We start from the raw sequence: 57,671 nt of genomic DNA on the forward strand, positions 1-57,671 counted from the left end.
GACGATATCGATGATATTTTGAATGCCACTGAAGCATCAGGCCAAGACGATATCGATGATATTTTGAATGCCACTGAAGCATCAGGCCAAGATGATATCGATGACATACTTGGCGAGACAGAGACCCTGCTTGATGAGTTGGTCGACGACGTTGACGAGAACGGCGAGGCGATAGCATCTGAAGAGATCGACGATAGTGATGATCTCTCTATCGCGTCGGACAGCGATGATGTCGACATTTCAGAGTCTGATGCTTTGCTTGATGCGTTCCTCAATGGTGACGATGACGAAGATGCATTGGACGAAACCGCGCTGCTTGATGAATCGGTGGATGACGACGATCTTCTTGACGACATGCTTGGCGAATCCGCGGATGATGAAGAGGTTGATCTCGGAGAAACCGATGTTCTGCTTGATGAGCTTCTGGGTGACGATGATCTCGACGATGAGAGTGCTGTTCTAGACGAACTGCCAGAAGATGGCGATGACTTACTGTCACTTGACGACGAAGACCTGCTATCAGCGTCTGATGACATATCATCTGACGACCTTTCCTCGTTCGATGATCCATTAGACATTGATGGGGTGACGGACTCTGCTGATGATGACAACACGACATCAGAGGATACTGACGAAAAAAAGTCTGAAGAGACGTTAGATGCTGACACCTTGTCAGCCCTTGATGTGATGGATGAACCGAGCGAATCGGATGATGTTGTTGAGGCGCCACTCGAGACGTCTGTTGATGAAACGCTGGAGAGTGATGAGTCGGCCGATGAGCTTTCAGCATTGCTGGATTCTGTTGCAGAAGACGAGACAACGGATGAGCAAGCTGATGCTTCCTCCATTGATATCGACGAATTGGACGCACTGGTTTCTGATGGTGTTGAATCTGATGAGGTTGTTCCAGAGGCGTCTGAGACCGAAATGGGTCTGCTTGATGATGTGCTTGAAAAGAGCCTGGACGAAGAGAGCGTCACTTCGTCAGAGCTTGAAGACACCGTTAATGTCGATGAAGAGGATATCGCGGGTTTAATCGCAGAGGATGAGTCTGTTGAATTAGAGACCGAACCCGATGCATCGGACAGCGATTTAGCGTTACTGGATAGCCTGCTTGATGACGTCGATGATTCTGACGAAGAGCAGCAAACGGAAGAAAGCGAAAAAGCGGTTGAGTCTGCTGGTGATACAGAGCCATTGGAAGTGCCGGCCTCAGATGCAGAGCTTGACGTTGCAGACGACGATACGCCGCTAGACCTGTCTGATTTCCCTGAGTATGACGAAGAAGCTGCGCTGGCTGACAGTGAAGCAGACGCGCCAAATGCTGAGCGTGAATCGACAGCGCCTGACGCTTTAGCCTCAGATGAAGAGCAAGATGCATCAGATGATGAGTTCGACCTATCATCACTGCCTGAATATACGGAAGAAGATGCCGCGGCTGAGTTCGATGTACCTTCTTCTCGTAATGATCTCGATGTACCGACCTCTTCGCTTATCGAACAAGCCCTGCGTAACAATGACGTTGCGGTTGAAAGTGAGAATGAAGTTGGCGTTGAAGATAACGTCTCTGCACCTTCTGATCTTGGTGACACTGACTTAGGTGAAGCTGACATAGGCGAATCCGATTTCGGTGCGACAGAAAATCACACCTTAGCCTTCCCGCCTGTTGACGCCATCAGCATTGATGACTTGGGTGAGTTTGACGAAGAAGATGCTCTCGGTGCAGCGCTTGATGAGCAAAGAGAGTTGGATGAGGCTGTTCCACCGAATAGCCGTAGTGAGTTCTCACAACCGAGCGCACCGCAATCTCTGGCAATGGAGATGGATGAGCTTTCTTCACTTGAAGATGACGCGCATCAAGTCGCGGGTCTTAACATGGATGCCTTACTCTCTGAGTCGATGGACGATGAGCCGATGGCATTGAATGACTTTGAGACGGACAATGACTTAGCAACGTTAGAAACACTAGAAACGGATGACGAAACCGGCTTTGACTCTGACGACCTGTCTTTCCCAGATGACGAGAGTGACATCTGGCAAGCCGAAATGGAGCCAGAGCCTGAGCTTGAAACGGAAGATTGGTCTGAGCAACCCGAAATCCTTGGCAATGATGTCAAAGACATGGATTTGGATGGTGATCTTGAAGGGTTGTTGGAAGACGCAGAAAGTGAGTTGATTGAAGAGTCTTCATCAGACGATGCTTACATCAGCATTGAAGAGCTAATGAAAGATGATGGCTCACCACAAGATGATCCTGATACTGTGCCGATGGACCTCAATGTGGGGTTAGATGATTTCCCCGATGTATTGGGTGACATTGAACCTTCTGACGTGGACAGTAGCGGAGAGGCGGCCACCAATATGGATCTCGCCAAAGCTTACTTGGAAATGAACGATGTGGATGGCGCACTTCAATTACTTGAAAAAGTGATGAGAGGTGACGATGCGGCACTTAAAGCTGAAGCCAAACAGATGATTGAGAATCTGAATTAAACACGCTCATTTTATAGCGATTGAAAAAACGGCAGGTAACCCTGCCGTTTTCGCATTTTGAATGGGTGTTCTTTTTCATCGTTGTTAGTCTACGGGTCATTGTCGCTGCATATTGGGTAGGTTTGGGTATAATGCGCAGCTTGAAATTGATAAATCAGTAATGCAGAGACAGAAAAATGAGAATTGCCCTGGGTGTGGAATATGATGGTGCGCAGTACTTCGGCTGGCAGCGACAGCGTGAGGTGCCCAGTGTGCAAGAGCATTTGGAAAAAGCCCTAACGAAAATCGCGAATGAGCCGATTGAAGTGCAATGTGCAGGTCGAACAGATGCTGGCGTGCACGGCACGGGTCAAGTGGTGCACTTTGATGTGAGCTGCGACAGACCCATGCGTGCATGGACGATGGGCGTTAACACGCACCTCCCTGATAGCATTGCAGTGCGTTGGGCAAAAGAAGTGCCTGAAGCGTTTCATGCGCGTTTCACCGCAACGGCACGTCGTTATCGTTACATTATCTTTAATAACGCATTGCGCCCGGGCATTTTACGGCACGGTGTGAGTCACTATCATGGTGACCTTAATGAAACACTGATGAATGAAGCGGGGCAGTACCTGCTTGGAGAGAATGATTTTACGTCTTTTCGTGCCGCGCAGTGCCAATCGAATTCTCCTTGGCGAAATATCCATCATTTAAATGTGACTCGACAAGGCGCATTCGTGATCATAGATATCAAGGCGAATGCTTTCGTGCATCATATGGTACGAAATATCACAGGAAGTTTAATAGCTGTTGGCTTGAAAGAGCAAAAACCTGAATGGATAAAATGGCTATTGGAAGCAAAAGATCGCAACCTTGCCGCCGCTACGGCAAAAGCAGAAGGGTTGTACTTGGTTGAAGTGGATTATCCCGCCGAGTATGCACTGCCTAGTTCTCCAGCGGGTCCGCTGTTTCTTTCTGATTCAAAGTGATTTTTTTATAAGGTGTGCCGATGCGCACCTTGTTTTTAATGTCACGTAATTCACTGAAAAACGGACGTAATTCACGAAGAATTACGCCAGATCATCTTGAATCACACATAGTGGTAGAAATAATACGGTGCGTACACTGTGTGAGAAAGGCTAGACAAAAAATAGGTAGTACCAGTTTTTTGTCCAAAGTCTTAACAAGTTGTGTTTTAATTCTTGGTTGAATTCGTAGAAATCTAGGCCACTTGCCGCTAATACCTGCCCTCGTCATTTAGCACTTTCAAATGCAATAGGGACGCAACGCAGGCAAGTGCTCCAAATGAAAAGGTCGTTCATGAGCTGGCTTGAAAAAATTCTTACAAAAAGCAACATCGGTTCTTCAAGAAAGGCGTCCATTCCTGAAGGGGTATGGACCAAATGTTCTTCTTGCGAACAGGTGCTTTACCACGCTGAACTAGAGCGCAACCTTCAGGTGTGTCCTAAGTGTGACCACCACATGCGTATGAGCGGCCGTCGTCGCCTTGAAACCTTCCTAGACAAAGATAACCGCGTTGAGTTGGCATCCGATCTTGAACCTAAAGATTTGCTGAAATTCCGCGATTCTAAAAAATACAAAGACCGTATTTCTGCTGCGCAGAAGTCGAGCGGTGAGAAAGATGCACTGATCGTCATGAAAGGTGAGTTACTTGGGATGCCAGTGGTTAGCTGTGCGTTTGAGTTTTCGTTCATGGGCGGTTCAATGGGCGCAGTTGTTGGTGCGCGATTTGTTCGTGCGGTCGAACAAGCGATCGAAGACAAGTGTGGCCTTGTGTGTTTCTCTGCCAGTGGCGGTGCGCGCATGCAAGAAGCATTGATGTCTCTGATGCAAATGGCTAAAACCAGTGCAGCCCTTGAGCGTCTTTCGAAAGAAGGTTTGCCGTTTATCTCTGTACTGACTGATCCAACGTTCGGTGGTGTGACGGCAAGTTTCGCGATGCTGGGCGACGTGAACATTGGTGAGCCAAAAGCGCTTATCGGTTTCGCGGGTCAACGTGTTATTGAGCAAACCGTGCGTGAAAAACTTCCTGAAGGTTTCCAGCGTAGTGAGTTTTTGCTTGAACACGGTGCTATCGACATGATTGTTGATCGCCGTGAAATGCGTCAACGCATCGGTGGTATGCTCGCTAAAATGACCGGCCATGAATCCCCATTGGTGGTGTCTGTTGACAAGCCATTGGAAGGTGAGGTTGTCGAAGCTGAACCGGTTGATGAAAATACCGAGCAGTAAACGGTATTGAGGCAAGAAGTACGCTATCGCAGCACAGCTTCAAACCTTCACGTCTAAAAAGAGCGCCTTATGGCGCTCTTTGTCTTTTAGCTGATATGATTGATGTATTACTAGCTGTAGTAGATTACTGATGTCAGAACATATTTCGCCCAACGCAAACGCACCACTTTCTGAGTGGCTGGCGTATTTAGATGCGCTGCATACCAGTGCGATTGATTTAGGGTTAGACCGCGTGTCAGCGGTTGCTCAAAAAGGCCAGCTTACCAAGCCTGCTCCGACCGTGATCACGGTTGCGGGGACAAACGGTAAGGGTTCGACCTGCGCCATTGTTGAAGCAATATTGCTGAAAGCGGGCTACAAAACAGGTGTATATAGTTCACCGCACCTTATTCGTTATAACGAGCGTGTTCGTATTAACGGTAAAGAATTGGATGACGAACGCCATTCAGAGGCATTTGCCGCCATCGAAGCGTTGCGCGATGAAACGAGCTTAAGTCTGTTTGAGTTCGGCACGCTTTCAGCGCTTTGGCTATTTTTGGATAACCACGTTGATGTTGTGATCCTTGAGGTTGGTCTTGGTGGGCGTTTAGATGCCACCAATGTTGTCGACCACGACGTTTCGGTTATTACCAGCTTAGCCATCGATCATGTTGACTGGCTGGGGGATGACATTGAAGTCATTGGCTTCGAGAAAGCAGGCATCTTCCGCACCAATAAGCCTGCTGTGTGTGGCCAACCTGAGCCGCCGGCAAGCGTTGCTGCTCATGCTGATGACATCGGTGCACAGCTGCATCAAGTGGGTTATCAATTCGACTACCAAAAAGAAGGCGACGTCTGGCATTGGCAATGCGGCGCATTTGATTTGCGTGACCTTCCTGTTCCGAATCTTCCTCTTCCTAACGCAGCAACCGCGTTGATGGCGTTGGGCCTATCTGAATTAAATGTCACCGATGAGCATATTGTTGAGGGGCTTGCCTCGGTCAAGCTTGCTGGCCGTATGGAGCGCGTCTCTGAGTCGCCATTGGTACTGCTTGATGTGGCGCATAATCCGCATTCTGCGGCATACCTCGCCGCTCAACTGGCTGAGCTTAAAAAAGGAAGTGACGTTAAGGTGCATGCGGTGGTCGCTATGTTGCATGATAAAGATATCACCGCCACGCTTGAAGAAATGAAAGCCGTGGTTGATGTATGGTATCCCGCATCTTTGACTGGCCCTCGAGCGGCAACGGCGTCGCAATTGGCCGAACATTTACCAGAACATGTTATCTGTTTTGATTCTCCGACGGTTGCTTTTGAGTCTGCAAAAGCTGCACTTAATGGGGTTTCTGATATGGTGATTGTGTTTGGTTCCTTTTATACCGTCGGTGAAATCGCCGATCTCCTATCTAAAGCGGAGTAATTGTGGCAACTCAGTTTCAACATCGTTTAGTCGGCACGCTTGTCTTGGTCTCTCTCGGCGTTATTTTTCTCCCAGACGTCTTTGATGGTGAAAAAGCACATTATCAAGAAAATTACGAAGCGATCCCGCTACGTGAAGAGTTTGATACTGAATTACTCACCGCGCCCGTTGAAGCGCCTGAAGATGTTGAAGCCTTCATGCCGCAAGAGCCCGTGACGGTGACGATAGATGAACCTAACGAATCTGATAATTCTGAACCAGCTGCTGTTGCGCAGGTTGAAGAGTCTGCCCCTAAAGCGGGTTATCAAGATTCAGCTTGGATCATTCGTCTAGGCACCTTTAGAAATATAGAAAATGCAAAAAACTTGGTTTCAACACTTCGAGGCAAAGGCTACCCCGCACAGCTTATGCCTAGAGATGTGAAGCAAGGTGAGCTCGCGCGCGTGGAGGTTGGCCCTAATGTGTCGAAAGACAAATTAGAGGCAATGACTGCAGATTTGGAGTCTTTGACCGGTTTGAAAGGTCAACTGCTTAGATTTAACCCACTCAACCCTTAAGAAAACGTTTGCGTCGTCATTTTTTCTGTTAAAATGCGCGCGAATCGCTCAGATGAAATAAAGAATGAATTGGATTGATTACGTCATTATCGGAGTGATCGGCTTCTCAGCATTGATTAGCTTGGTCCGTGGATTTGTGAAAGAAGCACTGTCGTTGGTGATTTGGTTTGGTGCTTTTTTTGTTGCCAGCAATTTTTACCCACAATTGGCTGCTTATTTTTCGAATATTCAGGATGAAATGATTCGAAACGGGGCTGCGATTGCAGCGCTGTTTATTGCCACCCTGATAGTTGGTGCCGTCGTGAACTATGTCATTGGACAATTGGTCCAAAAGACTGGCTTGTCAGGAACCGATCGTGTTCTTGGCGTGGTATTTGGAGGGATTCGTGGTGTGCTTATCGTCGCTGCACTCCTGTTCTTCCTTGATGCTTTCACCAGCCTTCCTGGCGCCAACGAGTGGAAACAATCACAGTTAATCCCTAAGTTTGGGGTAGTGATTGAATGGTTTTTCTCGTATTTGGAGCAAAGCTCCAGCTTTTTGCCCAAAGTGATTTAGGGCTCCCTCTAGCGTTACAAGGAACTGCAAACATGTGTGGGATTGTTGGAATTGTAGGTGAAACCTCGGTTAATCAGTCGATTTACGATGCGCTAACGGTGCTTCAGCATCGTGGCCAAGATGCCGCGGGCATTGTGACTATCGATGACAACCGCTTTCGTCTGAGAAAGGCAAATGGCTTAGTCAAAGATGTTTTCCAACTCAAGCATATGCAGCGCTTGCAAGGAACAGTAGGGATAGGGCATGTGCGCTATCCCACTGCGGGAAGTTCAAGTGCATCAGAAGCGCAGCCTTTTTATGTGAACTCTCCTTACGGTATTACCCTCGCTCACAATGGAAACCTTACTAACGCTAATCAACTTCGTGAATCTCTTTTTGCTCAAGACCGCCGTCACCTAAACACCACGTCCGACTCTGAAGTGCTTCTAAACGTCTTAGCGCATCAAATTGACAAAGCAAAGTCGCACCCTGTTACCGCCGATGATGTGTTTAACGCTGTGCGTTCAGTGCATGAGCAAGTGATGGGTGCATATGCGGTTGTTGCGATGATCATTGGTCATGGCTTGATCGGTTTTCGCGACCCTAATGGCATTCGTCCTTTGTGTTTAGGTAAGCGCAAAGTGAATGGTCGCGATGAGTACATGCTTGCTTCTGAATCTGTGGCTCTTGATGCGGTGGGTTTTGATTTTGTGCGTGATGTTGCGCCAGGTGAGGCCGTTTATATTACGCTTGATGGCCAGCTATTTACGCGTCAATGTGCGGCTACGCCGTCTTTGTCGCCATGTATTTTTGAATTTGTTTACTTCGCCCGCCCTGATTCCTTTATCGATAAGATTTCGGTCTATGCGGCTCGCGTAAACATGGGTAAGAAGCTGGGTGCTAAAATTCGCCGTGATTGGGAAGACTTAGACATTGATGTGGTTATCCCCATTCCAGAAACGTCTTGTGATATTGCGTTAGAAATCGCTCAAGTGCTTGATAAGCCGTATCGTCAAGGCTTTGTTAAGAACCGTTATGTTGGACGTACGTTCATTATGCCGGGTCAGCAACAGCGCCGTAAATCGGTAAGACGTAAGCTGAACGCTATTCGATCCGAGTTCAAAGACAAGTCAGTACTGCTGGTGGATGACTCTATCGTCCGTGGTACCACGTCAGAGCAAATCATTGAGATGGCACGTGAAGCCGGCGCAAAACACGTCTATATGGCATCTGCAGCCCCTGAAATCCGTTTCCCGAATGTGTATGGTATCGATATGCCAAGCGCAAACGAGCTGATTGCTCACGGCCGTGAAGTGGATGAGATTGGAAACATCATTGGTGCTGATGGACTTATCTTCCAAGATTTGTCTGATTTGGAAGAGGCGGTTCGTGAAGGTAACCCTGATATTCAACAGTTCGAAAGCTCAGTGTTTAGTGGTCATTATGTAACGAAAGACGTCAATCAAGAGTACCTCGATTACCTTGAAAGTCTTCGTAATGATGATTCGAAAACAGTTCGCGAGCAACAGCAAGAGCTGGCGAACCTTGAGATATATAACGAAAGCTGATTTCAGTGCTTTTGCTAAAACTGGCCAAGTTCTAAATGGCTAGTGGCTGAAGTATAAATTGAAAAAGCGCAGAGAAATCTGCGCTTTTTTGTGTTTGGACAAATGTGTTTTTTGAGCTGTGTGCTTGCCGTCAATTCATGAACATTGGGCCGAAGCCAACATTCCACATGATGACTGAGCTGGCGAGAATCGCTACCATCAGTACCAGTCCGCACGTCACAACGGAGCTTGCGTAGATAAAGCCTCTATCTTCGGGTATGTGCATGATGATGGGCACGCCGGTGTACAGGAGGTATACCGAATAAGCCACCCCAGCAAGCCCTACCAACATAATAAACCATACGACAGGGTACAGAGCTGCTAAGCCAACCATGAACACTGGCGTTGCTGTGTAAGCAGAAAGCTCGAGTGCTTGTGTATATGTAGGCTCAGAACCGAACGTTCGACTCATCCATAGTGTTAAGTAAGCGAGTGCCATAACGCCGGTGATCAAGGCGAAATACATGGCAAAACCTATTATCAGGGCACTTTGCGAGGTCAGGAAAATAGGATCCCCAACGCCGATTTGCCAACCAAGGTGGACGCTAGCGTAATAAGCACAAATGGGTGGAATAAGCGCGATGATGGCAATGTGACCAAGGCTGCTTCCTGTGCCTTCGTGACGGTCGTAAATTGTCTGCCATTCTTCTTTTGGATGTGTGTAGAGGCCGAGCAAATGTCCCAAAATCATAGTTACTCCTTCCGAACATTGTTGTTGTCGTGAAGTAGCACATCAAAAGATGCATCACTGCGAGGTATTGGTACTAAATCAGTCAATAAGATCGATTTACATACCTATAACAATTAGCTCTGCGGACGATGCTTAGCAAGTTTTATAGTACAAAACTTAGTTGATTTTTTAACCACTTATCGTATTTGGGACATTTGCGGATGGCGGTCACATTTTTAATGTGTTCTTTTGAAAATACTCAAGTGTAAAGTCGATAAATGCGCGCAATTTTTCCGGTAAATTACATTTATCATGATACATCAGATAGATATCTCTAGGGTTTGACGTCCAATCAGAAAGAACTTGAACGAGCTTTCCTGACGCAATGTCTTGATTCACGAGAACATCTGGCATGAGAGCGATGCCTAATCCATCTTTGGCGGCAGTTCTTACAACGCCTAACTCGGTGGATTCAATCCGCCCTTGTGTCGTAATACTGAGTTGTTGCCCCTGAGAGCTGGTTAAACGCCAACGTCTGAGCGGGTCACCTTTTAACAGTTGGTGGGCATCAAGCATCGTAGCGTCAGTTATAGGGGCTTGATTGGCAACGTACTGAGGGCTTGCGACGAGTATGTCTTTCACACATTGGAGTTTACGAGCAATCAGTGAAGAATCTCTTTGAGGGCCAATACGAAAGAATGCATGGCGTTCTTCACAGTGATCTGGCGATGCGTCATTGGAAAGTGATAAGTCGAGCTTGATCTCTGGGTACTGCAGAAGAAATGCATTAAACAGAGGGTGGAGCAGCTTAGTGGCTATGTTGGAAGGCGCACTTATCCGTAAGACACCTGATGCACCCTTACAGCTCTCTGAGAGTGTCTCTGTTGTGGTGATCAATTGCTCCAGCAAGGGACGACAAGACTCATAGAACGAATGTCCAGCGTCAGTAAGTGATAGCCTTCGTGCATCTCTATGCAAAAGACGAATCTGAAGGTCGTCTTCAAGCGCTTGAATTCTTCGTGTTAACGTCGCGACAGGTATGCCTGTTTTCTTTGATGCTGACGTATAGTTTCCGTTTTCCACGATTAAACGGAACAAATTTAAATCATCTAGTTTCATTTGATTTCACGATCTTGCGATGGCCTTCACTGAAAGACACTGAAGGTGTCATTTCAAATTAACATGCGGGACTTTTCGTTGTCTCATATCAAGAAAGCGTTATTGTGATGTGTAAACATGGATGCATATTTACGCATAAGAAGTTTTCAACGGTTCGTCTATCGCCTTAACTTTTTTCTTTTGGGTATACATCGTCTTAAGCACATTGTGTATGGGTTTTCTACTTACGGAACAACGCCCCGTGCTTTTTCAATCTATCCTAAGAATAAAGATATCCCTTTCCTTGGCAAGCATTACAAGGAGCGAGAAAGCGAATCCTATTTAGGCAGGAGAACAAACAGTGTTAGATGGCAAAGAGGTTCTCATTGTTGAAGATGATCCGGTGTTCAGCAAGATCATCGCAAGTTTTCTTCGTCATGAAGGATGTGTAGTTAGAGAAGCGGAAAATGGTTTAGATGGATTGAAAGCATTGAGAGAAGGGATCCCAGACCTTCTTCTGAGCGATCTCTCTATGCCTGTAATGACGGGATTAGAATTCGTTGAGGAAGTCAGTCTTGAGTATCCTATGCTTCCTGTCATCGTCATCTCAGGCACAGGAGGCATGTCTGATGTCGCCCAAGCTCTACGATTTGGTGTGAAAGATTTCCTCATTAAGCCTATCGACGACATCATGGTGGTCAAATCGGCCATTTTGTCGGTTCTGGAAGAATCAGACAGTTGCACAACCTCGGATACTGATTTTTCCCAGCAGTGGTTCAAAGTGAGCCAAAACGCTGAGCAGCCTCTTACTGAGGAACTCAAGTGGCACCTCGATGACCTATTAGATAACCCGGGCAGTGCACGTGACTTGCTGATGGGGTTGATGCCTGAACAAGATTCCCAACAGGGTGACTGGCGCCTGTCTTACCATTCGCTTCAATCGGCTGATTCTAATCCAGTTGTCCTTGATTATATGTGGATGATGGATGGCAAAATGGCGTTTTACATGGTCGACAGTGGTTCAGCTGGCAAAAATGGCACAGCCACGACACTGATGATTCGGGCCTTTTTCAACGAATACCTTCGATCTCAAGATGCTGATGAAAGAGGCTTCATTCACCTTGTTCATCAGATAGAGCACGCAATCAAGAAATCAACATATGCCAGCCCAATCAGAGCGATGTTTGGTATTTTGAATGCGTCAGATAATCAACTTGATGTGCTGTCCGCTGGCTTAAACGCAGTAGTGGATGGAACGGGCAATGCGGTCATTGTGAAGAACGATTTCTTACTAGGAATAGATGCAGCAAGCACCCAGTTTCAAGCGATAGACCTTTCAGGAGGAAGCGTTCGAGTTTCACTGAGTGAAGTTGGCTTAACCAGTTTTAGCCTAGATATACAGAGACTTACCGCCTAATCAGCATTTGAAGATGAAACAAATAGCCGCTGCTCATGCAGCGGTTTTTTTTGTGCGTAAAATGAGAAGTTCAATGTTTTGCGAATGAAAACATGAGCCAGTGCAGACAAAATGACCAGTCACTGAGACTGCGCTTGATGCGAGGTTTCGAGCCTAATATACTCATGAGTTGCATCGCAAAGACGATGTAACATCGAATTGGCTAGAAAATCGGCGAGACGCATAATGAACCCATGGTATCTGCTCTATTGTAAACGCAGCGAGCAACAACGCGCAGAGCAGCACTTAAAACGTCAAGGCGTCGATTGCTATTACCCTCAAGTTTCTGTTGAAAAAATTCGACGCGGAAAGCGTTCCTCTATCTTAGAACCTCTCTTCCCTAACTACGTGTTTGCTTCGTTTGACCCTGAGAAAATTTCGTTCACAACAATACGCTCTACGCGTGGTGTTGTTGATTTTGTTAGGGTTGGAGCAAAGCCTCAATTGGTGCCCTTAGACCTTATTAAAAACCTGATGGTTATCGAAGACAGTGATGATCAACGAGAGCGTCTAAGTGAAGTTTGGAAGCATGGAGATGACATCGCTATCTCGCAAGGGCAATTTGAGGGTATGGAAGCTATCTACAAAGAAGCCGACGGAGAGTTGCGGTCGATTTTGATGATTAACTTGCTCAATAAGCAGGTTGAAGTCTCGTTAGAAAACGGGATTTTGGATAACAAATAGGGCTTTCATTAGGCCTAAAAAGATGAATTTTCGTGCTTTGGGGACGACACCCAAGGGCGGTAGCGTACATTGCAACTTTACCCAAGTCGATATCGTAAAAGTGTGGGCTATATGTTTTTAAGACTAGAGAAGAGCTTTACGTATGATAAAAGATAGGAAGATTAGAATAGCTGTTGTGGGTTGCGGTCGTATTTCCAAAAATCATTTTGGTTCCATCGAAAGCTTATCGAGTGAATATGAGCTTGTTGCTGTCTGCGATACTGATACTTCAGTTCTTAAAGCACACCGAGAAAAGTATAAGGTCCCAGGCTATAGCAGCATAGATGAGCTTATACATAATGAAGACTTAGATCTAGTGACACTATGTACACCTAGTGGATTACATGCCACTCAAACTCTAAAAGCTGCTGAAGCTAAGATAAATGTAATTACTGAAAAACCCATGGCGACAAAATGGGAAGACGGTTTGTCTATGGTTAGAAAGTGTGATGAGGAAGGCGTGAAACTATTCGTTGTAAAACAAAATCGACGAAACTCCACATTACAACTTTTAAAACGAGCTGTAACAGATAAACGTTTCGGCCAAATCTATATGGTACATCTGAATGTTTTCTGGACCAGACCCCAAGAGTACTACGATCGAGCTAAATGGTCAGGTACTTGGGACATGGATGGTGGCGCGTTTATGAATCAAGCTACTCACTATGTAGATCTACTACATTGGCTCATTGGACCAGTGGAAACGGTTCACGCAATGACCTCAACTCATCGTGATATTGAGGTAGAAGATACAGGCGTTGTAAATATACGATGGAGAAATGGCTCATTAGGATCTATGGCTGTTACGATGTGCACTTATCCAAAGAATTTAGAAGGCTCTATATCTATACTCGGTGAAAAAGGAACTGTTCGTATAGGTGGTGTCGCAGTTAATGATATTCAAGAATGGTCTTTTGAAGATAAGCGTGAGTATGATTCAGAGATAGAGGGTGCAAATTATCAAACTTCATCAGTATATGGCTTTGGGCATCCTCCATACTTTCAGAATGTTGCTGATGTTTTGCGCGGGAAAGCAGAGGCGGAAACAGATGGTAGAGAAGGGCTAAAATCATTGGAGTTATTGATTAGCACTTATCGCTCAGCTAGGGATCATAAAGAAATACACTTACCACTGAATCTATAATAATTGGTAACACTAATGACCACAGATAATTTAAAAATTGGTATAATTGGATTAGGCTATGTTGGCCTTCCTCTAGCAGTAGAGTTTGGGAAGAAATATCCTACAATTGGTTTTGATATTAATGAATTGCGAGTAAAAGAGCTTGAAGAAGGTTCAGATTCGACACTAGAGTGTTCACCAGAAGAACTAAGAGATTCAAAATTACTCAGTTTCACTTCTCAGCTTTCTAATATAAGAAATTGTAATTTCTACATAATTACTGTGCCTACTCCCATAACAGATGATAACTCTCCAGATCTGACTCCACTAAAAAAAGCTTCTGAAGCAATTGCATCGGTTATTTCTAAAGATGATATAGTTGTTTTTGAATCGACTGTATATCCCGGCGCCACAGAAGAAATATGTATTCCTATCATAGAGAAGATTTCAAGGCTTATTTTTAATGTTGATTTCTTTGTAGGTTACAGTCCTGAGAGAATAAATCCAGGCGATAAAGTTAACAGGCTGACCACAATAAAGAAAATAACATCAGGGTCTACGCCTGAAATAGCCAACTATGTTGACAGTGTTTATGGTGAGATTATTGATGCTGGAACTCATAAAGCTTCCTCTATAAAAGTGGCTGAAGCAGCAAAAGTTATTGAAAATACTCAGCGCGACTTAAATATCGCTATTATAAATGAATTCGCAAAGATATTTAACCGTCTAGATATAGATACTGAAGAGGTTTTAAAGGCTGCAGGAACAAAATGGAATTTCTTGCCATTTAAACCAGGGTTGGTTGGTGGGCATTGTATAAGCGTAGATCCATATTATTTAACCCATAAAGCTCAAGAGGTTGGTTATAGACCGGAAGTCATTCTAGCTGGTCGAAGAATCAATGATGGTATGGGAGAGTATGTAGCCACTCAACTAGTCAAAAAGCTTGCAAGTAGAAAAATACATATTGATGAAGCGAAAGTATTAATTATGGGCTTCACATTTAAAGGTGATTGTCCGGATGTTCGCAATACTAAGATTATCGATATTGTAAGAGAGTTAAAAGACTACAATATGACTGTAGATGTCTTTGATGCTTGGGCTTCAAGAGAAGAAGTTCGTGAGGAATATGGCATATCTCTAATCGAAGAACTTCACGAAGGTAAATATGATGCAATTGTTCTCGCTGTAGACCATAGCGAAACCAAATCCATGGGGGTTGAGGCGCTAAGACGTTTGGGGAAAGAAGAGCACATACTTTATGATGTAAAGCACGTTCTTGGCTTAAACGAGTCTGATATGCGCTTATAGTAGAAAACTATTCGAACCCTTTTACAAAAATAATGAGGTTAGTTGATGAGTTTCTATAAACATGAAACTTCTATTGTTGACGATGGAGCTCAAATTGGTGAAGGTTCACGGGTTTGGCATTGGGCCCACGTTTGTAGCGGTGCAAAAATTGGGCGTGGCGTTTCGCTAGGTCAGAATGTTTTCGTCGGCAATAAAGTCCTTATTGGGAACAATGTAAAAATACAAAACAACGTATCAGTATATGATAACGTCATATTAGAGGATGGTGTATTCTGTGGTCCCAGTATGGTATTCACTAATGTCTATAATCCTCGTTCTTTCATTGAAAGAAAGAACGAGTATTTAACCACTACAGTACGTAAAGGGTCGACTCTTGGGGCTAACTGTACGATCGTTTGTGGTGTTGAGATTGGTGAATATGCCTTGGTTGGTGCCGGTGCTGTTGTTAACAAAAGCGTAAAAGCTTTTGCGTTGATGGTTGGCGTTCCAGCAAAACAGATTGGTTGGATGAGTAGGTATGGAGAACAAATTGACTTACCACTGTCGGGATCTGGTATCGCAATATGTGAACATACTGGGGAAAAATATGTGCTTAATGGCGACAAAGTTTCTTTGTTTTTAGAGTAAAATTTCATGCATTTTATTGATTTAGAATCACAATATAAGCACCTAAAAAGTAAGATTGATAAACGTATTCACGACGTGCTAGATCACGGCCACTACATAATGGGGCCGGAAGTAAAAGAACTTGAAGTTGCTTTGTCGGAGTATGTAGGAGTTAAGCACACGATAACTTGTGCTAACGGAACTGATGCGCTTCAGTTAGCGTTGATGGCTTTAGATGTTGGTGAAGGGGATGCAGTGTTCTGTCCCACATTCACTTTTTTTGCTACGGCTGAAGTAGTTGCCTATGCAAAAGCTACTCCTGTATTCGTTGACTCCGATGAGCGCACATTTAACATATGTGTTGACGATTTAGAAAGGCAAATAATAAACGTTATTAAACAGGGGGGACTTAAACCTAAAGCAATCATCTCTGTAGATTTATTTGGTCTACCTGCAAACTATGAGGAACTACAAAAACTTGCAAGTAAATATAACTTGAAACTCATAGAAGATGCTGCTCAAGGTTTTGGTGGTTCGATAAATGGCAGGAAAGCGGGGAGTTTTGGAGATATCGCGACTACAAGCTTCTTCCCAGCTAAACCTCTAGGTTGCTATGGTGATGGTGGTGCTATATTCACTAATGATGACAATCTTGCTGTATTAATAGAATCCTATCGAGTACATGGAAAAGGTTCAGACAAATACGATAACGTAAGGATTGGATTAAATAGCCGCTTAGACACAATCCAAGCGGCTATTTTGCTTGAGAAACTTGCAGAATTTCCGATTGAATTAGAAAATCGAAATATAGCTGCAGAGAATTACAATAAAACACTTTCTGATAGATTTATAACGCCATACATACCTGATGGGTATTATAGCTCTTGGGCTCAGTATACCGTAGTTTCTGATAACAGAGATATGGAAATGAAAAAGTATGCAGCTGAATGTATTCCAACGATGGTTTACTATAGAACATGCATGCATATGCAAACTGCATTTAAATACTTAGGGTATAAAGAGGGAGACTTCCCTGTGGCCGAGAAGCTTTCAAAGCAAGTATTTAGTTTGCCAATGCATGGATATTTATAAGATATAATGACTGATGTTAAAAGAAGTGTAAAATCTTTTATTGTTTCAATTTTGAGACATGCGGTGCGCATGTCTCCTTTTTTCGTTAACTTAGGATATGCAGCTAAGATAGAAATTCTGTCTGTTATTTATAATGAAAAGACTGGTGACAATGATAGATTACATGATTTAAGTACCTATCAAGGTCTAGGGAATAATTATAATCAGGCACTTAATGGATTAGGTGACTCGAAACTAGGCATCCATCTAAAAAAGCAGGCTTGTAAGACAGCAACTAGAAGAAATAAATACCCCTCATCAAATGGCAGCATCCTGTTTGCTACAAGAAGTTGGCATTTCATTAATCCTCTCTATGATAGTTTTAAAGAAAAGAAAGTTGATTGTTACAAATATGACATTAATGATTTTGATTCGCTTTTCTTTAGAGACAATGAAATAAAAAATAAATCTAAGTATCACAGAGAAAAAGCATTTAAAAACCTAGGTATAGCGTTTATAAAAAAACAAGACTATAACAAAGAAAATCGAAAATATATGTCTGATTCTTTTGACGACTATTATAGGAAATCAGACGTGATATTTGTTGATTGGCTTAATCATAATACAAATTGGGTAATTGAAAACAGTAGCGCGGATAAAAAAATAATTGTCAGAGTTCATTCTTATGAAGTGCTTTCTTTCTTTCCGGCAACAATAAATTTTGGAAGAATCGATGGCTTGATATTTATATCCCATGGAATTCGAGACATGTTCTTTGAAATGTGGGGTTGGCTCGTGCCGGAAAATATTCATGTGGAAGTCATAGATAATATAAGATGTCAAAATCGTATTAACCCTTCTCTTATTGAGTCGAATGTTAACCGAAAGAAAATAATCGGTATGATGCAGTATGCTCTACCTGTTAAAGGATTTAGATTTGCTTTTGAAGTTTTTAAACGAGTCTATGAAAAAGATAATGAATTTAAACTTGTAGTGTGTGGTCAGACATTAAATGAAATAAAATCAAAAGAGAATGATTCACTACTAGAAGAAATCAGACTTCTTCCTAAAGGAACAGTTGAAGAATTAGGGTATATTTCGGAAGTTGATTCATTTTTTAGAAGCGTCGGGTATATGTTGTCTACTAGTGAAAGGGAAGGCTCTCACGAATCAATTATTGAAGGAATGGCTTACGGATGTGTGCCAGTAGTTAGAAGCTGGCCTTTGCTAGCTCCTTTTAATGGTGCTCAAAGAGCATTTCCCATGTGCCAAGTTATTGAAAATGTAGATGAAGCAGCAAAGTTAATATTAGATTCTGTTAATAACTACGATGACATCAGCAATAAATTTCAACAAGAGTCAATGGTTTACTTTAGTGAAGATATCCCCAATAAATACTTAGAATTTATAGAAAGAGTCAGGAAAGAATGAGTGCACCTAAAAAGAAAGTATATTTCCTTCTGAGTTCAGAAGCTTACCTTGAACCAATATCCGGTGATAGAATAAATGAAATGAACATCATTAGAGCTATGCTGGGGGAGTATGAAGTATATTATAATGGTGTTCTTGTAGAGCCTGAAGACAAAGCTTTCGGTGATAAAGAACGTGTTATTCATACTCCTAAAGATGGAGACTATGATCTTATTTACATTCGAAATAATAAACAAGTTTTTCTAGATTCTCCTTCACCAAAACTTTGGTTTGCCAGCCCATATAATAAGGAATGTTTTGAACAGGCAGACGGCATCGTATGTATGACAAAACCTTGGAAAACTGCGCTTGAGAAATACGATAGTAGTAAATATGACTACTTTCAGGCGACGTATCCAGAGGACATGCGGGCACCTGAAATATGTATTTTATTCCCTCAGGTTATTGATGGCTCGCATTTTATAGAAGTAAATAAGAAAGAGAAAATTGAGCAGGTGGTTGCCCCTGTAAGCTTAAAAAATAGACTAATTAAGCTCTTTAAAAAGTCTCATGAAGAAAAAAAAGTCATACGCCACTTTGGTCCAATAAGACCTTCGAATTATCCTTATCAAGTTATATCCGCTTTATCTAACAAAGAAATCTCTATTAAAGTTCAAGCAGAGTGCGTAGGCGCCGGAAAAAAAATTAGCATACCTAAACAAATTGTCAACGTGCCTAGAATACCGCAAGAACAAGTGGCAGATATGCTACATTCTGCTGATGCTATTTGGTACAACCAAGATGCTTCCGGACATATAGCTGGGTCTTTAAAAGTTTTAGAGGCTATGGCTGTTGGTGTTCCTATTCTACTGCCGCGCTATGACGCGAGGGTTGATGAATTAGGCGAAGATTATCCATTTTTTTGGGAACTTGAAGATGGTACCTCTATAAAAGATGGCAATCAGAAGGATTTTCTTGATAAGCTAAATAAAATCACTTCGATAAGTCCAGAAAAGAGAGCAGACTTAAAGGTTTACTTAAGAAAGCGGGCGTTGAGGCATTCTAAAGAAAATGTAGCCAATATAATTAATGATGAGTTAAACTATTTCTGGGAGCGTTATAATGGATAGTCTTCCTAAAGTTTCAGTTATTACCTTTGCCTATGTTAGCGAGAATAATGGAAGATACCCCCTATTAAGGGAGTGTATTGAGTCAATAAGAGATCAGCAGTATCCAAATTATGAACATATCATCGTTGATGATGGAAGTGATAAAGACTTGTCACATCTTGTCGAAGAATACCCTAATGTTAAGTATTATAAAAAACCAGGTACGGGTATTATAGCCTCAACATATACATTCAATCTTGGTCATGAACTAGCTACTGGAAAATATTGTATTTACCTGCCTTCTGATGACCTACATGTAGAAGGGGCGATCATTAACCTTGTTGAGGCTCTTGAAAAAGAGCCTCACGCTTCGATGGCTATTGGGAAAGCAATATACGAATATATAGATGGTCGTACTACTACATGGTCTCCTGATAAAGATAAGATAGAAAACCATTTACATGAAGGTAATTATGTCAATGGTTGTGCTGTCATGTGGAAGCGCTCAGACTCACTTTATGACTGCCTACCACCAAACTATACAGGGTTCTGTTGTGACTACGATCTTTGGGCGACCATAGCAAAACTCGGTAAGATAGTTTATCCAGATTCCGATGTGGTAAAATATAGACATGTAACCGACTCGACGAGAAATAAAACGCGTAGCAGTTTTATTGTGAGTCCAAGGAAAGAAGATAAAGGCTTTTATCAATACTCAAAAGAAAGTCGAATAGAGTTTGTTAAGTTAAGGTGTCATCAAGGTATCGAAAGGCTTTCTAGAAGTAAGAATAAAGAAGCGCCTGACTCTGCCACTAAGCGAGTAAGCTTAAATGTGGAGTTCCCTATGAATTTAGCTAAGCATCTTAAAAAAAGAAACTGGGATGTGCTAGACAATTACTTTGAGAAAAATAGTGATATATACTCTAAACTGAAAATCGAACTCAAAAATCACAATGATAAAGTTATATTCGAAAATTTAAATATTTCCTCTTGCTGTTTGATACGCCAACTACATAATAATGAAAAAATATATATATCTAGTGATTTCAGTAAAGATGGTTGGATAGTTGATTATCTTCCTCTCCCTAATGTACAGGGTGTCGTTGAAGACAATGATAAAGTTAATTATAAACTATCCAGTTATATAGGGCTGTAAAATGTCGAATGTTAGAATTATCGTAGATAAATATGTTGTCAAGGAAATATCTGAACTGACAGATATTCATGGCCGATTGATCGAAGCTCCCTATGAATTTAAAACGCTAGCTAATGTAAGTGATTTTTCGATTGTTTTTAATACCCAGGATAGCGATTGGATAGTTGATACTACAGAGATAGTCGCTGTAATTTTTGCAAAGCGTAAACCCGAAAATTGGTCACCCTCGTCGAAAATCACCTTATGTCTTTGTGACAATCCAAGAGATGTATATGCTTACATTATGAATGTAGCGCTGGAGTCCACACGAGCATCGTGGACTAGACGTGATCAAATTAGTTATGTCCATCCAAGCGCTAAGATGCATTTTTCGGCACAGTTGAATACAAATGTATATATAGATGAAGGTGTAGATATTGGTGCAAATTGCTCTGTGGGCTTTCAAGGGTTTGGTTTTGGCAGACTAAATAACCTCGGATATCAACTCGTACATACCGGGGGAGTTTACATAGGCAAAAATACTAAAATCAGCAACAATGTTACCGTTGTATCTGGTACTTTCCAAGCGACAAATGTAGGCGAGAATGTACTAGTAGATGATCATGTCCACATAGCTCATAATTGTCAGATAGGTGACAACTCAACATTAACTGCTTCAACAACTTTATCAGGGTCGGTCACTATAGGTAGGGGTAATTGGTTGGGGCCTAACAGTTCTGTCATCAATGGTGCTAGGCTGGGCGAAGACGTTTTCGTTGGCATAGGAGCTTGTGTCACCAAATCTTTTGAAGGTGGAGTTATAGCTGGAAATCCTGCTAAAAAACTACGAGTAGAAAAATGATTTTTAATGCAACTAAGAGGGCACTATTTATCTCCGCTCATCCTGATGATACGGAATTTGGGGCGGCAGGCTTGGTACGAGTTCTTATCGAAAGAGGTGTAGAGGTCTATCTAGCAGTCTTGAGCAATCCTGTTGAATCTCTCCCTGAAGGAACTGATTCCCATAAACTTCTGAATGAACAACGGGCGTCTGCGAAGATATTAGGCCTTAACAAAGAGATATATTTTTATGACTATCCAGTAAGAAAGTTTTCTTATTATCGTCAAGAAATTCTCGAAGACCTCATTAAGCTAAGAGAGCTAGTCAAACCTGATATAGTGATTACAAGTTCTGAAAATGATTATCATCAAGATCATAATACTTTGGCCTGCGAAGCCATTCGGGCTTTTAAGCAATCTACTTTATTAGGCTATACACATCCTTGGAACACAAGAAAAGTTGTTGGCAACGTGTTTTTTGAGCTCACAGAAGATAATCTTCGAAAAAAGATTGAAGCCATTTCAATGTTTGAAAGCCAATCTCAGAGAAGCTACAGCCAGCCTAATGTGATAGAGAGCCTAGCTGTTGAAGCCGGTATTGCCTCCGGTTTTCGTCATGCTGAACGTTTTGAATTAGTAACAATGAGTGTGAAAAATGACAAATAAAATCCTACATATAGTTGGAACCAGACCTCAATACATCAAATTGTTCCCATTGTGGACTGCGATCGATTCTGATAGAAGTATCATTCAGGAAATTTATGACACTGGACAGCATTATGACAAGAATATGTCAGAAGAACTGATCAAAGAGTTTGGTTTCCAAAATATTACGTATGGAAATATCGCTGGGTACGGTCCTGAAAAACAAATACCAATGATGATAGAGAACATCTGGAACAAGTTGGTATCATTTAAACCTGATTATGTGTTCCTTTATGGCGACACCAACTCCACTCTTGCTGGGTCAATTGCTTGTGCAAAGTTAGAAATTCCATATGGACATTTGGAAGCAGGCGTGAGAACCGAAGAGCATGTGGGAATTCAGGAAGGCGTTAATCGCAAGGTTGCTGACCATCTAGCGAAGCACCATTTTTGCGTTACCAAGTTAGACTACAACAATGTTTCCAACGAGGGTTTACCATCTGAAAGAAACCATTTAGTTGGAGATCTGATGTACGACGCATTCCATATCATGAGCGACCGACTGGGTGATGTAAAGGACGTGAATGATAGAATTCTGGTTACTATCCACCGAGCAGAGAATGTGGATGACGATTCTCGTCGTGGTTTGATCATAGAAACACTGGTCGAACTCTCAAAGCACTCTGAAGTTATCCTTCCATTACACCCTCGCCTGCGAGCGAAAGCTTCTGTTAATGAACTCGCTTTACTAGAAAGTAGTCAGGTTAAAGTCATCGAGCCATTAAAATATTCCGATGTAATCAAGACACTAAAAGGCGCAACTGGTGTTGTAACAGATTCAGGGGGCCTTCCTAAAGATGCTGCTTATGCAGGTGTTAAATCTGTAGTACTGAGAGATGATCCAATTTGGAAAGAACTCCATCATCAAGGATATATTCATACAGTTGATGCGTTAGATGAAATGACTGCGCCGTCGCTAAAGGACTATTGTATGACCATGCTCGATGGCGCTATACCCCCTTATCGCAGCGAGATGTCAACAAATAAAATCGTTGACATCGTAAAAGCTTACTTAGATACCAAATAGGAGCATCGATGTTTTTTCAGTACTCCAATCTCGTAGGAGATCAAGAGATCCTTCGCAATGTAATGGTTGATGAAAAGCTTTTAAATGGAGTTAATGGTTTTTTGTTTAGAGAGATAATTAGTGACTTCTCATTAAAGCAATGCGAAGAACTATCACCTGCACATCCAACAACAATTCTAGCAGCTTCGAATTCTTATATGACCGAAAATTCGGGCAACTTGCATCAAGTCATAGAGAAAAAAATATTTGTGTTTGATGATAAAACGCCTCTATTGCACCCTCGCGAGGGATGTATTGAGTATATTGATGACGAAAGTATTCCTTTAAGCAAAAGTGAGTGGCGCGAGAAGATAATAACTAATGATAAAATAGTTCTTGTAAAAAACTCAAAAATTGTAGATGGGCTAGCTAACTTCATTATTGCAACGAGACTACCTGTCAGAATTAAGAGGAAGATTCTGTCTCGAATACCTATGTCTGTTAACAAACTAGAAAGGGAAATTGAACGAGATGTTGTGTTTATTCCTTTCGGTACTGTGAAATTCGTCGGTGATAGAACACTCTCTAATAAGCTAGTGAGAAAATGTCTTCTTTGTGGTATTTCTGTCGATGGAATACCAGCATCGAGGAAGGAAGTACAGAATGATGCCGAGCAAGCTGTAAGAGAATTTAAAGAGAAAATACTTCAGTACGTATAATGAATAAGTATCTAAGCAAAGGAGACTATGCAGCATTTATTTCATTGATGCATCTGTCTTATCTCTTGGTTAAGGGCGCTTCTAATAAGGAGCGTTCTTCATTTTTATTGCTAGTGGGAATATATATCGCTTCTATATTTCTCCAAGGTTTCGCTATTGGCCTTTTCTATTTTGGTGTACAGCACTATATTGATGCGACAAGTTCAGGCTATATAACCCGTATTCTTTCATATATACCTTTCGATTTTACTAAAGTCGAGCAGTTGGTTATTTCGCTGGCACCTGCGATATTATTTTTGGTGCTAAGCTCTAAAGTACTTTCGGTCAGTAGGGTTGGTCTCTCCAGGCTAGTTCTAAGATTGAGAGAAAGCCTTTTAGAAAAATATAAAAATTCAACTCAAATTGTTAGTTGTGAAAGCGATGAAACTTTCTATAAAAGTATGGATGGTACATTTGGTGCGATGAGAGCCTTGTTTCTCAATGCGTTTGTATTTGCACAAGCTCTAGTTTCGCTCGCTGTACTCACTTACTTTGAACCAATATTAGCTTTTTTTAATGTTTTCTTTTTGATTTGCTTTATGTTTGTTCTAACTAAAGTGAAACAGAAAAAAACAGGTGGATCTGATAAAAAAGAATCACAAAAGGACGCAATGGAAGCAGCGGCTGAAGCAGCAGCTGAGATGGAAGGCGTTGGCATATCTTCAAAATCATTCGAGCGATTGGAAAGAATGAGAATTTACGGCAGAAATGCGACTAATATTGTTCTTTTTAGCTCTGTCTTAGTAGGGGTGGTAGCTTCCCTAGATTTCCTTACTTCATTGGATAAACTTACGCTAAGTTTATTTATATTAAGATATATATCAAATGTTTACACACCAATAGCGGTAATATCCGCAAGTTGTGTGCCTTTTAAAGCAAACCTGATCACTTTAATAAACATAGAGAACTACTTAAGGGTCCTTGGTCTTACGGAAAGAAAATATGAAAATGCGAAGATGGGATTACTTTTTATTTCAAAGTCATTTCAAGACAGAGCTTTGTTTACAGACCCGAACACAATTAGTCAGGCTGAAGATAAGTATAAAGAAATATTAGGTGTTGAAAATGTTCGTGTTGAAACGGCAAAGTTTTCTAAAGATTATCCACGCGAGATAAAGAAAATAAAGTACTTTGTCAGGCATCATCTTCGTTCATCGGATGAAGTGTATTTTTTGGTGTGAGTTTTAAAGTATGACAAAAAAAATAATCTTTCACCATCCTTTACCGCTGAACTTTAATTCATCATCTGGTAGTGGAATACGACCAGTGAAGATGTATAATGCATTTGTTTCACTTGGCTATGAAGTTGATCTTGTTGTTGGTTATTCAAGTGAGAGACAAGCTGCGATAAAGAGAGTGTTAAGAAATATTCAAGCTGGAGAGAAGTACCTATTTTGCTATTCAGAAGCGTCTACTATGCCTCTAGCGCTTACTGATATAGATCATCTTCCTAGAAGCCCATTTATAGATGCGTGCTTTTTTAAGGCACTTAAGAATAACAAGATAAAATGTGGTGTTTTTTATCGCGATATCTATTGGAAGTTTGACAACACCTCACCAAACTCTTTCACCCAAAAAGCAAAGAAGTGGTTTGCTAAATTTTTTTATAGATTGGAGGTTTTTACCTACAAACTCTTTGTGGATAATGTTTTTGTTCCTTCAATTAAAATGGAAAAGTACATACCATATATTCAGAAAGAAAAGTTTATTGAGCTCAACCCTGGTTTAGTTTCAAACCCATTTGTTAAGAAAATAAAGCAGGAAAATATGCAACTTCTATATGTGGGCGGCACTACAGGATTTTATAATATTAATCTTCTTATCGAGGTGGTTGGAAAGCATTTTAGTGAAAATATATTTTTGACAGTATGCACGCGCCCAGATGATGCTGCAGCTTTGAAGAAAGTAATTCCAAATATACCTGACAATGTTAATGTTGTCAGTCGCAGTGGCGAGGAGTTATTACCTCTTTATGAAAAAGCTGATTGTGCATGCCTATATATGGAACCTTCAACCTACCGAGAGTTCGCTGTACCCATCAAACTCTTTGAGTATGTAGGTTACGGTAAGCCAGTAATAGCTAGTTCCGGTACTTGGGTAGGGCACTTTGTTAGTGAGCAAGGACTAGGGTGGAAAATTGACTATACGGAGTCGGCGTTGAGACGATTTCTCCAACAATTACTTTCTAACCCTAGTCTTTTGTGTGCGTTTGGTGAATCTGTAAGGGAAAAGGCCCACCTTTATTCCTGGGAAAACAGATGTATAGAAGTTGAAAGAGCTCTAGGAAGAGTGAAGTAATGAAGATAGCGATACTTGGTAATGCAAACAGTATCCATATAAAACGTTGGGCGGAAGGTCTTCACTCAAGAGGGATTGAAATACATCTTTTGACATGCAATCAGAGCATTGAGCAATACTCACCTGGAATTCATCTCCATAAACTAACACCGTCGGTCCCTTATGGTTACATTTTGGCCGTTGTAAGCTTAAGAAAGCTTCTGAAAAGAATAGAGCCAGATGTCCTACATGCCCATTATGTTAGCGGATATGGAACACTTGCGGCGCTAAGCGGATACAATAACCTCATGATGTCTGCTTGGGGGGCTGATGTATATGATTTTCCTACCAAGAGTAAAGCTCACCACTGGTTGGTGAAGCGAAACCTTCAAAAAGCGAAAGCTATCGGCTCTACTAGTCACTGTATGCATAAAGTAATAAAAGATATAGAAGGTTTTTTACCTCCAATTTACGTAACGCCATTTGGTGTAGACACTAATCTGTTTTGCCCAAGTGAAAAGGACGTGGACAGCCCTAATAAAAAGGTTTCTATAGGTACTGTTAAGCTGCTTCATAAAAAATATGGCATTGACACCCTTATAAAGGCGTTTGCTCTCGCTGCTAACCGTTGTAATAATACTGAAGTAGAACTTACTATCGTCGGTAGCGGACCAGAGGAAGAGAATCTTAAAGCGCTGTCGCGCGACCTCGGTATCTCTAACTTGGTACAATTTAAGGGATATGTTGAAAACTCTCTAGTCCCACAAATTCTCAATGAATTTGATATATATGTAGCTTTGAGTCGATTTGACAGTGAGAGCTTTGGAGTAGCAGCTATAGAGGCAAACGCCTGTAGTCTACCAGTAATCGTCTCAGATGTGTCTGGGTTTAAAGAAGTTGTAGTGGACGGACATACGGGTTTGGTCGTTGAAAGAGATAACCCAGAAGACGCTGCAAATGCAATCTGTAAGCTCATTGAAAATGAATGTCTAAGAGCCAAGATGGGAAATGCTGGCCGGAAGCATGTTATAAACGATTACTCATGGGAAGTGTCACTGAGCAAAATGATAAGTGTGTATGATGAGTTGATCAATGGAAAGTAAGTGCAAGAATATTTGGTATATATCAAAGTATGCAAACATATCAAAATATGGTGCTGACACTAGACAGTCTTATTTTTGTAAAGAATTTGCAAGTCAGGGTAGTAATGTCACTCTAATATTGTCTAATTCTTCTCACTTATATAATGGCCTTCCGGAATTTAAAGGAATTTTTAAAGAAGAAAGATATTCAGGGTTTAATGTGGTTTGGGTTAATACCTTAAAATATAAAAACCCAAGTTCACCAAAAAGATTTTTATCCTGGTTACATTTTGAAATTATGACTATTATCTTCGGTTTGAAGAGCCGAGAGAAAAAACCAGATGTTGTTATTGCATCGTCGCTATCAATACTAAGTGCCGTCTCTGGAGCATTTTTTAAGCGCTTTTATGCATGTAAGTTTATTTTCGAAGTGCGAGATATTTGGCCGCAATCACTAATTGAGCTTAAGGGATTAAGGCCAATTAATCCAATTGTTATCGCTTTATCATGGGTTGAAAAGCTAGGTTATAAGCGTTCCGATGTTATTGTTGGTACTATGTCAAGGTTGACACAGCATGTAGAAAAGAAGATCAAAGAGAATAAAAAAGTTATTTGTATACCCCATGGCGTTAGTCTAGATTTCTATTGTAACGAGCAAACTGAGATAAGTTCAGATTACATAGACCACTATTTCTCAGATAGCAGGCCTAATCTAGTTTATGCTGGCTCATTTAATCAAGCATATAAGCTGGAACGTTTCGTATCATTAGCAAAAAGTGCAACAAACAAACTGGATTTGAATTTTGTTTTAATAGGAGATGGGCCAGAACTCGAATATCTCAGAGAGATATCTCGTGGTGTCGATAACTTAACAATAGCACCCAAAGTTCCTAGAGCCTCACTAAGTAGTGTCTTAAAAAAAGCAGACATATTATTGCACTCATTTGAGGATAAGCCTGTTTTTATGTATGGAGTGTCTCCAAATAAATTCGTTGACTATATGTATGCGGGTAAGCCTACAATTTGTATTGGGCGAGTGATTTGTCCGATGCTGTTAGATTCAGGGGCTGGTGTAATAGTTGAACCAGACGATGAAAGTGCATTTTTTGGAAAGGTTAAAGAGTATCTTTCATTATCGAATGAAGATAAGGAAATTTTAAGCTTACGTTCTAATAAATATATTTTTGAAGAGTTAAGCTATGTCAATCTAGCAGAGAAGTATTGTGAGTTATTTAACGATTAAAAGAATTTTTGATGTCTTAGTTTCGACAACAGCTTTAGTGACTTTGTCACCAATCTATCTATTTGTGTCAATTCTTGTCTTATTCAAACTAGGTAGGCCAATACTATTTTGCCAACAACGACCAGGCTTCAACGGTTCTCTTTTTAAAATGTACAAATTTCGCTCTATGCTCAACGCAAGCAGAGAAGGTTGTCTCGAAAATGTTAAGACTGATGCAGTTAGACTGACAAGATTTGGTAAATGGTTAAGAGCTACTAGTCTAGATGAGCTACCAGGCCTCTGGAACGTAATAAAAGGCGATATGAGTTTAGTAGGACCAAGGCCACTGTTAGTTGAATATCTTCCTCTCTATACAAATAAACAAGCCAGACGACATGAGGTAAAACCCGGAATTACAGGCTGGGCGCAAGTTAATGGTAGGAACAATATTACATGGGAAGAAAAGTTTGAGCATGATGTATGGTACGTAGACAACATGTCATTAATGTTGGATATTAAGATTTTGCTTAGAACAATCCTAAAAGTAATGAAAAGGTCCGATATCACATCTACAGATAGCGCCACATCTAATCCGTACTCGGGAAGTGAAAAATGAAATCTTTAGCAATAATAGGTGCTGGAGGTCATGGAAAGGTTGTTGCTGATATTGCATCAGAATGTGGGTTCACATTAATCGATTTTTTTGACGATGGAAAACAGCCCGGTCAAAAGATTGGTGCATGGGAAGTTAGTGGAACTGTAGATGATCTCGAACGAAAGTATTCTGACTATACTGGGATCTTTGTTGCGATTGGACACAACGAAACCCGGGCTAATTTGATGAAAAGATTCGCCTACACCAAACTGGTTACACTCATACATCCATCCTCTGTTGTTAGTACATCCGCTCAAATTGGAACGGGGACTGTCGTTATGCCTCGCGCGGTGATCAATGCATTTTCCGCTGTTGGAAATGGTGTGATTATAAATACTGCCACTGTTATCGAGCATGATTGCCATATCGGAGACTACAGCCATATCTCCCCTGGAGCGGTGCTTTCAGGAACTGTACATATAGGCCAGTATTGCTGGCTTGGGGCAAATTGTTCAATTAAACAAAATATCACGATTGGAACAGGTGCAGTCGTGGGGATAGGATCTGTTGTAATAAGAGATGTCAGAGCATCAGTAACAGTTATCGGGTCACCAGCAACAGAGCTAAAGAAGTAGGTTTATAGATGTTAGGTACTGAATTTTCTCCTTGGCCATGTTACTCCGAAGAAGAGACAAAAATCGTTGCGGATGTGCTTCGTTCAAATAGGGTTAACTACTGGACAGGTGAGCATGGGAAGGCGTTTGAGGAAGAATATGCCAGTTGGTGTGGAACACAGTATGCTGTGGCATTAAGTAACGGAACAGTGGCCATAGAACTCGCATTGAAAGCAATGGGAATTGGCCCAGGTGATGAAGTCATCACAACCCCACGTACTTTTATTGCTTCTGCTTCTGCCATTGTTGCTGTTGGAGCAAAGCCAGTGTTTGCTGATGTTGAGATTGAGAATCAAAATATATCAGCTGATACGATTTCAAAAGTTCTAACTCCCGAAACTAAGGCCATTATAGTAGTTCACCTTGCGGGGCTTCCTGCAGAGATGGATGATATTATGACGTTGGCAGAAAGTGCCAACCTATATGTCATTGAGGATTGTGCTCAGGCGCACGGTGCGAAGTATAAGGGGAAGTCAGTTGGTTCTATTGGGCATATAGGATGTTGGTCATTTTGTCAGGATAAGATTATCACCACAGCAGGTGAGGGTGGGATGATAACGACAAATGATCGAGAGCTATTCGAGTTTATTTGGTCTTACAAAGACCATGGTAAAAACCGCGATAAAATCCTCGATGGAAGTAAAGTTAAAGGTAAGTTTCGCTGGCTTCACGACAGCTTCGGTTCAAATTACCGTATGACTGAAATCCAAGCAGCAATTGGGCGTTACCAACTGACAAAAGTCGAAGAGTGGTGTGAAACGAGACGGAAATACATGTCGATGTACGACACGGTATTGGCTAATTTCTCATATATTAGAGTGCTAAAAATACCAGTATACTCGACACATGCAGGGTATAAATATTACTTCTTCTTGAACGATAGCACCGACGTTTGTGTTCGAGATGAAATATTGGCACGTCTTATGGAGCTTAATATTCCTGCATTTCAAGGAAGCTGCAGTGAAATTTACTTAGAGGACGCTTTTATTGACGAGTATAGGCCTGTCTCTCGTCTTTCAAATGCTAAAGCTTTGGGAGATATCTCGGTAATGCTTCTAGTTCATCCATCACTGAGTGTGGATGAAGTTCATCGTATATGTGAGTCACTGGAAGCCGTTCTATTAGCCTGTAAATGTTAAGCTTTATAAGATTCAGTCAGAGGTTTCTAGCCCTGTGTCTTCTAAATAAACGAGCGCGAAGATGGAAAAAATCACAATAGTCATCCCTACATATAACGAATCTTCCGGTGTGGAGCTTTTATATAACGTACTATCTTCGACTCTTAGAATGAATGGGATTAGCTATGAGTTACTCTTCGTTGATGATGGCAGCGCAGATGATACTGTTGAAATTATTAAATCCCTCCCTGTAAAAGAAAACCTTGAGGTTTCAGTCTTAGAATTATCTAAAAACTACGGACATCAAGTTGCACTCCGAGCGGGATATCGAGCTGCAGAAGGAGATGCAATTGTATGTATGGATGCGGATCTCCAGCACCCACCAGCAGTTGTTAATGAAATGATTGACAAATATAAGAGTGGGTATGAAATCGTTTGTGGTATAAGAGATGATTCTTCATTATCCCCTTCATTCAAAAAAAGGACATCTGAACTATTCTACAAAGTTTGGAGCTGGTTAACAGATGTAAATCTGGAGCCGGGGAGTTCAGACTTCAGGCTGTTGAGTAAAAGAGTATTAGGCGAAGTAAACGCTTATGATGAAAAGTACCTATTTCTGCGTGGGTTGATACCTCAAATGGGTTACGAAAGCTATAGCTTGCATTACAAACCCAATGATCGGGAATATGGAGAATCGAAGTACAGTCTAAAGAAAATGCTTAGCCTTTCAAAGAATGGAATCCTTTGGGGAAGCATTAAGCCATTGCGACTTGCATCCATACTTGCTTTCGCCACGGCGATGGTCTCAGTCATGTTCGGCTTTTATACGATATTCACTTATTTTTTTGGTGATGGAGTAGTACCTGGGTGGGCTTCAATTGTATCGATTATTTCTTTTGTGGGCTCTTTGCAACTTTTTGCAATAGGTATTGTTGGTGAATATTTAGGCCAAGTGTTAAATGAAGTAAGAAATAGACCATTATACCACGTTAATAGCCTGAGCAAAGTGGAAGAAGACAAAAACAAATGATAACAAAATTACTAATTTTCTTATTCTATATAGCTTCTAGTTCGTTTGGTTTGGTTTTTATTAAAAAGTCGACGGGGCTATTTTCTTTTTTATTTATGGCGGGTAATGTTCTTTATATTGTGGGGTATATTATTTGGGTGTCCGTCATATTGAAGATGTTGCCACTATCCACTGCTTTCCCATTGGCATCTGCAGGTCTTCTTATCGCATCTCAAATAGCTGGTAAATTAGTGCTGGATGAGAAAGTGGATATATATAACCTAGTGGGCTGTGGGTTTATTATTTTGGGGTTTATTATTATTTTTATTAAAGGGGATTTTCAATGAGTGCAAGCGTAGAGAGGCAAAGGGAGCATTTTAATAGTATTGCGAAGCAATATCTTAAAGGTAAGGAAGATCCCCGCTTTCTTAAACTCCAATCTCTCATTTGGGAGCGAGTGATTAGCTCACTTCCTGAAGAGCTTCGCGATATGAAAGTCTCAGTCCTAGAGCCGATGTGTGGTTATACGGAAGGATTGAAGGTACTAAATAGAGCAAACTTGGATATCGAATATAGTGGTTTTGATTATAGCGAAGAGATCGTCAATCATCTAAAGTCTATCTCTCCTGAACTAAATGTTTTCCATGGTGATATTACAAAGTTTAAAGCTGACGCACAGTATGATGTGATTATTTTGATTGGCGGGTTACACCATGTTCCAAATTTTGCAAAAGAGGCAGTGAGAAATTTGGCAGATTGCTTAAGATCTGGTGGTTTTTTTATTAATTTTGAACCGACACATGGCAATCCATTAAATAAATTTGTCCGAGAATATATATATAAAAAGAATGAAATCTTTGACCATGATACTGAGCGTGACTTCTCTGTCAAAGAATTAGAGTTTTTCTTTGAGGAGGCAGGACTAAAGAACCAGTTCAAGTTTTATCCAGGTCTTCTCGCATATATCCTTTATTATAACCCTTATGCGTTTCCACGTTTAAACAAAGGTAGCGAAAAAACGGTTGAGCGGATTTTTAGTATAGAAAGTGCTTTTTACGAAAATTTTATCGGTAGAGCATTGTCATTCTGTACATTGACAGTATGGAAAAAATAGGCATGAGTCACTTGTTTTACAATATTAAAAATGGATTTAAATATATTGTCATTTCTTTTTTTTCTATTGTTTTTATGTCTTCAACTATAATGCTGAACAGCATCAGTATAGATAATGAGAAATATTCAAGAAATGATGCGACTGGGTTTAAGTTGCGTGAGGCTACACAGTTCTTTTATTTTTATAAAAATCTTGGTCTTTTCCCTTTGGCGGTTGAAAAAAAAGACATGAAAAAATTAAATGGGGGGGCGGGTAAAGCACGAAGGTTTATTAAAGAACACCCTGAAAAGCTTAGGATGGAAATAAAACACTGGTACAGGTTTGGGGAGTCAGCACGTATTTGGGCCCTATTCCCCTCCTATTACACTGGTGAACCTATAAATAAATTAACGCTAAAACCTCTAAATGCCACAGTTTTTTCCATAACAGGAGTCCTGTTGTTGATAGCTTGCTATAAATTGGGTGGTATTATTGTTGCGTTGGCTGGCGTGTCGCTTTACGTTTCATCCCCATTTCTTCTTAGTGAATCATTCCTTCGAGACAATATTTTCGCAATCCAGCCCATGTTACACATTTTTGCAATCAGTCTATTTATCATTCTTCATGGGAAACAAAAATGGTATTTAGTCGCGGCTTCAGTTTTTGTTGCGCTAATATCTGGTCTTTTTTCAGAGATCCGCGGTGAGAATATCACGGTTCTACTAGTTCCGATTTTGTATTGGTTGGTGGTGAGTTCTCTCTCACTCAAAGGAAAGATATTAGTTACTTTGGCCGTTGTAAGTTCGTTCATTCTTGTAAAGTCTTCAATCCGCGAGCATTTTGAAGATGCCTATGAGCGCACATACAAAACAGTTGAGAGTGTTGGAGGCGTAACGTTTGACGGCAGCACGACAGGGCAGCACCCTGTATGGCATCCTTTCTTAGCTGGCTTGGGAGATTATGGTCAGGATAAAGGCTTCCTATGGTCTGATATAGACATTTTCTACAGAGTACTCGGAAAAAGTGGGTTTACTGAAGAGGAAATAAGAAACGTCGTGAGTACGTACTATGATCCTGAAACTCAGTACTACTATAAACGGCCTGAGACGGTCGATAACTACTCAAGTCTTGCCCGGAATGAGTTTCTTGGAACGATAATGGATGATCCATTTTGGTATGCAAGCATTCTGATAAAACGCGCTGTACGCATAGTCACTGACGTACCTCCAATAACTTTCTATGTTTTAGACAAAAGAGTTGAGGTGGGTTTCTATTCGTTGGTTGCTGTGTTGGTTATTGTCGGCTTACTGGTTAGCAGACAAAGTTACATCAATTCTTTTAGCAGGTTGGATGTATTTGTAGTGTTAGGGGCTCTATCAATGTCAGGTATTGCTTTTTTGATTCATACTGGCAAAGGGGCAACTTACGGAACTGTGCTACCGTTGATGATTTCTGTTATTCTTATTAGCAAGTGTATTCCAATTGTTAATGGCAGCAAAGAAGAGTGTAATTAATTCTCTTTCTTAGGTGTTTTGTTCACGAATTCATAAGGATCCTTTTAAAGGACGCATTCTATTGTTGTTGATAGTCTAGCCTTAAGTTAGATCTTCAACAAGACACGCTAAGCAAACCATGCAGAAGCCTTTTCTACTATGAATCTCAATAAAATTTGGCGCTTGTCCCGCCCTAAAAAGCGTATCCTCAGCGTTGCTATTGACGCATGTTTCATTACGCTTTCTTTCTATCTGGCGTTTTGGGCCCGCTTAGGTAAGTCGGTATCTTTATATGATGAAAAGTACATTTTCATCCTCGGCTGTACCGTACTCGTTACTATCTACGCATTTACCAGACTTGGCCTATACCGTGCGATTCTGCGCTACTTAACATTCCATGCCCTTGCTGTAGTGAGTATCGGCACGGCGATATCTGCAGCCACATTTGGTTTGCTTGCCTTCTACTTTGATGCGTTTGTGCCAAGGTCGGTGCCGCTAATATATGGCTCTTTCCTTTGCTTACTATGCGGCGGTTCCCGACTCTTAGTTCGCGTACTTCTTTCGGAAATTCTAAACAGAGGGCGTAAGAAAGTTCTTATCTATGGGGCAGGATCTGCAGGGAGGCACTTAGCCCAAGCTATGCGGTCTTCAGACACACACAAGGTCGAGGCATTTATTGATGAGGATATCGCACTTAGAAAATCTGTGATTATGGGGATTGTTGTCGAAGGTGTAGAAGCTATTCCAAAACTTGTCTCTAAATACAAAATCTCTCAGATTCTTCTGGCCATTCCTAGTGCCACTAGAGCTAAGAGAAAAGAAATCATTAATTCACTTGTGCATCTTCAAGCCGAAGTTCTAACAGTACCTGATCTAAAAGAGATTGTAGAAGGTAAAGCGAAAATTGATGAGCTTAAGGATGTTGCAATTGAAGATTTGCTTGGGCGCGATCCTGTAGAGCCTAAACAGGAGTTACTCGAATCAAACATTAAAGGAAAGGTTGTTCTAGTTACAGGTGCGGGAGGGTCAATTGGGTCAGAGCTCTGCAGACAGATCACGCTCCTAACCCCAAGAACGCTGATTTTATTTGATGTCTCTGAGTACGGACTTTACGCTATAGAAAGGGAGGTTAGACAAATAGCAATTGGCTCTAATGTACATATTGAAATTGTTCCTCTGATTGGCTCAGTGCAAAGAATCAACCGGCTCTCTGTCATATTTAAAAGCTTCCAGGTTGATACGGTTTATCATGCAGCCGCATATAAACATGTACCTCTTGTGGAATACAACGTAGTAGAAGGCGTCCGCAATAATATATTTGGTACATATTATGCGGCGAAAGCTGCGGTTGAGGCTAATATTGAATCTTTTGTGTTGATATCGACCGACAAAGCTGTTCGCCCAACAAATGTAATGGGCGCAACGAAACGAATGGCTGAACTTGCACTTCAGGCTCTTGCTGATGACTGCAAATCTGGATCTTGTCGAACAAATTTTTCAATGGTTCGTTTTGGTAATGTTCTAGGATCTTCAGGATCTGTTATCCCTCTCTTCAAACATCAGATTGCAAAAGGTGGTCCCGTCACCGTGACACATCCTGACATCATTCGATATTTTATGACCATACCTGAAGCTGCTCAGTTAGTTATTCAGGCTGGAGCAATGAGTCGTGGTGGAGATGTGTTTGTTCTTGATATGGGTGAGCCAGTTAAAATAGTGGATTTAGCAGTTAAGCTTATAAAACTCTCTGGTTTGGAAGTGAAGTCTGATGACTGTCCGATGGGGGATATCGAAATTGAGTTTTCCGGATTGAGACCAGGAGAGAAACTATTCGAAGAGTTGTTGATTGGTGGTAGTGTCGAGGGGACCTCTCATCCAAGAATTATGACGGCAAATGAGGTTAGTATGTCTTTGATGGAGTTTGAGGCTGTGCTTAGTGAATTAGACGAAGCATGTCATAATTTCGAACATGATGTAATAAGAAGTCTTCTCATTTCGTTGCCTATTGACTTTGAACCACGAAACGGTATTGAAGATTTAGTCTGGAAAAAACTAGACTCTCAAAATAGCTCAAGTAAAAGAACTAACTTAAGTTTAATCGCTAAGAGGTAGCTTGCATTTCAATAGATAATGCATTGTACATGAGTTGTTTAAATCCAAGGCTCTCTTTGCGCTGCGTTTTCTTACTTAGAAAGCCTTGGATAGCTATAACTAAGGTCTAATACGACCAAACTGCTCACACGCCAATAGTGTGTTCTCTATCAGTGTCGCAACCGTCATTGGTCCCACACCACCAGGCACTGGCGTAATATGGGTCGCTTTTTCTTTTGCCACGTCATACTCCACATCACCTACTAACTTGCCGTTTTCTAGGCGGTTAATGCCTACATCAATGACCACTGCACCCAGTTTGATCCAATCTCCCGGGATGAAGTTTGGTTTACCTACCGCAACAACCAACAAATCAGCCTGACGAACATGATGCTCGAGATCTTTGGTAAAGCGATGACACGTTGTCGTTGTGCATCCAGCGAGAAGGAGCTCCATCGTCATCGGCCGCCCAACAATGTTCGATGCGCCGACAACCACAGCATGCATACCACGTACGGGAATGTTGTAACGATCAAGCAGCGTAATGATGCCTTTCGGGGTACAAGAGCGGAGCTTTGGCATGCGTTGGCAAAGGCGGCCAACGTTATAAGGGTGGAAACCGTCTACATCTTTTTCCGGGTTAATGCGTTCCAGAACGTTGGTAGAGTCCATCTGAGCCGGTAGTGGCAATTGCACGAGAATGCCGTCAATTTCTGGGTCATTGTTTAATCCGTCAATGAGTGCCAGCAAGTCTGACTCACTTGTGCTGGAAGGCAGGTCGTAGGATTTTGAGATAAAACCGACTTCTTCACACACACGGCGCTTACTGCCTACATAGACTTGTGATGCAGGGTCGTCTCCGACAAGAACGACCGCTAGACCTGGTGCTCGTAGCCCCGCAGATTTGCGTGCGTCGACGCGAGCTGCAACTTCTAATCGAACCGTTTGAGAAATAAGCTTTCCATCAATAATTTGAGCGGCCATTGTGTTCCTTTGGCAAAACGAGAGCAGGAAAATTTGGCGTATTTTGACAAAAAAAATGTGATATGGCTATAGCGCAAACGTTTGCTATTTGTTTGCACTATGAAATAGTCGGCTCAGATCATTGTTGGTGAGTCTTATCAAGGGTGAGGGTTAAACGTAGGCGTTGTGTTGGTGAAAAAGTCATCAGTTAGAGAGGGAACACCAGCAATGAGAGTATCCATATCAAGGCCGTAGTAACTTTCAATTGAATCGGCTATCCAGTTTTTAATATAAAGGGTGGAAACGAATACGCTAGTTCGCTCATTCCCTAACTCTCGTCCATCTAGTAGTTTGAAGCTAGAGCCTGACATACCAGAAATGATCCCGACTAACTCACCTTTCTCGTTGAACGTTCCGCCACCACTCATGCCTGATTGAATGGGCGCATCCATAATGCTCGCAGGGCAATTGGCAAAGAGGCTACTATCGACAAAATTCACATCTAAATAATATTTCCCTTCACCAACGATAGCTTTTCCCGAAAAGCCAATTCCGTAAGCCTTAACGTTATCATTTGCTGAGACCCTACCTAGCGGTGCGAGTCGTTTATTTCGATTGTCTTCTTTTATTATGGCGACATCACAACTTGGGTGGTAAGCAACTACGGAGCTGTAATCAAGTTTAGCGACGTGTTTAGCCGTTAAGCTTAGGTCTTCGGTTAGGGGAACACTTGAACCATGTCCACCTAGTATAAAAGGAATGCCGATTGGGAGGTAATTAATGCTTGGCGCGTTCGTTTCATTCGCGTATTCAGTCGGGCCATTTATTAAAATACAACCTGTGAGCAAATGCATAGAAATGGCGATGACAAAAATCGAGCGCAGTGTTCGTAACATAAATCTCTCCCTCAACGCTGACGTAGGAACAAAAATCGCGTCAACACTTCTAGCGTAGGGAGTGAAAATTATAACGTACAAGTTTCTATAAATAATTCACTTAATAAATTATTAAGTTGTTGATATACTGATGTTATTTATGGCCCTTTATACATTGTGGTTGTTAAGAAAATCGGATGGAAGATGTTTTTTCAAGTTTGTATATTTATCGATGCAGAATTAAATAACAAAAAAATCAATAGAGGAGTTTTGTATAACAAGGGATGTTTGACTATGAACTTAATGGAATGGTGTGCGAATAGATAATTAATTATCAAAAGTAATATATGCTCACAATAAAACAATCACATAAGAAGTAAGTCGGTGTACGTATACGCGCAGAATGAGGGGTAACGTCAATTTTATTGCGGATTAAGTACGGTAATTGGTTACGTTCTAGAAGGGTTGTATTTATAGTTAGACAGAAAGAATGTTACTTCCTGTCTAACCTTTTAATGGCGTTGTAGCCTGCGTGTTTAGATATCTACAGTTGCCGTGTCTTCGACACCGCCTGCGCCGCTGCGACGATTGCGTTTGGTTGATATCAGCATAAAGATGAGCGTTGCGGTAAAGCACACAGCAAAGTAAATCATTAGCCCTTCTTGCGCGCCCATCACTTCACCAGCGACCACTGGGCCAATAACTGAACCAACACTGTAGCTCAACAGCATTAGCTCGGCAGCTGCCACTATTTGAGATTCAGAGACCTTTTTACACGCCAATGTTATTGCTACAGGGTAAAGCGCAAAAGCTGAAGCGCCCAACAAAAATAGGCCCGTCATTAGTCCCCCAGTGACTGTCGCTATTTCGACCATCGCAATAGATAGCAGACCTGTGAAACAAAACGCCGCCATTAAGAGTGCTTTTTCAACACGGGCATTGAGCCAACTCACCAATGGTTGAACAGCCATGCCACCTAAAATGACGATGGCCATGAGTGATCCAACTTGCTCTTGGCTGTATTTACTTTCCAGTTCTAACGGCAGTAAACCATAGATAGAACCCAAAACTAACCCTGACACGATGCAGCCGATATACGCAGCAGAAGGCAAGTTTTTCATTTCACTCAGCTTAATGCTTGAGTGGGCCATTGCTTTAGGATGCCCCTTACGGATAACCAAGGGTGGCAGGATGGCTGCAAACATTAGCGTAGCAACCACTGCCATAGGTAACGTGCCTGATGTGCCAAAAAAACCAATTCCTAGTTGTCCGAGTGCAGAACCACCGTAGAGCGATGCCATATAAAGGCCAAGACGCTTTGCACGTGCTTTCTCTGTGTCCGCCATAAGTAACCAGGACTCAATGACAACAAAAACACCCGCAACAGCAACACCTGCAACAAAGCGAGCACTGAGCCAAAGTGATGGTTGAGAGAACACTGCCATTGCACTGACAGTAGCAACAATCACCAAAAGAAAGAGCACAAGCGCGTTTCGATGACCCAGACGACCGACGATTTTTGCACTGATCAAAGCACCGCCCAACAAGCCCGCATAAAAAACGCTGGCAAGCCAAGATGCAAGATCTAATGACATCCCTTTTTCGACAAGCGCCAAAGGGATGAGGCTCATCAGGAAACCGGATGCAATGGCAAATAGACTTAGGCTAATAACAGGCACAAGCGGGCTGTTGCCTTCAGCCCTGATTTCTGGGTTCTGTTGCAATGCTTTTCTCAATTAGTAAAGGTGTGAATGAAAAAACCTGTCCGGGAGGGACAGGTTTTAGAAATTGTTTGAGGCTCTCTGCACCTGAGTGGTGGAAGGGAAACCTGCAGTAACTTGCTTACTTTCGTCGCGATTATTATTTCGCCAGTTCGAAACGTAAAGTGAGAATATTTACTCGTGACGATAAGAGATATTGATTGAATGGTTATGCAGGTAAGGTGCTTTTAATCTACGATTTCGGCATGTTTCGCCGTCTTTTTACGTTTCTCTTTCCAATGTTTATGCACGCCTTTTCGAAGTGCAGAAAATGTTGTTTCAACTTTATCTATTCCTACGAGAACGAAGAGCACGAAACCACAGAGAAGCAGTGCTTGGCGACCATAGTCAAATGCGATAATCATTCCCAATCCGGCCATTAACCAGACGACAGCCGCAGAAGTTACGCCTTGGATTTGACCATCTCTTGCCATCATCACGCCCGCTCCTAAAAAGCCAACGCCTGTTACGATTTGGCCCAATACCCTTGCGTGGTCAAGTGAGTTATCAGAAAGTGAAATGGCGAGACGCATAAACACATATGTGCCCAAAACGATGAGAATGGCTGTGCGTATTCCAACGGGCTTTCCTCTCAATTGGCGCTCAATACCCAAAAGCCAACCACAGGTGGCACACAACAAAACGCCTTCCCAGCTGAAAGGTGTGATGTCCCAAAACTCTGTCATGTTAAATGTTCCTGATTGTAGAAATAGAGGGGAGTTTATGGCGTATTCAAAAATCGCGGTATAAACAGGGCGAACTATCGGCTTGAAGAAAGAAAAGCTCAAGCGTTGTTGTGATAAAAAGTTTTTATAGAACCTGTGACGAATTCTTATCACCCTTGTTTTTAGGTTTTGTTTACGATCTATTGGCCATGTGACGCTTTATTCGCCGTTTGGTCATGAAGTCTAAGGAAAACCGTTGACGAGACGCTTTGTCTCCTTATAATCCCGCTTGCACTCGCACTTTGTGTGTGTGATGCGCCCTTAGCTCAGCCGGATAGAGCAACGACCTTCTAAGTCGTGGGTCACAGGTTCGAATCCTGTAGGGCGCGCCATCAAATTCAAAAAAGGCCAGAGATTTCAATCTCTGGCCTTTTTACGTGTTGACCCACCCTAAATTATCCTCGGTGTAGTTACCCAACAAAAATTATGTCGCTCCTGACTGAAACAGTTGCATGATCGCTTCCATTTCGTCAGTTGTTAGCAAGGGGCTGTCTTCAATAGAAGTACACGACATTTTTTTCATCCTCCCATTGTTAGAAAGGATTTCTTTCAGCATTACTTGTTCGTCTTGGTTTAATTGTATGACGAATTGTTCTAGTGATTGGTAGCTTTGATGATTCTCTTTCATCTGTGAATCCTATCTCTGTGCTAACCATCATGACCGAAAGAGTATGTATGATTATTGTTGGCTTCAGTTGCACGTAATATTCCCCAACTGCTCAATAGGATACGTCATTTTGTTCGCTATGGTTTGTCGAAAAAGTAACCTGTTTCACCACTTGTTATCGGGATCTGAATCACGTTAATGTCTAATAATGCAATCATAAATGTCTAATTATATTTGCGGCGAGGGTGAGGGCGTGAAAGTATTCCGCTAGATACTGTCTTCGGAACCTCGTTCTGTGGCATGTTTTGATTTTTGTTTAAGGCCTGCTTTTGCTGGGAACGTTTACTGCTAGGGTTGTAAGAGCTCTGTCAGCAATGTCATGCGACAAATCGTTAACATTTGGAGAAGGAAAATGTAAAAATCGCATCACTTTTTCTTCTCTCCCCCTTGAAAGTTCATTTCTAGTCCCAATCTCACAGAAACATCATGAATCATAGAGCCCGTCTCGACTCATAAGGTTGGTGTCGCTATAATGGCGCGTCTTAAAATCCAGCCTCTATGTAATAGGGCAAACAGATACTTCGCGTTTGAACGCTATGTATCCCGTTTCACAGGCGTTATGGCGAAAAAGTCGCTGTAACACGAAAGGATGCTACCGGAAAAATACCGGGCAACATCACTCAGTTACCTGAGTAAGTTTTGAGGTTATATATACAATGCAAGTTACCGTTGAAACCACAGAAGGCCTAGAGCGCCACCTGACTATCACTGTTCCAGCAGCAAACATCGAAGACGCTGTGACTGCAGAACTACGCAACATTGCTAAAAATCGTCGTTTCGATGGTTTCCGTAAAGGTAAAGTGCCTTTGAAGATGGTTTCGCGTATGTACGGCAAAGCAGTACGTAACGACGTGATGGGTGAAGTGATGCAGCGTCATTTCATCGAAGCGATCATCAAAGAAAAAGTAAACCCAGCGGGTGCACCAACATTTACACCAGTAGATGTTGAAGAAGGTAAAGACCTAGTATTCAAAGCATCTTTTGAAGTTTATCCAGAAATCGCACTTAAAGATCTAGACAAAGTTGAAGTGGTTAAGCCACAAGCTGATGTTAAAGATGAAGACGTTGCTGAAATGATCGAAACGCTTCGCAAGCAGCAAGCTTCTTGGTCTGACGTTGAAGCAGCAGCTGTTGCTGACAGCCGTGTAACGATCGATTTTACCGGTTCTATCGACGGTGAAGAATTCGAAGGCGGTAAAGCAGAAGGCTTCGCGCTAGCGATGGGCCAAAACCGTATGATCCCTGGTTTCGAAGACGGCATCGTGGGTAAAAAAGCAGGTGATGAATTCACTATCGAAGTGAACTTCCCTGAAGACTACCACGCAGAAAACCTGAAGGGTAAAGCGGCGAAATTCGATATCAAACTAAGCAAAGTTGAAGCACAAGCACTTCCAGAGCTGACTGATGAGTTCGTTGCACGTTTCGGTGTTGAAGAAGGCGGTGTTGACGGTCTTAAAGCCGAAGTGCGCAAGAACATGGAACGCGAACTGAAGCAAGCTGTTAAAAATCGCATCAAAGAGCAAGTCATTGACGGTCTTGTTGAGCAAAACGACATCGATGTACCTGCTGCACTTATCGATCAAGAAGTTGAAGTACTGCGTAAGCAAGCGGTTCAGCGTTTCGGTGGCAACATGGAAAACGCACCAGAACTTCCACGTGAATTGTTCGAAGAACAAGCGAAACGTCGCGTAGTTGTTGGCCTTCTGCTTGGTGAAGTGATCAAGTCTGAAGAGCTAAAAGCTGACGAAGAGCGCGTTAAAGCACTGATCGCAGAAATGGCTTCAGCTTACGAAGATCCATCAGAAGTTGTTGCTTACTATGAGCAAGACCAACGCTTGATGGAAAACATGCGTAACGTAGCACTTGAAGAACAAGCTATCGACGCATTGCTAGCTAAAGCACAAGTTTCTGAAAAAGAGCAAGCTTTCTCTGAGCTAATGAACCCAGCTCAAGCTTAAGTGCTAGAATTGTCGAGTGGACAATTGACTTAGAATTCACTCTTCTGATAACAATGGTCCGTATGAAGTTAATTCATCCGGGCCATTTATTTTAGGGAAATAACACTATGAGCTTTCAAGAAAAAAACGGAATGCCTTCAATCATGGATGCGCTGGTACCGATGGTGGTCGAACAAACCTCTCGTGGTGAACGTTCTTATGACATCTATTCCCGCCTGCTGAAAGAGCGTGTGATTTTTTTGACCGGTCAAGTTGAAGATCATATGGCGAATTTGGTGGTTGCACAGCTGCTGTTTCTCGAATCAGAAAATCCAGAAAAAGATATCTTCCTTTACATCAATTCACCTGGCGGTTCAGTGACTGCGGGTATGTCAATTTATGACACCATGCAATACATCAAGCCAGATGTAAGCACTGTATGTATGGGACAAGCTTGCTCAATGGGTGCGTTCCTGTTGGCGGGTGGTGCAAAAGGTAAGCGTTACTGCCTACCAAACTCTCGCGTAATGATTCACCAACCACTTGGCGGTTTCCAAGGCCAAGCATCAGATATTCAAATCCATGCACAAGAAATTCTGACCATCAAGCAAAAACTCAACACGCTGCTGGCTGAACACACTGGGCAACCATTAGAAGTGATTGAGCGCGATACTGATCGTGATAACTTCATGGCCGCGCAAGATGCAACGGATTATGGTCTGGTTGACGCAGTTCTAAATAAACGCGATTAATTTTTAATTCTGAGACAGTTAGAGTCGGTTGATACTGACTGTCTTGGAATAGAGTCTTTAACACTTCGGAAATTTCCGACGAGTTGATGTAGACTCAGATCATGGCAAACATGGGCAAATGCCTAAAGAGGTTAGCGAATGACAGACAAGCGAAAAGACGGTGGCAGCGGAAAGTTGCTGTACTGCTCTTTCTGCGGCAAAAGCCAGCATGAAGTACGCAAGTTAATTGCTGGGCCTTCTGTTTATATCTGCGATGAGTGTGTTGACCTATGTAACGACATCATTCGTGAAGAAATAAAAGAGGTCATGCCGAAGCGCGACAGTAACGAACTTCCAACTCCAATGGAAATTCGAGCGCACCTTGACGACTACGTAATTGGTCAAGACAAAGCCAAAAAAGTGCTTTCAGTAGCGGTATATAACCACTACAAGCGCCTGAGAAATGGCGACACCAATGCGGAAGGCGTTGAGCTTGGTAAAAGTAATATTCTGCTTATCGGTCCAACTGGTAGCGGCAAGACTCTGCTTGCAGAAACGCTGGCGCGTTTTCTTGATGTGCCATTCACTATGGCAGATGCAACCACGTTAACCGAAGCGGGTTATGTGGGTGAAGATGTCGAGAATATCATCCAGAAATTGCTTCAGAAGTGTGATTATGATGTAGCGAAGGCCGAGCGCGGTATCGTGTACATCGATGAGATCGATAAAATCTCTCGTAAATCGGACAACCCATCTATCACCCGTGATGTTTCGGGCGAAGGTGTTCAACAAGCATTGTTGAAATTGGTCGAAGGTACGATTGCTTCTGTTCCGCCACAAGGCGGTCGCAAACACCCACAACAAGAGTTTTTGCAGGTAGACACCTCTAAAATTCTCTTTATCTGTGGTGGTGCGTTTGCTGGCCTAGATAAAGTGGTTGATCAGCGTGTAGCGAAAGGGAGCGGCATTGGTTTCGGCGCAGAAGTGCGTTCGAAAGATCAAGAAGCAACCTTGAGCGACCTGTTCAGTAAAGTCGAACCGGAAGATCTTGTTAAATACGGTCTGATTCCTGAATTCATTGGTCGTCTTCCAGTGAGCGCCATTTTGGGTGAACTCGACGAAGATGCACTTGTTCAAATTCTTCGTGAGCCGAAGAACGCCCTGACCAAGCAGTATGCTGCTTTGTTGGAACTTGACGGTGTTGAGCTTGAATTCAGAGACGATGCGTTAACGGCTATCGCACACAAAGCAATGGACCGTAAAACCGGTGCTCGTGGTTTACGTTCAATTGTTGAGGCTGTGTTGCTGGATACGATGTACGATTTACCATCGAACAAAGATGTCACGAAAGTGGTTATCGATGAATCGGTGATAAAAGGTGAATCAGAACCACTACTGATTTATGAAGCAACAGAAAATCAGGCAGCGGGTGCGGAATAACACCTTCCTACCATAAGGTTAAATTGCGTATTTAACCAACAAATTATAAGAAAAAAGGGGGCAATCGCTCCCTTTTTTGTTTTCTGCTGCACATGCCGTTGAATACTGACATTCTATCCCCATATACTCTTTAATATCTAAAACGGAAGAGAGAACAATATGAACTTGGAGCGTTCCGAGCGCATTGAAATTCCGGTCCTGCCTTTGCGTGACGTGGTTGTTTATCCCCATATGGTTATTCCACTGTTTGTTGGAAGGGATAAATCGATCCGTTGCCTTGAAGCAGCGATGGACAACGATAAGCAGATTCTATTGGTTGCGCAGAAAGATGCCGCAACGGATGATCCTGCTATCGAAGACCTCTATGAAGTGGGTACTGTTGCCTCGATATTGCAGTTGCTGAAACTGCCTGACGGCACGGTAAAGGTACTTGTTGAGGGACTTCAACGCGCAGAAATCAAAAAATTCCGTGAAGATGACTTCTTCATTGCTGATGCTCAGTATATGCAAACGCCAGAAATGGATGAACGTGAGCAAGAAGTATTGGTTCGCACGGCAATCAGTCAGTTTGAAGGTTTTATCAAACTGAACAAAAAAATCCCACCAGAAGTTCTGACTTCGCTAAATGGTATTGATGAAGCTGCACGTCTTGCAGACACTATTGCTGCGCACATGCCGCTTAAGTTGCATGACAAACAGCAAGTATTAGAAATCATTGATATCGCTGACCGCCTCGAATTCCTGATGACCATGATGGAATCGGAAATTGATTTGCTACAGGTTGAGAAACGCATTCGCAGCCGTGTTAAGAAGCAAATGGAAAAGAGTCAGCGCGAGTATTACTTGAACGAACAAATGAAAGCCATCCAGAAAGAACTGGGTGAGCTGGATGATGCGCCTGATGAATTTGAAAGCCTGAAGCTGAAGATCGAAGAATCTAAAATGCCTCAGGAAGCCAAAGAGAAAACTGAGCAAGAACTTCAAAAGCTAAAAATGATGTCACCGATGTCAGCAGAAGCCACTGTGGTTCGTAGCTATATCGATTGGATGGTTAGTGTGCCATGGTCGAAGCGCTCGAAAGTGAAAAAAGATTTGGCAAAAGCTGAGGAAATCCTCAATTCGGACCACTACGGCCTTGAGCGCGTAAAAGAGCGTATTTTGGAATACCTCGCAGTACAAAACCGCGTGAACAAGCTTAAAGGCCCGATCCTTTGCCTTGTGGGTCCTCCTGGTGTGGGTAAAACATCATTGGGTCAGTCCATTGCAAAAGCAACAGGCCGTAAGTACACCCGCATGGCGCTAGGTGGCGTGCGTGACGAAGCGGAGATTCGCGGTCACCGTCGAACCTATATTGGTTCGCTACCGGGCAAACTTGTTCAGAAAATGGCAAAAGTTGGTGTGAAAAACCCGCTATTCCTACTCGATGAAATCGACAAGATGTCATCTGATATGCGTGGCGATCCATCATCAGCCTTGCTGGAAGTGCTTGATCCTGAGCAGAATAATGCGTTCAACGACCATTATCTTGAAGTGGATTACGACCTGTCCGATGTGATGTTTGTGGCGACGTCAAACTCCATGAACATTCCAGGTCCTTTGCTAGACCGCATGGAAGTGATTCGTCTTTCGGGTTACACCGAAGATGAAAAACTCAACATTGCAAAGCAACACTTGGTGGATAAGCAGGTTAAGCGCAATGGCTTGAAGCCAAGCGAAGTGACTATCGAAGATTCCGCAATCATCGGCATCATTCGTTATTACACGCGTGAAGCCGGTGTGCGTAGTCTTGAACGTGAAATTTCTAAATTATGCCGCAAGGCAGTAAAAGAAATTCTGCTGAACAAAGATTTGAAGTCTATTGCTATCAATCAAGGCAACCTCAAAGATTTTCTTGGTGTTCAACGATTTGATTTCGGTAAAGCGGATGAAAGCAACCGTATCGGTCAAGTGACTGGTCTGGCTTGGACGTCTGTGGGCGGCGACCTGCTGACCATTGAAACCGAATCTATGCCGGGCAAAGGCAAGCTGACTCAAACTGGTTCGCTTGGTGATGTGATGCAAGAGTCGATTCAAGCGGCAATGACGGTAGTTCGTACTCGCGCAGAAAAACTGGGTATCAATAACGACTTCTATGAGAAGCGTGATATTCACGTTCACGTTCCAGAGGGCGCGACACCAAAAGATGGCCCAAGTGCGGGTATAGCCATGTGTACAGCGCTGGTTTCTAGCTTGACAGGCAACCCTGTGCGAGCAGAAGTCGCGATGACGGGTGAAATTACCCTACGTGGTGAAGTATTACCTATCGGTGGCCTCAAAGAGAAGCTACTAGCAGCTCACCGTGGTGGTATCAAAACCGTGGTGATTCCGAAAGAGAACGAACGTGATCTCGAAGAGATCCCTGATAACGTGAAAGCAGACTTAGACATCCACGCAGTGCGATGGATCGATGAAGTTCTGACGTTAGCGTTACAGAACAACCCTCTCGGAATAGAGCTTGTCACGCCGAAAAAGAGTGACGTGCAGCAAAATTAAGCAACGTAAAGAGCTGACAGCCAGCAAAAGGCTTGTCAGCTTTTTTTTTGAGGGCTAACTTAATGGAAACGCTGCAAGCCCTTAATTCATAACAGCTACAGCGTTTTGATAGAAATATTTCAATAAATTAGATGGGTAAAAACACCCATCACCGCAAAAAATGGGATTTGTGGTTCGTTTGTAAAGGGGATGAAAAAGTGAACAAGTCGCAGTTAATTGATACAATTGCAGAAAATGCTGACCTGTCTAAAGCGTCAGCGGGTCGCGCTCTAGATGCACTGATCGATGCCATTTCTGATACACTGAAAGACGGCGATCAGGTAGCTCTTGTCGGTTTCGGTACGTTTTCTGTTCGTGATCGTTCAGCACGTACTGGTCGTAACCCTCAAACTGGCGCGGAAATCAACATTCCAGCTGCTAAAGTACCTGGCTTTAAAGCGGGTAAAGCTCTGAAAGACGCGGTTAACTAATCTATTTGTACCGTCTTGCTCTATGTCGCAGCATCTATAGTTTAAAGCTGTAAAGTCCGCGACATCAGCGTATAATCAGGCTCAGTCAGAGTGTAAAGGCGCATCTCATGATGCGCTTTTTTAGTTTTATACCTCAGCCACTTTCCAGTCGCTAGCATAGACATCAAACATACAGTGTGATGTTTTTAGGTATAACCAAAACGAACGTTTAAATTTGTAGGAGTGACGGCACGTTATGATGGAGCGACTACGCGAAGGCGTGAATAGCCTCGCGGTTAAGATCATCTTAAGCCTTATTATTTTTTCCTTTGTATTTGCAGGTGTCGGTAGCTACCTTTCGGGTGGTTCTGTAGCTCCTGCTGCAAAAGTGGGTGATCAAGAAATTAGCCGCAACCAATTTGAGCAGGCTTACCAAAATGAGCGTGCGCAGATGCAAGCTCAAGCCGGAGACTTCTTTGCAACCCTGCTTAGTGATCCTAATTACCTTGCACAATTCCGACGCAATGTACTTGACCGCATGGTTAACCAAGCATTGCTAGACCAGCAAGCGAATACGCTTGGGTTACGTGTTGGTGAAGGACAAATCAAGCAATCAATTCGCGAAATGCCAGCATTCCAAGGCACACTAGGTTCGTTTGATAACGACTTGTACCTTGAGGCACTTCGTCGTAATGGCCTAACGCCGGACCAGTTTGCGGAGTATGTACGTCAGGATTTGGTGCGTGACCAACTTGTGGGCGCACTTCAAAACAGTGAATTTGCCTTAGAAGGCGAATTAGAATCACTGTATAAGCTTGAAGGCCAAACTCGTACAGTGCGTACATTGTCGCTGCCTGTTGCCGATTTTGCTGCGAAAGCAGACGTCACTGCAGAGCAGAAACAAGATTTCTATCAACAAAATCCGTCTCAGTTTGTTCGTCCAGAGCAGTTCAAAATTTCATATGTTGAGCTTTCTGGCAACGGTATTGCTGATGTTGCAGAGGTGACCGAAGAAGAAGCGAAGGCTTACTACAACGCGAACTTGGCATCTTACGGCACTGCAGAGAAGCGTAAAGTTAGCCATATCATGATCCAAGGTGATGATGATGCTGCTAATGAAAAAGCAGAAGCGGTTCTTGCAGAACTCAATGCGGGTGCGGATTTTGCTGAATTGGCAAAAACTCGTTCTGATGACACATTCAGTGCAGAGCAGGGCGGTCAACTTGACTGGTTTGATGCTGGTGTGATGGATCCTGCGTTCGAAGAAGCGGCATTTGCGCTTGCGAACAAAAGTGATGTGTCAGGTGTGGTTAAATCAGATTTCGGTTTCCACATCATCAAGCTGGATGATGTGAAAGCGTCTGATTCAGAACCTTTTGAAGCAGTACGTGATGAAATTGTCGCGCAGCTTAAGCAACAGCATGCCGCTGAAACGTTTTTCGCACTGTCAAATGATCTTGCTGAGAAAGCGTTTGAAATGCCCGATAACCTTGATGACGCAGCCGACGCTGTGGATCGCAAGGTTCAACACACTGAGTTTGTTTCTCTGAGCGATTTGGAAGGCACACTGGCGAATGCCAATGTTCAACAAGCCTTACAACTTGCTGAAGTGCGTGAAGATGGTCTGAACTCTGACATCATTGAAATTGCGCCGGAGCACGTTGTTGTTGTTCGTGTTGAAGATGTTCGTCCAGAAATGGTTCTACCTTTTGGTGACGTTGAAACACAAGTGACTGAGTTGCTAAAACGCCAAAAAGGTGAAGAGGCCGCACAAGCACTAGCAACCACTTTGGTTGAAGAGCTGAACACGGGTAATGAAGCAGGTTTGAGCGCATCAGGTTACGCATTTAGTGACGCGGCTGATATTGGCCGTGTATCTCCAGAGCGTGATGTTGTTGAGTTAGCATTTACAATGCCGACACCAAATGCTGATTCGAGTGAATATGCTCAAACGCGCTCAATCAGTGGTGACGTGCTTGTTGTTGCTTTGGATGGTGTAATAGAGCCTGAAACTGCCGATATCAGCCTTGAGAGCCAAATGGCTGACCGCGTAGCACGTTCGCTGGCGAACACTGAACTTGCAGCAACCATCGAACAACTTAAAGACACAACTGACGTGGTTTATTCATTAGAAACCGCCGAGCAGTAATATCTAAAAAACTTATGCGCCAAGTAAAAGACTTGGAGCGAATTACGACTTCGTTGTAATTGATAAGTTACTTTGACGGGGCACCTTTGGTGCCCCGTCGTTTTTTCTACTTCTTAACATGCATTGATGAACACCGCTTATTACCCTGCCTTCTCTATTCACGGAAACCTAAGTAAAGGAATCATCAATGCTTAAGAAAATACTCACAACACTCACATTTGCGGTCGCGATGTTTGCTGCGCCAGTTGCACTCGCACAAGACAATCAAAGTAATGCGGGAGCAGATGCACCGTTTGAAGTGAACATCAATACTGCTGACGCGGATGAACTTGATAAGTATTTGGACGGTGTCGGGAAAAGTAAGGCGCAGGCTATCGTTGATTTTCGTGAAGAGTTCGGACAGTTTGAGTCGTTAGATTCACTGAAGAACGTCAAGGGCATTGGCGGTGGTATCATCGAAAAAAACAAAGATCGCATTGTGCTTTAAAGGGGTTTGGTACGCCGATACCAAACGAGGGGAGAACGATCTCCCCAATATCTCCCATCGCAATTTCACGTTTACACGCGTTTGCTTTTCAGATAATTCCTTCTCACGTAACAATATTACTCGTAACAACAACGCGGGTAATAACAACGCAGGTAGCAAGATCGTTTGATCGCTGTCTTTTGTCTGTTTTTGTTCGTTGCTAGACCGCCACGTCTTATTCATCCCACGGTTTTTTGTTTTAGAGACTTGAGAAAACAAGCCGACACTAACAGAATGGTGTCAGGATACTTCTTAGACCAAGGCCAAGGACGTTATGAGTCAGAAAACCAGTCACTTTTTTGCCCACCTCGCGAGAATGAAACTTATCTATCGCTGGCCTCTTATGCGCAATGTGTTCAACGAAAATATCTCCGAACATAGCCTTCAAGTTGCATTTGTTGCGCATGCTTTATCTCTGATTGAAAACAAGAAATTTGGCGGTAGTACAACGCCGGAACGTGTGGCTTTGCTGGCAATGTTTCATGATTGCAGCGAAGTGCTAACAGGCGATTTACCTACGCCGATTAAGTACTTTAATCCGGCCATTGCTGATGAGTACAAGAAGATAGAGCGTATTGCCGAAGACAAATTGGTTTCGATGCTGCCTGAAGAGTTCCGTGATGATTACCGCCCGTTAATTGACAGCGACAGCATTGACCAAGAGGAATACCGCATCGTGAAACAAGCGGATGCGATATGTGCCTACCTCAAGTGTTTGGAAGAGTTGTCAGCAGGTAATCACGAGTTTGAGCAAGCCAAGCGACGCTTAGAAAAAACGATGGAAGATCGCAGCACCGATGCGAGCGAGTATTTTATGTCAACGTTTGCCAGTAGCTTTACGTTGAGCCTTGATGAGATCAGTGATGAGCAATAATTTTTTCGCGGCACAAACGCTTTCACCATTGTGGGAAGAAAGGCTTGCGAGCGAGAACAAACAGCGCCGACATGACAAACGTACGGTGTTTCAACGGGACCGCGCACGTATTCTTCACTCTGCCGCGTTTCGTCGCTTACAGGCCAAGACACAAGTGCTCGGCGCCGAACACAGTGAGTTTTATCGCACGCGTCTAACGCACTCGCTTGAAGTGTCCCAAATAGGCACGGGTATTCTCGCTCAGCTCAAAGACAAACAGCCCGAGTTTCGGCCGCTGCTTCCTTCGACGAGCCTATTGGAAAGCCTCTGTCTCGCGCATGACATTGGCCATCCACCTTATGGGCACGGTGGCGAGATAGCCCTTAATTACCTCATGCGCAATGATGATGGGTTTGAAGGTAACGCACAGACGTTTCGTATTGTCAGTCTGTTAGAGCCGTATACGGAATCCGACGGGATGAACTTGGCAAGAAGAACGCTGTTGGGTTTGCTTAAATATCCCGCATTGCTTAGCGAGACGCGCCGTTTCTCCCTTCCGCCTGATGTGTCTGAGTTTCGTCATTTGAAAGCCTCGGATTGGCATCCTGCGAAAGGCTTATATCGTGATGATCTTGACCGGTTCAATTGGGTGTTAGCGGGCATGACAGAACAAGACGCTGCGCTATTTACGCGTCTAAAGCGCCAGCCCAATGACAATCACCATGGTAAAACCGAGTTCAAATCCCTTGATTGCTCGATCATGGAACTGGCCGATGACATTGCTTATGGCGTGCACGATCTTGAAGATGCAATCGTGATGGGCATTGTGCAGCGCGATCAATGGCAGGAGGCGGTAGCCAGCAAATTGGCTGAATGCGGAGACCCATGGTTAGAGGCAAACATTAGCCATTTGAGCGACCAAATGTTCGGGCCACATTACGAACGCAAAGATGCTATCGGTGCCTTGGTGAATACCTTGCTGACGTCTATAGCCATCGAACCATCGCTTCAAGATGGCGTGAACAGCTTTGATGACCCTATTCTGCAGTGGAACGCGCGTTTAACCGATGTCATGCATGGCGTGTTGGCGGTACTTAAAGCCTTTGTAAGCGAATACGTGGTGCAAAAGCCCGAGCTTCAAATCATTGAATACAAGGGACAACAACTCGTGATGGGACTGTTTGATGCCTTTGATGCGGATCCGAAGCGATTGCTGCCTGTACCTACACGTGAACGTTGGCTAAAAGACGTTGCGGACGGGAAAAGTGGTCGCCGAGTGATCGCCGACTACATTTCAGCAATGACCGACGGTTACGCTCAGCGACTGCATGCCACCATGTTCACGGCTGACAGCCAAGGGCCGATGTATCAAATCAGGTAAGCGATAACATTGAAAAGCGAAGAGGAGAATAACGTAAGGTTGCTTTCCTCTTATTCGTTTTCATTGTCGTTTTTACATCCATAATGCTGCTCATAGACCCCAGGCGGCATTTGGCTGATTTGAAACTCAATCATGCTGTCAAAGGCAGCCATCAAAGGGTGAAAGCGTGTTTGCTCACCCGTCATGGCAGATAGCGCATAGAAACCCGCTTCTACGGTCGACAGGCCGTTCTCTTTTGGCGACTTACGAATGCGATAGTTTCCCTGTTCGATCTCATCGAGTTTCACCGCTGGGAGGGCATGAAGGTTCTTGGAAAGCTGATACATCTTGTATGCTTTTCGCCATGTACCATCAAGTAAAATCAAACCTCGCTTGCGTCCGTCTTCCCCCGTGATTATCTCTGTGTTTTCTGATGATAAAGAGATCGCGTCATCGGACGGATAAAGCACGACGTAATCAACGCCCGATCGTGGATCTAATAACGTATTAAGTGCGTCGTTATCAGAAAAGTCCTCACCCACGAAAAGCCGACTGTTTGGCAAGGAGAGAGACAGTATGCGAGCGGTACCAATAGGTTGGTGCACTTCAGATGGATGCTGAAGAATAATCAAAGGGATATCGCAAGGTATCGTTGTGATGGTATGACAAATACAGGCGCGTTTGGCTTTCCCGCATTGTTCGCAATATCGGCTGGCTTTCTGGTTCATTCCCACGGTACGCTATAACTTAATGAAATTGAGATGTTTGAGGATTCCCTTTGCCTGTATATCGATTGCTTGGGCTTATCGCTATCGTAGCGATTGTAGCGCAAATCCCAGCGATTCATCATTGGATGACATGGGATCGTGCGGATATTGAGGCGGGGCAATGGTGGCGAATCGTAACAGGAAACCTCACGCATACCAATGTTCCTCATCTTCTTATGAATCTCGCGGCATTTGCCGCCCTCACCGTGCTACATAGGCGCTACTACAACGTGCGTTCGTTAGTCATGATGATGTGGTGCATGATGGTGGCCATTGGCATTGTGATGTTTTGGAGCCCATTTAGCTGGTATGCAGGGCTTTCAGGTGTGTTGCATGGGTTGTTTGTGTGGGGTGTGATACGTGACATACAGAATAAAGTGCCATTGGGATGGATGATGCTGGTGGGCGTGGGTGCGAAATTGGCCTATGAAGCGTATATCGGTGGCGATTCAATGACGGCGCAGCTCATCGATGCAGGCGTGGCGTATCAAGCGCACTTAGCCGGTGCTGCTGTGGGTTTGTTGTTTGCCTTAACAACAAAAAAAGCCTGACTGAGTCAGGCTTTTTCTTCATTTCTGTTAAGTGCGAATCACTGTCGGTACGTTGACAGGAAGCGCTCGAAACGGCCAATCGCCAATTCAAGATCATCAACACGTGGCAAAGTAACAATGCGGAAGTGATCCGGTTTCGGCCAGTTGAAGCCAGAGCCGTGCACCATCAGTACTTTTTCTTGCATCAAAAAGTCGTACATCATCTTTTCATCATCGTGGATGTTGTAGCGTTTGATATCAATTTTCGGGAAAAGATACAGCGCGCCTTTTGGCTTCACACAACTCACGCCCGGAATTTGGTTCAGCAATTCATGGGCTTTGTCGCGTTGCTCAAGCAGACGACCACCAGGGAGAATCAATTCATTGATGCTTTGGTAACCGCCCAGTGCTGTTTGAATGGCGTGTTGCATCGGCACGTTTGCACACAAACGCATAGAGGCCAGCATCTCTAATCCCGCGATGTAGCCTTTCGCCATATGTTTGGGGCCAGAAAGGATCATCCAACCAGAGCGGAAGCCACAGACACGGTAAGATTTTGACAAGCCACTGAAGGTCACACAGAAAACATCAGGCGCAAGTGGCGCAATAGAATGGTGCTGTGCGCCGTCATACAAAATTTTGTCGTAAATTTCGTCAGCGAAAATGATCAAACCATGGTGACGGGCAATGTCCGCAATCTCCATCAGGAAGTCACGGCTATATACCGCACCTGTTGGGTTGTTCGGGTTGATCAGTACGATGCCTTTGGTCTTTGGCGTGATCTTGGCTTTAATATCATCCAGATCTGGGTACCAATCAGACTCCTCATCACACATGTAATGAACCGGATTACCGCCAGACAAAGAAACCGCTGCAGTCCAGAGTGGGTAGTCAGGCGATGGAACTAACAGTTCATCACCGCTGTTCAGTAGCGCCTGCATAGACATGACGATCAACTCAGACACGCCATTGCCGAGGTAAACGTCTTCAACGTCTAAATCAAGCATGCCACGCTTTTGATAATGCTGAACAACCGCCTTACGAGCCGGGTAAATTCCTTTTGAATCACAGTAACCTTGAGAAGTCGGCAGGTTACGGATCACGTCTACCAAAATTTCGTCCGGCGCATCAAAACCAAATGGGGCAGGGTTGCCAATATTCAGTTTGAGGATTTTATGGCCTTCTTCTTCGAGGCGCTTTGCTTGTTTCATGACCGGACCGCGAATGTCATAACAGACGTTGTCCAGTTTGGTCGACATCCCAACTTCTTGCATCTTGATTCCCAAGGGTGTTTTTTACGTATTTGCAGTAAATTACACTAACAAACTCGACTATATAAGTAGCAAACAGTAAAAAATGGCGAGAAAACAGGATTTCAGTGATTTAATCCTAACTTGCTGGGATATTCTGCTAGAACATTCGGTTTTCATCACTATCAATAAGGTTGTAGAATGTATTTCCAACAGGAAATTTTACTGAATTTGCCGCGCTTTATCGTTTTTTGATGAGAAAACACCCTATTTAGGGGGATTTGCTCACGGCGTATCGGGAAACAGGGCGCTCAACGAAGAAATAAGACCATCGCAACCAGCGCAATAGGATTTTTCGCGGCTAGCCTTACACCATGGATTCGGACGATTAGCTTTAGGTTGTAGGTGTTAGTGAGGTTAACTTGACCGAATTGATCCAAGCAATTGGGCGACTTTGTGACGCGTTGTCTACTTTGTCTGCGCTTCCACCACGACTCAGTGTCGATCTAACATTGTCTGACCATGTCGATCCGATTGAATGGTTAGACGCTCAGCCGTTATTCCCTAAATTTTATTGGCAGTCTCGCGATGGTGTAGAAGAAACCGTTGCACTTGGGCAGGTCAGAACGTTTTCCAATCCTTACTCTGCAGAGTTGGTATTGGAAGACGGGCAACGCATTTGGGGCGGTCGCTCGTTTGATGGGCGCACCGAGCGCAATCAGCGCTGCTTGCAATCCTTCTTTTTTCTCCCTCAAATAGAATTGTCGCGCGTTGGCGAGACGTGGTCCTTGTCGCTCAATATCGGCGATAACATTGAGAAAGCGCGCGCCGCGTTGAACAAGCTGTCTGATTCGACGTCGACATTGGTTCGTCCGCAATGCGATATTCTTGATGCAGAACATTCACCTTCGTATCCGCAGTGGTCGAGCATGCTTGAAAAAGCCTTGGCCGAAATAGACAGCACGGATCTGCAAAAAGTTGTTCTCGCGAGAAAAACGTCGTTGACGCTCGATCGCCACATTTCAGCTGCACAATTATTGAAAGCAAGCCGTGAGCAAAACAGCGCAAACTTTCATTTCTTGTTGGCGTTAGATGAAAAACATAGCTTTGTGGGTTCGACCCCTGAGCGATTGTTCAACCGACAAGGTCAGACACTTTTAACGGAAGCCCTTGCTGGCACCATTGGGCGTGGTAAAACTGCGCAAGATGACAAAGCCTTGGCACAATGGTTGCTCAACGATCCAAAGAACATCTACGAAAACCGTCTGGTTGTTGAAGACATCGAATCCCGTTTGTTGCCGAGCAGTATCGCGTTGACGGTGGAAGGTTCTCCGCATCTGGTGCAGCTTCGAAAAGTACAACATCTAAAGCGTGATATTGAGGCGGAACTACACAATGACGTGTCCAGTTCTGACTTGTTAGACATGTTGCAGCCCACTGCTGCAATTGCTGGTTTACCTCGCGATAACGCCGTCAAATTCATCACTGAAAATGAACCGTTTGCCCGTGGTTGGTATAGCGGTGCTGTGGGCTTTCTAGGGCGAGAACGCAGTGAATTTTGCGTGGCTATCCGAAGTGCACTCGTGATGAATGATACGCTGCACTTGTTTGCTGGCGCGGGCATTGTGCCTGGCTCAGAACCTGAGACAGAGTGGAAAG

The 57,671-nt window shown here is 43.1% G+C and carries 52 protein-coding genes and 1 tRNA gene (1 of these 53 running past the window's edge); 44 read left to right on the plus strand and 9 right to left on the minus strand.

Annotated elements, in window-relative coordinates; all coding sequences use genetic code 11:
• The 7 genes from BCT27_RS17515 to purF form a co-directional block, all read left to right on the plus strand.
• Positions 1-2,493: FimV/HubP family polar landmark protein (locus BCT27_RS17515; protein WP_277872023.1), on the plus strand; the 2,493-nt coding region annotated here is incomplete at its 5' end.
• A gap of 176 nt (positions 2,494-2,669) precedes the next feature.
• A complete protein-coding gene (truA, locus tag BCT27_RS17520) occupies positions 2,670-3,461 on the plus strand; it encodes a tRNA pseudouridine(38-40) synthase TruA (protein ID WP_102396357.1) in 792 nt (263 codons plus the stop codon).
• Between the two features lie 331 nt (positions 3,462-3,792).
• A complete protein-coding gene (gene accD, locus BCT27_RS17525; protein WP_017014177.1) occupies positions 3,793-4,725 on the plus strand; it encodes an acetyl-CoA carboxylase, carboxyltransferase subunit beta in 933 nt (310 codons plus the stop codon).
• Positions 4,726-4,855: 130 nt separating this feature from the next.
• On the plus strand, positions 4,856-6,124 hold the full coding sequence (folC, locus tag BCT27_RS17530; RefSeq protein WP_102396358.1) for a bifunctional tetrahydrofolate synthase/dihydrofolate synthase: 1,269 nt from the start codon (positions 4,856-4,858) through the stop codon (positions 6,122-6,124).
• Positions 6,125-6,126: 2 nt separating this feature from the next.
• On the plus strand, positions 6,127-6,681 hold the full coding sequence (locus tag BCT27_RS17535) for an SPOR domain-containing protein (RefSeq protein ID WP_102391950.1): 555 nt from the start codon (positions 6,127-6,129) through the stop codon (positions 6,679-6,681).
• A gap of 64 nt (positions 6,682-6,745) precedes the next feature.
• Entirely contained in the window at positions 6,746-7,237 is a 492-nt protein-coding gene (locus BCT27_RS17540; RefSeq protein ID WP_017011981.1) for a CvpA family protein, read from the plus strand.
• A gap of 32 nt (positions 7,238-7,269) precedes the next feature.
• On the plus strand, positions 7,270-8,784 hold the full coding sequence (gene purF, locus BCT27_RS17545) for an amidophosphoribosyltransferase (protein WP_102316536.1): 1,515 nt from the start codon (positions 7,270-7,272) through the stop codon (positions 8,782-8,784).
• Positions 8,785-8,914: 130 nt separating this feature from the next.
• Here purF and BCT27_RS17550 read toward each other — a convergent pair whose 3' ends face one another.
• Both BCT27_RS17550 and BCT27_RS17555 read right to left on the minus strand, forming a co-directional pair.
• On the minus strand, positions 8,915-9,514 hold the full coding sequence (locus tag BCT27_RS17550; protein ID WP_102316537.1) for a Yip1 family protein: 600 nt from the start codon (positions 9,512-9,514) through the stop codon (positions 8,915-8,917).
• Positions 9,515-9,721: 207 nt separating this feature from the next.
• Positions 9,722-10,612: a LysR family transcriptional regulator gene (locus BCT27_RS17555; protein WP_102316538.1), complete on the minus strand. Its 891-nt coding sequence runs from the start codon at positions 10,610-10,612 to the stop codon at positions 9,722-9,724.
• Between the two features lie 340 nt (positions 10,613-10,952).
• Here BCT27_RS17555 and BCT27_RS17560 point away from each other — a divergent pair, with 340 nt between their 5' ends.
• From BCT27_RS17560 to BCT27_RS17680, 25 genes are all read left to right on the plus strand, one after another.
• Positions 10,953-12,008 carry a response regulator gene (locus BCT27_RS17560; protein WP_102316539.1) on the plus strand — a complete coding sequence of 352 codons (1,056 nt, stop codon included), beginning with the start codon at positions 10,953-10,955 and terminating at the stop codon, positions 12,006-12,008.
• Positions 12,009-12,233: 225 nt separating this feature from the next.
• Complete coding sequence (gene rfaH / locus BCT27_RS17565; protein ID WP_102316540.1) at positions 12,234-12,731, plus strand: transcription/translation regulatory transformer protein RfaH; 498 nt, start codon at positions 12,234-12,236, stop codon at positions 12,729-12,731.
• Between the two features lie 142 nt (positions 12,732-12,873).
• A complete protein-coding gene (locus BCT27_RS17570) occupies positions 12,874-13,914 on the plus strand; it encodes a Gfo/Idh/MocA family protein (protein WP_102316541.1) in 1,041 nt (346 codons plus the stop codon).
• 15 nt (positions 13,915-13,929) lie between these two features.
• Positions 13,930-15,204, plus strand: coding sequence for a Vi polysaccharide biosynthesis UDP-N-acetylglucosamine C-6 dehydrogenase TviB (tviB, locus tag BCT27_RS17575; protein WP_102316542.1), 1,275 nt, complete (start codon positions 13,930-13,932; stop codon positions 15,202-15,204).
• A gap of 45 nt (positions 15,205-15,249) precedes the next feature.
• The gene (locus tag BCT27_RS17580; RefSeq protein ID WP_102316543.1) at positions 15,250-15,831 is read left to right on the plus strand and encodes an N-acetyltransferase; all 582 of its coding nucleotides are present in this window, start codon (positions 15,250-15,252) and stop codon (positions 15,829-15,831) included.
• Positions 15,832-15,837: 6 nt separating this feature from the next.
• Positions 15,838-16,902, plus strand: coding sequence for a DegT/DnrJ/EryC1/StrS family aminotransferase (locus BCT27_RS17585; protein ID WP_102316544.1), 1,065 nt, complete (start codon positions 15,838-15,840; stop codon positions 16,900-16,902).
• Between the two features lie 6 nt (positions 16,903-16,908).
• On the plus strand, positions 16,909-18,312 hold the full coding sequence (locus BCT27_RS17590; protein ID WP_241908592.1) for a glycosyltransferase: 1,404 nt from the start codon (positions 16,909-16,911) through the stop codon (positions 18,310-18,312).
• Positions 18,309-19,421: a glycosyltransferase gene (locus tag BCT27_RS17595; protein ID WP_102396359.1), complete on the plus strand. Its 1,113-nt coding sequence runs from the start codon at positions 18,309-18,311 to the stop codon at positions 19,419-19,421. Before BCT27_RS17590 ends, BCT27_RS17595 begins: the two co-directional genes overlap by 4 nt.
• Complete coding sequence (locus BCT27_RS17600) at positions 19,414-20,556, plus strand: glycosyltransferase (RefSeq protein ID WP_102316546.1); 1,143 nt, start codon at positions 19,414-19,416, stop codon at positions 20,554-20,556. The genes BCT27_RS17595 and BCT27_RS17600 overlap by 8 nt, the downstream gene beginning before the upstream one ends.
• Before the next feature lies 1 nt (position 20,557).
• On the plus strand, positions 20,558-21,397 hold the full coding sequence (locus BCT27_RS17605) for an LbetaH domain-containing protein (RefSeq protein ID WP_102316547.1): 840 nt from the start codon (positions 20,558-20,560) through the stop codon (positions 21,395-21,397).
• Positions 21,394-22,041: a PIG-L deacetylase family protein gene (locus tag BCT27_RS17610; protein WP_102316548.1), complete on the plus strand. Its 648-nt coding sequence runs from the start codon at positions 21,394-21,396 to the stop codon at positions 22,039-22,041. The genes BCT27_RS17605 and BCT27_RS17610 overlap by 4 nt, the downstream gene beginning before the upstream one ends.
• Positions 22,031-23,107 carry a UDP-N-acetyl glucosamine 2-epimerase gene (locus tag BCT27_RS17615; protein ID WP_102316549.1) on the plus strand — a complete coding sequence of 359 codons (1,077 nt, stop codon included), beginning with the start codon at positions 22,031-22,033 and terminating at the stop codon, positions 23,105-23,107. Before BCT27_RS17610 ends, BCT27_RS17615 begins: the two co-directional genes overlap by 11 nt.
• Before the next feature lie 8 nt (positions 23,108-23,115).
• Complete coding sequence (locus tag BCT27_RS17620; RefSeq protein ID WP_102316550.1) at positions 23,116-23,805, plus strand: hypothetical protein; 690 nt, start codon at positions 23,116-23,118, stop codon at positions 23,803-23,805.
• Positions 23,805-25,025 (plus strand): hypothetical protein, encoded by a 1,221-nt coding sequence (locus BCT27_RS17625; RefSeq protein ID WP_102396360.1) that lies wholly within the window; start codon positions 23,805-23,807, stop codon positions 25,023-25,025. Before BCT27_RS17620 ends, BCT27_RS17625 begins: the two co-directional genes overlap by 1 nt.
• A gap of 10 nt (positions 25,026-25,035) precedes the next feature.
• Positions 25,036-26,142, plus strand: a complete 1,107-nt coding sequence (locus BCT27_RS17630) for a glycosyltransferase (protein ID WP_102391943.1) — start codon at positions 25,036-25,038, stop codon at positions 26,140-26,142.
• A complete protein-coding gene (locus BCT27_RS17635) occupies positions 26,142-27,224 on the plus strand; it encodes a glycosyltransferase (RefSeq protein ID WP_102391942.1) in 1,083 nt (360 codons plus the stop codon). The genes BCT27_RS17630 and BCT27_RS17635 overlap by 1 nt, the downstream gene beginning before the upstream one ends.
• Entirely contained in the window at positions 27,214-28,446 is a 1,233-nt protein-coding gene (locus BCT27_RS17640; protein WP_102396361.1) for a glycosyltransferase family 4 protein, read from the plus strand. Before BCT27_RS17635 ends, BCT27_RS17640 begins: the two co-directional genes overlap by 11 nt.
• Positions 28,427-29,041, plus strand: coding sequence for a sugar transferase (locus BCT27_RS17645; protein ID WP_277869483.1), 615 nt, complete (start codon positions 28,427-28,429; stop codon positions 29,039-29,041). Before BCT27_RS17640 ends, BCT27_RS17645 begins: the two co-directional genes overlap by 20 nt.
• Positions 29,038-29,655, plus strand: coding sequence for an acetyltransferase (locus tag BCT27_RS17650; protein WP_102316555.1), 618 nt, complete (start codon positions 29,038-29,040; stop codon positions 29,653-29,655). Before BCT27_RS17645 ends, BCT27_RS17650 begins: the two co-directional genes overlap by 4 nt.
• 8 nt (positions 29,656-29,663) lie before the next feature.
• The gene (locus tag BCT27_RS17655) at positions 29,664-30,833 is read left to right on the plus strand and encodes a DegT/DnrJ/EryC1/StrS family aminotransferase (protein ID WP_102396362.1); all 1,170 of its coding nucleotides are present in this window, start codon (positions 29,664-29,666) and stop codon (positions 30,831-30,833) included.
• A gap of 61 nt (positions 30,834-30,894) precedes the next feature.
• Complete coding sequence (locus tag BCT27_RS17660) at positions 30,895-31,842, plus strand: glycosyltransferase family 2 protein (RefSeq protein WP_102316557.1); 948 nt, start codon at positions 30,895-30,897, stop codon at positions 31,840-31,842.
• The gene (locus BCT27_RS17665; RefSeq protein ID WP_102316558.1) at positions 31,839-32,168 is read left to right on the plus strand and encodes a hypothetical protein; all 330 of its coding nucleotides are present in this window, start codon (positions 31,839-31,841) and stop codon (positions 32,166-32,168) included. Before BCT27_RS17660 ends, BCT27_RS17665 begins: the two co-directional genes overlap by 4 nt.
• Positions 32,165-32,935, plus strand: a complete 771-nt coding sequence (locus BCT27_RS17670) for a class I SAM-dependent methyltransferase (protein WP_102316559.1) — start codon at positions 32,165-32,167, stop codon at positions 32,933-32,935. The genes BCT27_RS17665 and BCT27_RS17670 overlap by 4 nt, the downstream gene beginning before the upstream one ends.
• 2 nt (positions 32,936-32,937) lie before the next feature.
• Complete coding sequence (locus BCT27_RS17675; RefSeq protein ID WP_102396363.1) at positions 32,938-34,428, plus strand: hypothetical protein; 1,491 nt, start codon at positions 32,938-32,940, stop codon at positions 34,426-34,428.
• 138 nt (positions 34,429-34,566) lie between these two features.
• Positions 34,567-36,519, plus strand: coding sequence for a polysaccharide biosynthesis protein (locus BCT27_RS17680; protein WP_102316561.1), 1,953 nt, complete (start codon positions 34,567-34,569; stop codon positions 36,517-36,519).
• A 99-nt stretch (positions 36,520-36,618) separates the two neighbouring features.
• On the opposite strand, the gene folD is transcribed toward BCT27_RS17680, so the two are convergent.
• The 4 genes from folD to BCT27_RS17700 form a co-directional block, all read right to left on the minus strand.
• Positions 36,619-37,482, minus strand: a complete 864-nt coding sequence (gene folD, locus BCT27_RS17685) for a bifunctional methylenetetrahydrofolate dehydrogenase/methenyltetrahydrofolate cyclohydrolase FolD (protein ID WP_102316562.1) — start codon at positions 37,480-37,482, stop codon at positions 36,619-36,621.
• A 137-nt stretch (positions 37,483-37,619) separates the two neighbouring features.
• On the minus strand, positions 37,620-38,357 hold the full coding sequence (locus BCT27_RS17690; RefSeq protein ID WP_102316563.1) for a S1 family peptidase: 738 nt from the start codon (positions 38,355-38,357) through the stop codon (positions 37,620-37,622).
• Positions 38,358-38,872: 515 nt separating this feature from the next.
• Complete coding sequence (locus BCT27_RS17695; protein WP_102316564.1) at positions 38,873-40,060, minus strand: MFS transporter; 1,188 nt, start codon at positions 40,058-40,060, stop codon at positions 38,873-38,875.
• Positions 40,061-40,284: 224 nt separating this feature from the next.
• Entirely contained in the window at positions 40,285-40,782 is a 498-nt protein-coding gene (locus BCT27_RS17700; protein WP_102316565.1) for an MgtC/SapB family protein, read from the minus strand.
• A gap of 294 nt (positions 40,783-41,076) precedes the next feature.
• Here BCT27_RS17700 and BCT27_RS17705 point away from each other — a divergent pair.
• Positions 41,077-41,153, plus strand: a tRNA-Arg gene (locus BCT27_RS17705).
• A gap of 92 nt (positions 41,154-41,245) precedes the next feature.
• On the opposite strand, the gene BCT27_RS17710 is transcribed toward BCT27_RS17705, so the two are convergent.
• Positions 41,246-41,449 carry a hypothetical protein gene (locus BCT27_RS17710; RefSeq protein WP_102316566.1) on the minus strand — a complete coding sequence of 68 codons (204 nt, stop codon included), beginning with the start codon at positions 41,447-41,449 and terminating at the stop codon, positions 41,246-41,248.
• 695 nt (positions 41,450-42,144) lie between these two features.
• Here BCT27_RS17710 and tig point away from each other — a divergent pair.
• From tig to BCT27_RS17755, 9 genes are all read left to right on the plus strand, one after another.
• Positions 42,145-43,446, plus strand: a complete 1,302-nt coding sequence (gene tig, locus BCT27_RS17715) for a trigger factor (protein WP_102316567.1) — start codon at positions 42,145-42,147, stop codon at positions 43,444-43,446.
• A 107-nt stretch (positions 43,447-43,553) separates the two neighbouring features.
• Positions 43,554-44,177 carry an ATP-dependent Clp endopeptidase proteolytic subunit ClpP gene (gene clpP, locus BCT27_RS17720; RefSeq protein ID WP_017008461.1) on the plus strand — a complete coding sequence of 208 codons (624 nt, stop codon included), beginning with the start codon at positions 43,554-43,556 and terminating at the stop codon, positions 44,175-44,177.
• Positions 44,178-44,315: 138 nt separating this feature from the next.
• Complete coding sequence (gene clpX / locus BCT27_RS17725) at positions 44,316-45,596, plus strand: ATP-dependent protease ATP-binding subunit ClpX (RefSeq protein ID WP_102316568.1); 1,281 nt, start codon at positions 44,316-44,318, stop codon at positions 45,594-45,596.
• Between the two features lie 159 nt (positions 45,597-45,755).
• The gene (gene lon, locus BCT27_RS17730; protein ID WP_017008463.1) at positions 45,756-48,128 is read left to right on the plus strand and encodes an endopeptidase La; all 2,373 of its coding nucleotides are present in this window, start codon (positions 45,756-45,758) and stop codon (positions 48,126-48,128) included.
• Positions 48,129-48,325: 197 nt separating this feature from the next.
• Complete coding sequence (hupB, locus tag BCT27_RS17735; RefSeq protein WP_026024439.1) at positions 48,326-48,598, plus strand: nucleoid-associated protein HU-beta; 273 nt, start codon at positions 48,326-48,328, stop codon at positions 48,596-48,598.
• A 235-nt stretch (positions 48,599-48,833) separates the two neighbouring features.
• Positions 48,834-50,726, plus strand: coding sequence for a peptidylprolyl isomerase (gene ppiD, locus BCT27_RS17740; RefSeq protein WP_102396364.1), 1,893 nt, complete (start codon positions 48,834-48,836; stop codon positions 50,724-50,726).
• Positions 50,727-50,913: 187 nt separating this feature from the next.
• Positions 50,914-51,213 (plus strand): ComEA family DNA-binding protein, encoded by a 300-nt coding sequence (locus BCT27_RS17745; RefSeq protein ID WP_017017780.1) that lies wholly within the window; start codon positions 50,914-50,916, stop codon positions 51,211-51,213.
• Between the two features lie 313 nt (positions 51,214-51,526).
• Positions 51,527-52,126 carry a 5'-deoxynucleotidase gene (gene yfbR / locus BCT27_RS17750; RefSeq protein ID WP_102316570.1) on the plus strand — a complete coding sequence of 200 codons (600 nt, stop codon included), beginning with the start codon at positions 51,527-51,529 and terminating at the stop codon, positions 52,124-52,126.
• Complete coding sequence (locus BCT27_RS17755; RefSeq protein WP_102396365.1) at positions 52,116-53,486, plus strand: anti-phage deoxyguanosine triphosphatase; 1,371 nt, start codon at positions 52,116-52,118, stop codon at positions 53,484-53,486. Before yfbR ends, BCT27_RS17755 begins: the two co-directional genes overlap by 11 nt.
• 50 nt (positions 53,487-53,536) lie before the next feature.
• On the opposite strand, the gene BCT27_RS17760 is transcribed toward BCT27_RS17755, so the two are convergent.
• The gene (locus BCT27_RS17760) at positions 53,537-54,193 is read right to left on the minus strand and encodes a tRNA-uridine aminocarboxypropyltransferase (protein WP_102396366.1); all 657 of its coding nucleotides are present in this window, start codon (positions 54,191-54,193) and stop codon (positions 53,537-53,539) included.
• 50 nt (positions 54,194-54,243) lie between these two features.
• Between BCT27_RS17760 and rrtA the strand changes: the two genes are divergently transcribed.
• A complete protein-coding gene (rrtA, locus tag BCT27_RS17765) occupies positions 54,244-54,783 on the plus strand; it encodes a rhombosortase (RefSeq protein ID WP_102396367.1) in 540 nt (179 codons plus the stop codon).
• A gap of 38 nt (positions 54,784-54,821) precedes the next feature.
• Here the strand turns inward: rrtA and BCT27_RS17770 are convergent, their stop codons facing one another.
• Positions 54,822-56,036, minus strand: a complete 1,215-nt coding sequence (locus BCT27_RS17770; RefSeq protein ID WP_102316574.1) for a pyridoxal phosphate-dependent aminotransferase — start codon at positions 56,034-56,036, stop codon at positions 54,822-54,824.
• Between the two features lie 398 nt (positions 56,037-56,434).
• Between BCT27_RS17770 and BCT27_RS17775 the strand changes: the two genes are divergently transcribed.
• On the plus strand, positions 56,435-57,671 hold the 5' portion of the coding sequence (locus tag BCT27_RS17775) for an isochorismate synthase (protein ID WP_102396368.1). It continues 128 nt past the right edge of the window; only the first 1,237 of its 1,365 coding nucleotides appear in the window; its start codon is at positions 56,435-56,437; its stop codon lies beyond the right edge, outside the window.

The sequence above is a fragment of the Enterovibrio norvegicus genome, from assembly GCF_002876705.1.
GTDB lineage: Bacteria > Pseudomonadota > Gammaproteobacteria > Enterobacterales > Vibrionaceae > Enterovibrio > Enterovibrio norvegicus_B.

Excerpts from the sequence above, each read along its gene's own strand:
- truA (WP_102396357.1), top strand. The coding sequence starts at position 2,670 with ATGAGAATTGCCCTGGGTGTGGAATATGATGGTGCGCAGTACTTCGGC.
- accD (WP_017014177.1), top strand. The coding sequence starts at position 3,793 with ATGAGCTGGCTTGAAAAAATTCTTACAAAAAGCAACATCGGTTCTTCA.
- folC (WP_102396358.1), top strand. The coding sequence starts at position 4,856 with ATGTCAGAACATATTTCGCCCAACGCAAACGCACCACTTTCTGAGTGG.
- BCT27_RS17540 (WP_017011981.1), top strand. The coding sequence starts at position 6,746 with ATGAATTGGATTGATTACGTCATTATCGGAGTGATCGGCTTCTCAGCA.
- purF (WP_102316536.1), top strand. The coding sequence starts at position 7,270 with ATGTGTGGGATTGTTGGAATTGTAGGTGAAACCTCGGTTAATCAGTCG.
- BCT27_RS17550 (WP_102316537.1), bottom strand. The coding sequence starts at position 9,514 with ATGATTTTGGGACATTTGCTCGGCCTCTACACACATCCAAAAGAAGAA.
- BCT27_RS17555 (WP_102316538.1), bottom strand. The coding sequence starts at position 10,612 with ATGAAACTAGATGATTTAAATTTGTTCCGTTTAATCGTGGAAAACGGA.
- rfaH (WP_102316540.1), top strand. The coding sequence starts at position 12,234 with ATGAACCCATGGTATCTGCTCTATTGTAAACGCAGCGAGCAACAACGC.
- BCT27_RS17570 (WP_102316541.1), top strand. The coding sequence starts at position 12,874 with ATGATAAAAGATAGGAAGATTAGAATAGCTGTTGTGGGTTGCGGTCGT.
- tviB (WP_102316542.1), top strand. The coding sequence starts at position 13,930 with ATGACCACAGATAATTTAAAAATTGGTATAATTGGATTAGGCTATGTT.
- BCT27_RS17580 (WP_102316543.1), top strand. The coding sequence starts at position 15,250 with ATGAGTTTCTATAAACATGAAACTTCTATTGTTGACGATGGAGCTCAA.
- BCT27_RS17585 (WP_102316544.1), top strand. The coding sequence starts at position 15,838 with ATGCATTTTATTGATTTAGAATCACAATATAAGCACCTAAAAAGTAAG.
- BCT27_RS17590 (WP_241908592.1), top strand. The coding sequence starts at position 16,909 with ATGACTGATGTTAAAAGAAGTGTAAAATCTTTTATTGTTTCAATTTTG.
- BCT27_RS17595 (WP_102396359.1), top strand. The coding sequence starts at position 18,309 with ATGAGTGCACCTAAAAAGAAAGTATATTTCCTTCTGAGTTCAGAAGCT.
- BCT27_RS17600 (WP_102316546.1), top strand. The coding sequence starts at position 19,414 with ATGGATAGTCTTCCTAAAGTTTCAGTTATTACCTTTGCCTATGTTAGC.
- BCT27_RS17605 (WP_102316547.1), top strand. The coding sequence starts at position 20,558 with ATGTCGAATGTTAGAATTATCGTAGATAAATATGTTGTCAAGGAAATA.
- BCT27_RS17610 (WP_102316548.1), top strand. The coding sequence starts at position 21,394 with ATGATTTTTAATGCAACTAAGAGGGCACTATTTATCTCCGCTCATCCT.
- BCT27_RS17615 (WP_102316549.1), top strand. The coding sequence starts at position 22,031 with ATGACAAATAAAATCCTACATATAGTTGGAACCAGACCTCAATACATC.
- BCT27_RS17620 (WP_102316550.1), top strand. The coding sequence starts at position 23,116 with ATGTTTTTTCAGTACTCCAATCTCGTAGGAGATCAAGAGATCCTTCGC.
- BCT27_RS17625 (WP_102396360.1), top strand. The coding sequence starts at position 23,805 with ATGAATAAGTATCTAAGCAAAGGAGACTATGCAGCATTTATTTCATTG.
- BCT27_RS17630 (WP_102391943.1), top strand. The coding sequence starts at position 25,036 with ATGACAAAAAAAATAATCTTTCACCATCCTTTACCGCTGAACTTTAAT.
- BCT27_RS17635 (WP_102391942.1), top strand. The coding sequence starts at position 26,142 with ATGAAGATAGCGATACTTGGTAATGCAAACAGTATCCATATAAAACGT.
- BCT27_RS17640 (WP_102396361.1), top strand. The coding sequence starts at position 27,214 with ATGGAAAGTAAGTGCAAGAATATTTGGTATATATCAAAGTATGCAAAC.
- BCT27_RS17650 (WP_102316555.1), top strand. The coding sequence starts at position 29,038 with ATGAAATCTTTAGCAATAATAGGTGCTGGAGGTCATGGAAAGGTTGTT.
- BCT27_RS17655 (WP_102396362.1), top strand. The coding sequence starts at position 29,664 with ATGTTAGGTACTGAATTTTCTCCTTGGCCATGTTACTCCGAAGAAGAG.
- BCT27_RS17660 (WP_102316557.1), top strand. The coding sequence starts at position 30,895 with ATGGAAAAAATCACAATAGTCATCCCTACATATAACGAATCTTCCGGT.
- BCT27_RS17665 (WP_102316558.1), top strand. The coding sequence starts at position 31,839 with ATGATAACAAAATTACTAATTTTCTTATTCTATATAGCTTCTAGTTCG.
- BCT27_RS17670 (WP_102316559.1), top strand. The coding sequence starts at position 32,165 with ATGAGTGCAAGCGTAGAGAGGCAAAGGGAGCATTTTAATAGTATTGCG.
- BCT27_RS17675 (WP_102396363.1), top strand. The coding sequence starts at position 32,938 with ATGAGTCACTTGTTTTACAATATTAAAAATGGATTTAAATATATTGTC.
- BCT27_RS17680 (WP_102316561.1), top strand. The coding sequence starts at position 34,567 with ATGAATCTCAATAAAATTTGGCGCTTGTCCCGCCCTAAAAAGCGTATC.
- folD (WP_102316562.1), bottom strand. The coding sequence starts at position 37,482 with ATGGCCGCTCAAATTATTGATGGAAAGCTTATTTCTCAAACGGTTCGA.
- BCT27_RS17690 (WP_102316563.1), bottom strand. The coding sequence starts at position 38,357 with ATGTTACGAACACTGCGCTCGATTTTTGTCATCGCCATTTCTATGCAT.
- BCT27_RS17700 (WP_102316565.1), bottom strand. The coding sequence starts at position 40,782 with ATGACAGAGTTTTGGGACATCACACCTTTCAGCTGGGAAGGCGTTTTG.
- BCT27_RS17710 (WP_102316566.1), bottom strand. The coding sequence starts at position 41,449 with ATGAAAGAGAATCATCAAAGCTACCAATCACTAGAACAATTCGTCATA.
- tig (WP_102316567.1), top strand. The coding sequence starts at position 42,145 with ATGCAAGTTACCGTTGAAACCACAGAAGGCCTAGAGCGCCACCTGACT.
- clpP (WP_017008461.1), top strand. The coding sequence starts at position 43,554 with ATGAGCTTTCAAGAAAAAAACGGAATGCCTTCAATCATGGATGCGCTG.
- clpX (WP_102316568.1), top strand. The coding sequence starts at position 44,316 with ATGACAGACAAGCGAAAAGACGGTGGCAGCGGAAAGTTGCTGTACTGC.
- lon (WP_017008463.1), top strand. The coding sequence starts at position 45,756 with ATGAACTTGGAGCGTTCCGAGCGCATTGAAATTCCGGTCCTGCCTTTG.
- ppiD (WP_102396364.1), top strand. The coding sequence starts at position 48,834 with ATGATGGAGCGACTACGCGAAGGCGTGAATAGCCTCGCGGTTAAGATC.
- BCT27_RS17745 (WP_017017780.1), top strand. The coding sequence starts at position 50,914 with ATGCTTAAGAAAATACTCACAACACTCACATTTGCGGTCGCGATGTTT.
- yfbR (WP_102316570.1), top strand. The coding sequence starts at position 51,527 with ATGAGTCAGAAAACCAGTCACTTTTTTGCCCACCTCGCGAGAATGAAA.
- BCT27_RS17755 (WP_102396365.1), top strand. The coding sequence starts at position 52,116 with ATGAGCAATAATTTTTTCGCGGCACAAACGCTTTCACCATTGTGGGAA.
- BCT27_RS17760 (WP_102396366.1), bottom strand. The coding sequence starts at position 54,193 with ATGAACCAGAAAGCCAGCCGATATTGCGAACAATGCGGGAAAGCCAAA.
- BCT27_RS17770 (WP_102316574.1), bottom strand. The coding sequence starts at position 56,036 with ATGCAAGAAGTTGGGATGTCGACCAAACTGGACAACGTCTGTTATGAC.